The sequence below is a fragment of the Amycolatopsis sp. NPDC004169 genome (assembly GCF_040610315.1).
Lineage (GTDB): Bacteria > Actinomycetota > Actinomycetes > Mycobacteriales > Pseudonocardiaceae > Amycolatopsis.
Map to the genome: position 1 here is coordinate 1 of NZ_JBEXMD010000025.1, position 53,921 is coordinate 53,921.

General features: G+C 71.5%; 58 protein-coding genes, 3 tRNA genes and 2 pseudogenes. 26 read left to right on the top strand and 37 right to left on the bottom strand.

Translation table 11 applies throughout. The annotated features are described in order from the left end of the window. Positions 1-313: 313 nt before the first annotated feature. On the bottom strand, positions 314-1,762 hold the full coding sequence (locus ABZX11_RS29240; RefSeq protein ID WP_176173489.1) for a PLP-dependent aminotransferase family protein: 1,449 nt from the start codon (positions 1,760-1,762) through the stop codon (positions 314-316). A 61-nt stretch (positions 1,763-1,823) separates the two neighbouring features. Between ABZX11_RS29240 and ABZX11_RS29245 the strand changes: the two genes are divergently transcribed. Continuing rightward, a complete protein-coding gene (locus tag ABZX11_RS29245) occupies positions 1,824-2,444 on the top strand; it encodes a hypothetical protein (protein ID WP_176173490.1) in 621 nt (206 codons plus the stop codon). Here ABZX11_RS29245 and ABZX11_RS29250 read toward each other — a convergent pair. Next, complete coding sequence (locus tag ABZX11_RS29250; protein WP_354918838.1) at positions 2,441-2,968, bottom strand: Clp protease N-terminal domain-containing protein; 528 nt, start codon at positions 2,966-2,968, stop codon at positions 2,441-2,443. The two genes, ABZX11_RS29245 and ABZX11_RS29250, sit on opposite strands and share 4 nt — an antisense overlap. Then, on the bottom strand, positions 2,968-3,177 hold the full coding sequence (locus tag ABZX11_RS29255; RefSeq protein WP_004559389.1) for a sigma factor-like helix-turn-helix DNA-binding protein: 210 nt from the start codon (positions 3,175-3,177) through the stop codon (positions 2,968-2,970). The genes ABZX11_RS29250 and ABZX11_RS29255 overlap by 1 nt, the downstream gene beginning before the upstream one ends. 670 nt (positions 3,178-3,847) lie before the next feature. Between ABZX11_RS29255 and ABZX11_RS29260 the strand changes: the two genes are divergently transcribed. Continuing rightward, entirely contained in the window at positions 3,848-4,618 is a 771-nt protein-coding gene (locus tag ABZX11_RS29260) for a hypothetical protein (RefSeq protein ID WP_354918841.1), read from the top strand. Between the two features lie 52 nt (positions 4,619-4,670). Beyond that, positions 4,671-5,237: pseudogene (locus ABZX11_RS29265) on the top strand (DUF998 domain-containing protein); the annotation flags it as partial. Positions 5,238-5,315: 78 nt separating this feature from the next. Here the strand turns inward: ABZX11_RS29265 and ABZX11_RS29270 are convergent. Continuing rightward, entirely contained in the window at positions 5,316-6,344 is a 1,029-nt protein-coding gene (locus ABZX11_RS29270; protein WP_354918844.1) for a D-cysteine desulfhydrase family protein, read from the bottom strand. 38 nt (positions 6,345-6,382) lie between these two features. Next, the gene (locus ABZX11_RS29275; protein WP_354918847.1) at positions 6,383-6,931 is read right to left on the bottom strand and encodes a dihydrofolate reductase family protein; all 549 of its coding nucleotides are present in this window, start codon (positions 6,929-6,931) and stop codon (positions 6,383-6,385) included. Positions 6,932-7,058: 127 nt separating this feature from the next. Here ABZX11_RS29275 and ABZX11_RS29280 point away from each other — a divergent pair, with 127 nt between their 5' ends. Genes ABZX11_RS29280 through ABZX11_RS29290 form a run of 3 tightly spaced genes read left to right on the top strand, consistent with a single transcriptional unit; the run spans position 7,059 to position 9,843 of the window. Next, a complete protein-coding gene (locus ABZX11_RS29280; protein ID WP_354918850.1) occupies positions 7,059-8,435 on the top strand; it encodes an amidase in 1,377 nt (458 codons plus the stop codon). Then, a complete protein-coding gene (locus ABZX11_RS29285; RefSeq protein WP_176173496.1) occupies positions 8,402-8,977 on the top strand; it encodes a TetR/AcrR family transcriptional regulator in 576 nt (191 codons plus the stop codon). The genes ABZX11_RS29280 and ABZX11_RS29285 overlap by 34 nt, the downstream gene beginning before the upstream one ends. Next, entirely contained in the window at positions 8,977-9,843 is an 867-nt protein-coding gene (locus tag ABZX11_RS29290; RefSeq protein WP_354919109.1) for an oxygenase MpaB family protein, read from the top strand. The genes ABZX11_RS29285 and ABZX11_RS29290 overlap by 1 nt, the downstream gene beginning before the upstream one ends. A gap of 283 nt (positions 9,844-10,126) precedes the next feature. Here ABZX11_RS29290 and ABZX11_RS29295 read toward each other — a convergent pair whose 3' ends face one another. Then, positions 10,127-10,702: a CGNR zinc finger domain-containing protein gene (locus ABZX11_RS29295; RefSeq protein WP_176173498.1), complete on the bottom strand. Its 576-nt coding sequence runs from the start codon at positions 10,700-10,702 to the stop codon at positions 10,127-10,129. Between the two features lie 54 nt (positions 10,703-10,756). Between ABZX11_RS29295 and ABZX11_RS29300 the strand changes: the two genes are divergently transcribed. The 5 genes from ABZX11_RS29300 to ABZX11_RS29320 all read left to right on the top strand — a co-directional run bounded on the left by ABZX11_RS29300 (position 10,757) and on the right by ABZX11_RS29320 (position 15,184). Beyond that, positions 10,757-11,611 (top strand): alpha/beta hydrolase, encoded by an 855-nt coding sequence (locus ABZX11_RS29300; RefSeq protein WP_354918853.1) that lies wholly within the window; start codon positions 10,757-10,759, stop codon positions 11,609-11,611. Positions 11,612-11,706: 95 nt separating this feature from the next. After that, positions 11,707-13,104, top strand: coding sequence for a hypothetical protein (locus tag ABZX11_RS29305; RefSeq protein WP_354918856.1), 1,398 nt, complete (start codon positions 11,707-11,709; stop codon positions 13,102-13,104). Beyond that, entirely contained in the window at positions 13,101-13,493 is a 393-nt protein-coding gene (locus ABZX11_RS29310; RefSeq protein WP_176173501.1) for a FixH family protein, read from the top strand. The genes ABZX11_RS29305 and ABZX11_RS29310 overlap by 4 nt, the downstream gene beginning before the upstream one ends. Positions 13,494-13,503: 10 nt before the next feature. Then, complete coding sequence (locus ABZX11_RS29315; RefSeq protein WP_354918859.1) at positions 13,504-14,646, top strand: hypothetical protein; 1,143 nt, start codon at positions 13,504-13,506, stop codon at positions 14,644-14,646. Next, a complete protein-coding gene (locus ABZX11_RS29320) occupies positions 14,639-15,184 on the top strand; it encodes a hypothetical protein (protein WP_354918862.1) in 546 nt (181 codons plus the stop codon). The genes ABZX11_RS29315 and ABZX11_RS29320 overlap by 8 nt, the downstream gene beginning before the upstream one ends. 130 nt (positions 15,185-15,314) lie before the next feature. Here the strand turns inward: ABZX11_RS29320 and ABZX11_RS29325 are convergent, their stop codons facing one another. After that, positions 15,315-15,569: a DUF397 domain-containing protein gene (locus ABZX11_RS29325; protein ID WP_003097427.1), complete on the bottom strand. Its 255-nt coding sequence runs from the start codon at positions 15,567-15,569 to the stop codon at positions 15,315-15,317. Positions 15,570-15,865: 296 nt separating this feature from the next. On the opposite strand from ABZX11_RS29325, the gene ABZX11_RS29330 reads away from it, so the two are divergent. After that, on the top strand, positions 15,866-15,988 hold the full coding sequence (locus tag ABZX11_RS29330; protein WP_303246979.1) for a hypothetical protein: 123 nt from the start codon (positions 15,866-15,868) through the stop codon (positions 15,986-15,988). A gap of 4 nt (positions 15,989-15,992) precedes the next feature. Continuing rightward, positions 15,993-16,247 carry a hypothetical protein gene (locus ABZX11_RS29335; protein WP_176173504.1) on the top strand — a complete coding sequence of 85 codons (255 nt, stop codon included), beginning with the start codon at positions 15,993-15,995 and terminating at the stop codon, positions 16,245-16,247. A gap of 63 nt (positions 16,248-16,310) precedes the next feature. Here the strand turns inward: ABZX11_RS29335 and ABZX11_RS29340 are convergent, their stop codons facing one another. From ABZX11_RS29340 to ABZX11_RS29355, 4 genes are all read right to left on the bottom strand, one after another. Further along, a complete protein-coding gene (locus ABZX11_RS29340; protein WP_354918866.1) occupies positions 16,311-16,919 on the bottom strand; it encodes a class I SAM-dependent methyltransferase in 609 nt (202 codons plus the stop codon). Then, positions 16,916-17,764, bottom strand: coding sequence for an SAM-dependent methyltransferase (locus ABZX11_RS29345; RefSeq protein ID WP_354918869.1), 849 nt, complete (start codon positions 17,762-17,764; stop codon positions 16,916-16,918). Before ABZX11_RS29345 ends, ABZX11_RS29340 begins: the two co-directional genes overlap by 4 nt. Next, positions 17,736-18,587: an SAM-dependent methyltransferase gene (locus ABZX11_RS29350; RefSeq protein ID WP_176177996.1), complete on the bottom strand. Its 852-nt coding sequence runs from the start codon at positions 18,585-18,587 to the stop codon at positions 17,736-17,738. Before ABZX11_RS29350 ends, ABZX11_RS29345 begins: the two co-directional genes overlap by 29 nt. Before the next feature lie 88 nt (positions 18,588-18,675). Continuing rightward, positions 18,676-19,539, bottom strand: a complete 864-nt coding sequence (locus ABZX11_RS29355; protein ID WP_013222333.1) for a helix-turn-helix transcriptional regulator — start codon at positions 19,537-19,539, stop codon at positions 18,676-18,678. 235 nt (positions 19,540-19,774) lie between these two features. On the opposite strand from ABZX11_RS29355, the gene ABZX11_RS29360 reads away from it, so the two are divergent. Together ABZX11_RS29360 and gndA are read left to right on the top strand one after the other, a co-directional pair. After that, on the top strand, positions 19,775-20,695 hold the full coding sequence (locus tag ABZX11_RS29360; RefSeq protein WP_354918872.1) for an MBL fold metallo-hydrolase: 921 nt from the start codon (positions 19,775-19,777) through the stop codon (positions 20,693-20,695). 85 nt (positions 20,696-20,780) lie between these two features. Next, complete coding sequence (gene gndA / locus ABZX11_RS29365; RefSeq protein ID WP_354918875.1) at positions 20,781-22,220, top strand: NADP-dependent phosphogluconate dehydrogenase; 1,440 nt, start codon at positions 20,781-20,783, stop codon at positions 22,218-22,220. Positions 22,221-22,316: 96 nt separating this feature from the next. Here the strand turns inward: gndA and ABZX11_RS29370 are convergent, their stop codons facing one another. From ABZX11_RS29370 to ABZX11_RS29390, 5 genes and pseudogenes are all read right to left on the bottom strand, one after another. Then, positions 22,317-23,054, bottom strand: a complete 738-nt coding sequence (locus ABZX11_RS29370) for a Clp protease N-terminal domain-containing protein (protein WP_176173509.1) — start codon at positions 23,052-23,054, stop codon at positions 22,317-22,319. 52 nt (positions 23,055-23,106) lie between these two features. Then, positions 23,107-23,247, bottom strand: a pseudogene (locus tag ABZX11_RS29375) (4-hydroxybenzoate 3-monooxygenase); the annotation flags it as partial. Between the two features lie 61 nt (positions 23,248-23,308). Then, entirely contained in the window at positions 23,309-23,431 is a 123-nt protein-coding gene (locus ABZX11_RS29380; RefSeq protein ID WP_354918878.1) for an FAD-dependent monooxygenase, read from the bottom strand. Next, positions 23,428-24,642 (bottom strand): FAD-dependent oxidoreductase, encoded by a 1,215-nt coding sequence (locus ABZX11_RS29385; RefSeq protein WP_354918881.1) that lies wholly within the window; start codon positions 24,640-24,642, stop codon positions 23,428-23,430. The genes ABZX11_RS29380 and ABZX11_RS29385 overlap by 4 nt, the downstream gene beginning before the upstream one ends. A gap of 57 nt (positions 24,643-24,699) precedes the next feature. Further along, positions 24,700-25,482 (bottom strand): IclR family transcriptional regulator, encoded by a 783-nt coding sequence (locus ABZX11_RS29390; protein ID WP_176173512.1) that lies wholly within the window; start codon positions 25,480-25,482, stop codon positions 24,700-24,702. A 116-nt stretch (positions 25,483-25,598) separates the two neighbouring features. Here ABZX11_RS29390 and ABZX11_RS29395 point away from each other — a divergent pair, with 116 nt between their 5' ends. Next, on the top strand, positions 25,599-26,063 hold the full coding sequence (locus ABZX11_RS29395; protein ID WP_176173513.1) for a hypothetical protein: 465 nt from the start codon (positions 25,599-25,601) through the stop codon (positions 26,061-26,063). Between the two features lie 39 nt (positions 26,064-26,102). On the opposite strand, the gene ABZX11_RS29400 is transcribed toward ABZX11_RS29395, so the two are convergent. Both ABZX11_RS29400 and ABZX11_RS29405 read right to left on the bottom strand, forming a co-directional pair. Next, entirely contained in the window at positions 26,103-26,420 is a 318-nt protein-coding gene (locus tag ABZX11_RS29400; RefSeq protein ID WP_176173514.1) for an NIPSNAP family protein, read from the bottom strand. Next, complete coding sequence (locus ABZX11_RS29405; RefSeq protein ID WP_354918886.1) at positions 26,417-27,556, bottom strand: 5-methyltetrahydropteroyltriglutamate--homocysteine S-methyltransferase; 1,140 nt, start codon at positions 27,554-27,556, stop codon at positions 26,417-26,419. The genes ABZX11_RS29400 and ABZX11_RS29405 overlap by 4 nt, the downstream gene beginning before the upstream one ends. Before the next feature lie 82 nt (positions 27,557-27,638). On the opposite strand from ABZX11_RS29405, the gene ABZX11_RS29410 reads away from it, so the two are divergent. After that, positions 27,639-28,970: a nucleobase:cation symporter-2 family protein gene (locus ABZX11_RS29410; protein ID WP_354918889.1), complete on the top strand. Its 1,332-nt coding sequence runs from the start codon at positions 27,639-27,641 to the stop codon at positions 28,968-28,970. Here ABZX11_RS29410 and ABZX11_RS29415 read toward each other — a convergent pair. Beyond that, positions 28,957-29,496, bottom strand: coding sequence for a TetR/AcrR family transcriptional regulator (locus ABZX11_RS29415; RefSeq protein ID WP_354918892.1), 540 nt, complete (start codon positions 29,494-29,496; stop codon positions 28,957-28,959). The two genes, ABZX11_RS29410 and ABZX11_RS29415, sit on opposite strands and share 14 nt — an antisense overlap. Before the next feature lie 87 nt (positions 29,497-29,583). Between ABZX11_RS29415 and ABZX11_RS29420 the strand changes: the two genes are divergently transcribed. After that, positions 29,584-30,030 (top strand): pyridoxamine 5'-phosphate oxidase family protein, encoded by a 447-nt coding sequence (locus ABZX11_RS29420; RefSeq protein WP_176173518.1) that lies wholly within the window; start codon positions 29,584-29,586, stop codon positions 30,028-30,030. Here ABZX11_RS29420 and ABZX11_RS29425 read toward each other — a convergent pair whose 3' ends face one another. Then, on the bottom strand, positions 30,031-30,573 hold the full coding sequence (locus ABZX11_RS29425) for a hypothetical protein (RefSeq protein ID WP_354918895.1): 543 nt from the start codon (positions 30,571-30,573) through the stop codon (positions 30,031-30,033). 170 nt (positions 30,574-30,743) lie between these two features. On the opposite strand from ABZX11_RS29425, the gene ABZX11_RS29430 reads away from it, so the two are divergent. Together ABZX11_RS29430 and ABZX11_RS29435 are read left to right on the top strand one after the other, a co-directional pair. Then, a complete protein-coding gene (locus ABZX11_RS29430; protein WP_254897028.1) occupies positions 30,744-31,472 on the top strand; it encodes a rhomboid-like protein in 729 nt (242 codons plus the stop codon). A 65-nt stretch (positions 31,473-31,537) separates the two neighbouring features. After that, on the top strand, positions 31,538-33,859 hold the full coding sequence (locus tag ABZX11_RS29435; protein ID WP_354918898.1) for an EAL domain-containing protein: 2,322 nt from the start codon (positions 31,538-31,540) through the stop codon (positions 33,857-33,859). On the opposite strand, the gene ABZX11_RS29440 is transcribed toward ABZX11_RS29435, so the two are convergent. From ABZX11_RS29440 to ABZX11_RS29480, 9 genes are all read right to left on the bottom strand, one after another. After that, a complete protein-coding gene (locus tag ABZX11_RS29440) occupies positions 33,853-34,644 on the bottom strand; it encodes an arylamine N-acetyltransferase (protein WP_354918901.1) in 792 nt (263 codons plus the stop codon). The two genes, ABZX11_RS29435 and ABZX11_RS29440, sit on opposite strands and share 7 nt — an antisense overlap. Before the next feature lie 33 nt (positions 34,645-34,677). Further along, a complete protein-coding gene (locus tag ABZX11_RS29445; RefSeq protein WP_354918904.1) occupies positions 34,678-35,028 on the bottom strand; it encodes a YciI family protein in 351 nt (116 codons plus the stop codon). A 96-nt stretch (positions 35,029-35,124) separates the two neighbouring features. Beyond that, positions 35,125-35,487 carry a hypothetical protein gene (locus ABZX11_RS29450; protein WP_354918907.1) on the bottom strand — a complete coding sequence of 121 codons (363 nt, stop codon included), beginning with the start codon at positions 35,485-35,487 and terminating at the stop codon, positions 35,125-35,127. Positions 35,488-35,501: 14 nt separating this feature from the next. Then, positions 35,502-36,071, bottom strand: coding sequence for a class I SAM-dependent methyltransferase (locus ABZX11_RS29455; RefSeq protein ID WP_354918910.1), 570 nt, complete (start codon positions 36,069-36,071; stop codon positions 35,502-35,504). Between the two features lie 66 nt (positions 36,072-36,137). Continuing rightward, a tRNA-Phe gene (locus ABZX11_RS29460) sits at positions 36,138-36,211 on the bottom strand. A gap of 31 nt (positions 36,212-36,242) precedes the next feature. After that, positions 36,243-36,316, bottom strand: a tRNA-Asp gene (locus tag ABZX11_RS29465). A gap of 13 nt (positions 36,317-36,329) precedes the next feature. After that, positions 36,330-36,402 (bottom strand) — tRNA-Glu (locus ABZX11_RS29470). Between the two features lie 117 nt (positions 36,403-36,519). Further along, positions 36,520-37,296: a hypothetical protein gene (locus tag ABZX11_RS29475; protein ID WP_354918913.1), complete on the bottom strand. Its 777-nt coding sequence runs from the start codon at positions 37,294-37,296 to the stop codon at positions 36,520-36,522. A 151-nt stretch (positions 37,297-37,447) separates the two neighbouring features. Further along, on the bottom strand, positions 37,448-37,702 hold the full coding sequence (locus ABZX11_RS29480; protein WP_086838175.1) for a hypothetical protein: 255 nt from the start codon (positions 37,700-37,702) through the stop codon (positions 37,448-37,450). 973 nt (positions 37,703-38,675) lie between these two features. On the opposite strand from ABZX11_RS29480, the gene ABZX11_RS29485 reads away from it, so the two are divergent. Beyond that, a complete protein-coding gene (locus ABZX11_RS29485; protein ID WP_176178000.1) occupies positions 38,676-39,119 on the top strand; it encodes a hypothetical protein in 444 nt (147 codons plus the stop codon). A 129-nt stretch (positions 39,120-39,248) separates the two neighbouring features. Here the strand turns inward: ABZX11_RS29485 and ABZX11_RS29490 are convergent, their stop codons facing one another. Then, positions 39,249-39,452, bottom strand: coding sequence for a cold-shock protein (locus ABZX11_RS29490; protein WP_003097368.1), 204 nt, complete (start codon positions 39,450-39,452; stop codon positions 39,249-39,251). Between the two features lie 454 nt (positions 39,453-39,906). On the opposite strand from ABZX11_RS29490, the gene ABZX11_RS29495 reads away from it, so the two are divergent. The 4 genes from ABZX11_RS29495 to ABZX11_RS29510 all read left to right on the top strand — a co-directional run bounded on the left by ABZX11_RS29495 (position 39,907) and on the right by ABZX11_RS29510 (position 42,662). Beyond that, positions 39,907-41,118 carry an Ig-like domain-containing protein gene (locus ABZX11_RS29495; protein WP_176173537.1) on the top strand — a complete coding sequence of 404 codons (1,212 nt, stop codon included), beginning with the start codon at positions 39,907-39,909 and terminating at the stop codon, positions 41,116-41,118. Positions 41,119-41,309: 191 nt separating this feature from the next. Then, a complete protein-coding gene (locus tag ABZX11_RS29500; RefSeq protein WP_176173538.1) occupies positions 41,310-41,618 on the top strand; it encodes a hypothetical protein in 309 nt (102 codons plus the stop codon). Positions 41,619-41,622: 4 nt separating this feature from the next. After that, positions 41,623-42,177 (top strand): SigE family RNA polymerase sigma factor, encoded by a 555-nt coding sequence (locus tag ABZX11_RS29505; RefSeq protein ID WP_176173539.1) that lies wholly within the window; start codon positions 41,623-41,625, stop codon positions 42,175-42,177. Between the two features lie 5 nt (positions 42,178-42,182). Continuing rightward, positions 42,183-42,662 (top strand): hypothetical protein, encoded by a 480-nt coding sequence (locus ABZX11_RS29510; protein WP_354918919.1) that lies wholly within the window; start codon positions 42,183-42,185, stop codon positions 42,660-42,662. Between the two features lie 186 nt (positions 42,663-42,848). Here ABZX11_RS29510 and ABZX11_RS29515 read toward each other — a convergent pair whose 3' ends face one another. Continuing rightward, positions 42,849-44,183, bottom strand: a complete 1,335-nt coding sequence (locus ABZX11_RS29515; RefSeq protein WP_354918922.1) for an MFS transporter — start codon at positions 44,181-44,183, stop codon at positions 42,849-42,851. 237 nt (positions 44,184-44,420) lie between these two features. Between ABZX11_RS29515 and ABZX11_RS29520 the strand changes: the two genes are divergently transcribed. Continuing rightward, entirely contained in the window at positions 44,421-45,014 is a 594-nt protein-coding gene (locus ABZX11_RS29520) for a PaaI family thioesterase (RefSeq protein WP_176173542.1), read from the top strand. Here ABZX11_RS29520 and ABZX11_RS29525 read toward each other — a convergent pair whose 3' ends face one another. The 6 genes from ABZX11_RS29525 to ABZX11_RS29550 form a co-directional block, all read right to left on the bottom strand. Then, complete coding sequence (locus tag ABZX11_RS29525; protein WP_354918925.1) at positions 45,015-47,801, bottom strand: tetratricopeptide repeat protein; 2,787 nt, start codon at positions 47,799-47,801, stop codon at positions 45,015-45,017. A gap of 60 nt (positions 47,802-47,861) precedes the next feature. Then, a complete protein-coding gene (locus ABZX11_RS29530) occupies positions 47,862-48,836 on the bottom strand; it encodes a glutamate ABC transporter substrate-binding protein (RefSeq protein ID WP_254897032.1) in 975 nt (324 codons plus the stop codon). Further along, entirely contained in the window at positions 48,833-50,242 is a 1,410-nt protein-coding gene (locus tag ABZX11_RS29535; protein ID WP_354918930.1) for a hypothetical protein, read from the bottom strand. The genes ABZX11_RS29530 and ABZX11_RS29535 overlap by 4 nt, the downstream gene beginning before the upstream one ends. Before the next feature lie 416 nt (positions 50,243-50,658). Further along, entirely contained in the window at positions 50,659-51,921 is a 1,263-nt protein-coding gene (locus tag ABZX11_RS29540) for a GAF domain-containing protein (protein ID WP_176173545.1), read from the bottom strand. Positions 51,922-52,007: 86 nt separating this feature from the next. Further along, complete coding sequence (locus ABZX11_RS29545) at positions 52,008-52,751, bottom strand: thiamine pyrophosphate-dependent enzyme (RefSeq protein WP_354918933.1); 744 nt, start codon at positions 52,749-52,751, stop codon at positions 52,008-52,010. After that, the gene (locus ABZX11_RS29550; protein ID WP_176173547.1) at positions 52,748-53,782 is read right to left on the bottom strand and encodes an NAD(+)/NADH kinase; all 1,035 of its coding nucleotides are present in this window, start codon (positions 53,780-53,782) and stop codon (positions 52,748-52,750) included. Before ABZX11_RS29550 ends, ABZX11_RS29545 begins: the two co-directional genes overlap by 4 nt. Positions 53,783-53,921 lie beyond the last annotated feature (139 nt).

The following is a 53,921-nucleotide window of genomic DNA, read 5'->3' on the forward strand; positions in this document are numbered from 1 at the left end:
GGCTACCTGCGCGTCGAGCTGCTCCGGGAAGCCGACGACGGCCTGGACGGGCGCGAGCCCCGCGGCGCCGGGACCCACACCGGGTGCGCTCCGGGAGCCCTTGCTCACCGCGCCGAGCGAGGACTCGCAGTACCGCGAGCGCACCTGAGCCGCCGGCTTCCCGGCACGTCGAGGGGCTGTGCCGGGAAGCCGCGGCACCCGCGAACGGGGTCACGTCCGTGAGCGGGAGTGTGGAACGACGAACCGGTGCGCTGGATGCACATGAACGCCGCCCATCCCTGGGAGCAGGCTCGCATCCAGCGCACCGGTTCGTTCATGCGATGGGCGCGTCGAGCGAAGCCGGCGTGCCGCGCACCGAGGCTTCGGCCGCGCTCAGCCGCCGAACGGCCTCGTCGATCCGGTCCGGCGGCAACGAAAACGGCAGCCGGATCCAGCGCTCCAGCCCGCCGTGGACGCCGAAGCGCGAGCCCGGCGCCACCTGAACGCCGTGGCTGGCCGCCGCCACCGCGAGGCGCGAGCTCACCGGCTCCGGCATCCGGCACCACAGCGACAGGCCGCCGTCCGGCAGCGTGAACATCCAGTCCGGCAGGTACCGGTGCACCGCGCCGGCCAGCGCGTCGCGGTAGCCGTGCAGCTCCTCGCGGCGGCGGTCCAGCAGGCTCTCGTCGGCCATCAGCTCGGTGAGCACGAGCTGCTCGAACACCGGTGACCCGAGGTCGACCGCGTAGCGCGCGGAAACCAGGCGGCCGAGCAGGTCCTCCGACGCGCGGATCCAGCCGAGCCGCAGCCCGCCCCAGTGTGTCTTCGACGCCGAGCCGACGCAGATGGCCAGGTCGCCGGCGAACGCGGCCAGCGGCGGCGGCCCGTGCCGGGGGTCGCCGGTCAGGTCCAGCTCGACGAGCGTCTCGTCCACCACGACCGGCGTCCGGGCACGGGCCAGCACGGTCCCGAGCCGGACGCGGCCGTCGGTGTCCAGGCGCAGGCCGGTCGGGTTCTGGAAGTCGACGACCAGGTAGGCGAACCGCGGCGACGCCTGGCGCAGGGCCGCGTCGACCCCGGCGATGTCCCAGCCGCGATCGCCACTCGGGTCCAGTGCCACCGGCACCGGGATCGCGTGCGCAGCCCGGATCGCCTCCAGGGCATTCGGGTACGTCGGCTGCTCGACCAGCACGCGGTCGCCCGGCCCGGCGAGCATCCGCAGGACCAGCACGAACGCGTGGTGCGCGCCGTTGGTGACCATGACCTGCGCCGGCGTCGTCGGCAGCCCGCGTTCGGTGTAGCGGGCCGCGATCCGCTCGCGCAGGGCGAGCAGGCCGCGCTCCTGGTAGCCGTGGTCGCCCAGGTGGCCGGCGAGCCGGAGGCGGGCGGCGTCGACCGCCGCGGCCGTGCCCGGGATCGCGGGCGAGGACGCGTGGGTGAGGTCGATCGAGCCGTCGTGCACCGGCGCGAGCGGGCCGCGGCGGCGCCGCCCGGGCGCGGCGATCCACGAACCCGCACCGCGGCGGCTGGCGACGAACCCGTTCTCCCGCAGCCGGTCCAGTGCCGCGCCGATCAGCGTCCGGCTGGCGCCGAGGGCGTCGGCCAGCTCGCGCTCGGCGGGCAGCCGGGTGCCGAGCGGCAGCTGGCCGTCCAGCACCTGCAGCTCGATCGCCGCGGCCAGGTCAGCGGCTCCCTGCCGGGAGCCACCTTGCCGCCACGAGCCCAGCATGACGGCCAATCGCGGCCCTGATATCCGTCCACCGATCGGGAGCCCGGGTTCCATAAGACCAATATCCCGGAATTGGCTATGGTTTACCAGACCACTTCCCGGCGATAGTGGAGACGTGGCTCAAACCGACCTCCGGCCCGTCCGGATCACCCGCGACCCCGTCCGCCGCAGCACCCAGCTCCTGGCCGGGCTGACGCTCTACGGCGCCAGCGTCGCCCTCGTCACCCGCGCCGGCCTCGGCCTCGAGCCGTGGAGCGTGCTGGCCGAGGGCGTCATGAAGCGCACCGGCCTGACGTTCGGCACGGTCACCGGCCTGATCTCGGTGGCCGTGCTCCTGCTGTGGATCCCGCTGCGCCAGCGGCCCGGGATCGGCACCATCGCGAACGTCGTGGTCATCTCGGTCGTGGTCGACGTCGTCCGCGCGTTCCTCCCCGACCAGCACGACCTCGCGTGGCAGATCGCGCTGCTGGTCGGCGGGGTCGCGCTGAACGGCGTGGCGACCGCCACCTACGTCGGCGCCCGCCTCGGCCCCGGCCCGCGCGACGGCCTGATGACCGGGCTGGCCGGGCGCACCGGCTGGTCGGTCCGGCTGGTGCGCACCGGCATCGAGATCACCGTGGTGGCGGCCGGCTTCCTGCTCGGCGGGACCGTCGGCGTCGGCACCGTGCTCTACGCCCTCGCCATCGGCCCGCTCACCCAGGCACTGCTGCCGCTGACCACCTGGCGCGATCGCTAACCGGCCTTGCGCTGTTGGACGGCCCGGCGCAGCGTGAGGTAGTCGGCCCCGCGCCGGGCGAGCACGTCGTCGGTGCCGCGCTGCTGCGCCAGGGCCAGCAGGATGTGTTCCTGGCCGAGGTGCTTGTCACCCAGCCGGACGGCTTCCTTGAGGCTCAGTTCCAAGGTCTTCTTCGACTGCGCAGTGAAGGGGATGTGCCCGCGCTTGGCCGGGCCGAGCCGTCCGGCGAGCGCGCCCTCGCCGTGTGCCTGCTCGATGCGTTCGACGATCTGCTCGACATCGATGCCGAACTCGGTGAGCGCCTCGGCATCGGCATCGCTCACCCCGCCGCGACGCCGGGTGCGGGCCAGCTCGGCCGCGATATCATCGGTGGCGACGCCCAGTTCGGTGAGCACCGCGACATCGCTCTTCACCAGCCCGGCGAGCAGGTGAGCGGGCCCGATCTCGGGCGACCCGGATTCCCGCGCCACGATCTGCGCCTCGACGACCGCCATCCGCGCCTCGGCGGTGAACCGTTCGAACATCAGTGCCTCCCGTACTTCTTGTGCACGGCCTGCCGGCTGACCCCCAGCTCGGCGGCGATCTCCTGCCACGACCAGCCGTGCACCCGCGCACTGCGGACCTGCACGGCCTCCAGTTGTTCAAGCAGCCGCCTGAGCGCGGCGACCGCGCGCAGCCCCACGCGGGGGTCGCGGTCACCTGCCCGGGCGGCCAGATCCGTCGCTTCCGTCATGGTTGTCAACCTACGTTGACATTCGGTCGGTGTCAACTCGGGTTGACATGTCGTGGCCGGCGCCGGCTTCTGGGGCTGGCTTCCGGGGCCGATTTCCGGCTGGGCCGAGACTGCCGGGACCAGCTGTCCACATCTCGGCCAGGCTGTGGACAAACGGCGCTGAGCTGCGGTTTTCGCGCCATTTCGTCGGAGGCGCTGGATAGACTGGACCCGGGGATGGCCCCCTTAGGGAGGGCGGGCGCGCGAGGGAGGGAGGGCGCGCGAGGGAGGGAGGGCGCGCGAGGGTGGGCGGGGCGGGTTCCGGCGAAGGTGTCCACGCGGGCTCGGCGGCCGCACGGCGCCTCGCGCGGCGACAGCCGCGATGCCATCAACGCCCCGTCAGGGGCATCCAGCAACCGCCGGACCAATGCGACCGCAAGGCCGAAGCAGAACCGGCACTCCACCCACACCCCCCGCAACCCCGATCCGAAGCCAGAACACGGACGGCAGTACCGGGTCAAGGCATCTTTCCCGCCTTGACGCGGTACTGCCGTCCGTAGTCACAATCGGGCTTCGGGGTGGCGGGCCCCGAGCAAAGCCCGGACCACGACCTCGCCCAGCGAACGCCACCTCCGACCCGATCGCCCCGGTTCAGCGCGAAGCCGCCGAACGGTCGACGTACAGTCGGGTGATGCCCGAGATCGCGATCGCCGAACGGGCCGGGGTGGGCGCCGACGGCCACCCACGCCCCACCGAAGACCACGTCGTCGTGCTGCCCAACGCCGTGCTCGTCCTGGACGGCGCCACCTCGTCGGACCCAGACCAGCCCCCAGGCGGCTGGTACGCCGAACGGCTCGCCCGGCGCCTGGCCGAAGACCTCCGAGCGGCACCGGAAGCCGACCTGACCGAGGTCCTGACCAGCGCGATCGCCGCCCTCACCGCCGAGCACGACCTGCGGCCGCAGTGCTCGCCGTCGAGCACCGTCGCCGCCGTGCGCTGGCTCGATGACCGCGTCGACGCGCTCGTGCTGGCGGACAGCCCGGTCGTCGGGTTCGGCGGCTTCGGCGTCGACGTCGTCTCCGACGACCGGCTGGCCCGGCTGCGGCGGCGCGGGATGCTCCAGACCGGCGCCGACGTCCGGCGCCGGCGCAACGCCCACGACGGCTTCTGGGTCGCCGAAGCCGACCCGGGTGCCGCCGCGCACGCGGTCCGGCGCAGCTGGCACCGCGCCGACGTCGACGCGGTGCTGCTCGCCAGCGACGGCGTGTCCATCGGCGTCGACCAGTACGAGCTCTTCGACTGGCGCGAGCTGCTCGCGGTGACCCGCGCCGACGGGCCCGACGCCGTGCTGGACGCCGTCCGCACCGCCGAGAAGCAGGATCCGGACGGCGAACGCTGGCCACGGCCCAAGCGGCACGACGACCAGGCGCTCGTCCTCGTGGACTTCAATCCCGGGGGTTAATCAGGGTCTTCCCTGATCACGGGCGGTCACGTTTCCCGAGACCCTGGAGCGCATGGGGACGGAAGCGGGGAAGCGGACGAGACCGTGGCGGCTCGTCGCGCTGGGTGCGATCGGGTGGGGCCTGTTCACCGCTGTGGTGCTGCACGTCGTGAGCTCACGCAATCCGGTGTACGACACGCTGTCGAGCTACACGGTGACCGATCGCGGTGAGGGGATGCTCGCGGCGAGCGTGCTCTCGCTGGCCATCGGCTCGCTCGCGGTGCTCGGCGCGCTGCAGGTCGCCGGTGTGCCGTTGTCGCGGACCACCCGGCTGCTGCTCGCCTTGTGGGCGCTCGGGCTGGCCGCGGCCGCGGTCTTCCCGGCCAGCTACCCCGAGGCGCCGGACCCGGTGAGCGGCGAGATCCACCTCTACGCGTGCCTGGTCGCCTTCTGCAGCCTGCCCGGCGCGGCGATCTCGCTGCTGGAACCGCTGCGGGGCCGTCCGGAACGCGCGGCGCTGGTCCACGCGATCCGGCTGACCGCGGGTGCGTTCGCGCTCTTCGCGCTGAGCTTCCTGTTCGTGCGGCTCGCCGAAGCCGGCGTGGGGCCGTTCCGCGAGATCTCGGACGCCTTCCCGATCGGCGTCATGCAACGGCTGCTGCTGCTCGCCGACGTCGCTCTGCTGGGCACGCTGCTGTGGCTGGCGTCCCGGCTCGAATCAGCCTTCGACGGCCGCCGCGAATTCGGGCGCGTAGCCGTACAGGCCGGGCATGCCGCCGGTGTGCAGGAACACCACGTGGTCGTCCGAGGCGAAGTGGCCGGCCCATTCGACCAGCGCGGCGGCCACTTTGCCGGTGTAGACCGGGTCGAGCACCACGCCCTCGGTGCGCCCGAAGAGCCGTAGGGCGTCCCAGACGGCGTCGGTCGGGATGCCGTAGCCGGGGCCAAGCGTGGAATCGCCGAGCCTCGCGTGCGTGAAGGGCGGCGGTTCGACGCCGAGGAGCTTGGCCGCGCCGTCGACGAGGTCGTGGAGGTTCTCCGTGGCCTCGTCGAGCGGGTGGCTGACGCAGGCGATGCCGACACCGAGGTTCCCGAGGAGCCCGGCGGCGAGCGTCACCCCGGCCGCGGTGCCGCCGCTGGCGTGCGGGACGACGAGGTGGGCGCGCTCGATGCCGCGTGCTTCCAGCTGCTTCGCGAGTTCGAGCGTCGCTCGGACGTACCCGAGCGCGCCGAGGTCGTTGGAGCCGCCGACCGGCACGGTGAAGACCTTCCGCCCCTCGGTGGCGGCTTCGGCGACGAGACGGTCGTACGTGCGGCCGGTCTCTTCGCCGTCCGCGCAGACGTGGACGGTCGCGCCGAAGAGCCTGTCCAGCGGGAGGTTTCCGCTGCGTTCGTACGCCTCGCCGTCGCGTGGCACCTTCGCGGTGAGCACGAGTTCGCAGCGCAGGCCGAGCTTCGCGCACGCGGCGGCGGTCTGGCGGCCGTGGTTGGTCTGGAGCGCGCCGAAGGTGATCACGGTGTCCGCGCCGGCTTCCCGGGCCGCGCCCAGGTGGTATTCGAGCTTGCGGAGCTTGTTGCCGCCGGCGCCGAGCGGGTGGACGTCGTCGCGCTTCAGCCAGAGGTTCCGCAGGCCGAGCGCTTCCCCGAGGCGCGGCGCGGCCTGCAGCGGGGTCGGCCAGCCGCCCAGGTCGACCCGGGGGATCGCGGCCAGTGCGGCGTCGGGGAATCCGGCGAAGTCGAACGTCATCGGCCCTCCAGGCTCGGCTTTCTAACCACTATATGGGGTTAAAGCACCTCGAAGCGAAGCTCGGTGACCGGCCCGACCTCGCGGACGCCGATCCGCCGGAGCGTGACGCCGTCGAGCTCGGGGTCACCGAACAGCGGTAGCCCGGCGCCGAGCAGCACCGGAGCGATCAGGACGTGCACCTCGTCGGCCAGCCGGGCCCGCACGGCCTGCCGGACCACGCTCGCGCCGATCACCTTCACCGCCCGCTCCCCCGCGGCCGCCCGCGCCTGGGTGATCGCCGAAGCGATTCCGTCGGTGACGAAGGTGAAGCTGAGGTTCTCGTTCCGGGCGGGCAGCACGGCCGGCGGCCTGTGGGTGACGACGAAGATCGGGACCTGGAACTCGTAGTGGTCGGCGTACCAGTCCGGGTCCTCGGCCATCGCGAACGAGCGGCGGCCGAGGACGACCGCGCCGGTCTCGCGGATCAGGTCGGTCATCCACGCGCTGCCGGTCGACGCGGTGGGGTCGGACAGCCGGGCCGTGCCGCCGTGGCGATCGGCGACGAAGCCGTCCAGCGACATGCTCATCCCCGCGTGCACCGTGGCCATGGTTTCTCCTCACGTAGTCGTCGGTGGGGTAGACGGCCGCGGTCGCGGAAACTCATCGGGGACTAGCCGGAAACCGTCGGTATCCGGTAGCGTTCGTTCGAACGAACGAGAACCTTCGGGGGCCACCATGACCGCTACGAGCCTCGACTTCACGGGCCTCACCGCCCAGGCCGCGCAGCTCGCCGCGGGCGAGGTCACCTCCGCCGAGCTCACCGCGGCCGCGCTCGGGCGCGCGCACGCGAGCCAGGCCACGCTCAACGCGTTCAAACACCTCCGCGACGACGACGCCCTCGCCGAAGCCGTGGCCGCGGACCGGCGCCTGGCCGACGGCGAGCGCGCTCCCCTGCTCGGCGTGCCGGTCGCGATCAAGGACGACGTCGACCTCACCGGCCTGCCCACGTCCTTCGGCTGCCCCGGCGAATTCCCGTGCGCGACGGCCGACGCGCCCGCGGTCGCGCTGCTGCGCGAGGCCGGAGCGGTGATCATCGGCAAGACGAACACCCCCGAGCTGGGTCAGTGGCCGTTCACCGAAGGCCCGGCCTTCGGCGTGACGCGCAACCCGTGGCACACCGGCCACACCCCAGGGGGTTCTTCGGGCGGGAGCGCGGCCGCGGTGGCGTCGGGGGTCATCGCGGCCGCGCTCGGGTCCGACGGCGCCGGTTCGGTGCGCATCCCGGCCGCGTGGACCGGGCTGGTCGGGATCAAGACCCAGCGCGGCCGGATCCCGACCGGGGACGAGCTGTTCCACGGCCTCACCGTCCTCGGCCCGCTGGCCCGCACGGTCGAAGACGCCGCCCTGCTGCTCGACGCGGCCGCCGGGACGTCCGGCGTGTTCCGCGCGGCGGCCGGGCGCGAGCCAGGGAAGCTGCGGATCGGGCTGTCCACGCGGATCCCGTTCACCGCGACGAAGACCCGGCTCGACCCGGTCGTCGAGGCGAACGTGCGACGGCTGGCCGAATCGCTGGCCGGGCTGGGGCACGAGATCGTCGAGGTCGAGCCGGACTACGGGCTGATCGGGCTGACGTTCCTGCCGCGGTCGCTCACCGGCGTCCGCGACTGGACGCTGCGGGTGCCCGACCGGGCCGGGCTCGACCCGCGCACGCGCAGCAACGCCGGCCACGGCCGCCTGCTGGCCGGCCCGGCGCTGCGGCTGGCCCGCGCGCTCGAGCCGGGCCTGCACCGCCGGATCGGTTCGGTGTTCGGCCGCGTCGACGTGCTGCTCACCCCGACCACCGCGACCCCGCCGCCGCCGATCGGCACGTTCGACGGGCTGTCCGGCTGGGAGACCGACCAGGCCATGATCGCCGCCTGCCCGTACGCTTGGCCGTGGAACGTGCTGGGCTGGCCGGGGGTCAACGTCCCGGCCGGGCAGACGGCGGACGGGCTGCCGCTCGGCGCGCAGCTGCTCGGCCCGTCGCACGCCGAGGAGCGGCTGATTTCGCTTGCCGCGCAACTGGAAGAGGTCGAACGGTGGCCGGAGCGGCATCCCGCGACAAGCTGGTGAGCACGCGGGAGGCCATCCTGCGCGGCGCGCTGACCGTAGTCGGCGAACACGGGGTCGGCGGGCTGACGAACCGCCGGATCGTCGCCGCCGCGGGTGTCTCCCTCGGTACCTTGACCTACCACTTCCCCAGCCAGACGGCGCTGCTGCGCGAAGCGATGCTGCTGTTCGTCGAAGAGGAGACGGCGAAGCTCGGCGCGATCGTCGACGGCTACCGCTCGGCGGGTCTGTCGGTCGAACAAGCGGCTTCGGTGGTGGAGCACGTGATCGCACAGCTGCCGTTCGGCGCGGACGAGCTCGGCGCCCACGAGTTGTACCTCCAGTCCGCGCGCGACCCCGAGCTGCAGGAAGCGTCTTCGCGGTGCTTCGCGGCGTACGACGAGCTGGCGGTGACGATCCTCAGCGCGCTGGGCGTCCCCGACCCGGCCCGGCTGGCCGGGCCGGTGGTGGCGCTGATCGCGGGACTGCAGCTGCGCCGGTTGGCGACGGGCGAGACGGACACGCCGGTGGCCGAGCCGCTGATGATGCTGCTCCGCGGAGCTTGATGGCCCGCCCGGTAGTCCGCGGCACGGCGGCGTGGAAGTACTTCGGCGACTTCCGCGACGGTCTGCTGGCCGGCCAGGTCCTGGTGCTGCAGGTGGCGCACCCGGTGGTCGCGGCGGGGGTGCGCGATCATTCGGACTACCGGTCGGACCCGTGGACGCGGTTGATGCGGACGGGCGCGTCGCTGTCGATCTACGTCTACGGCGGCGAGGCGGGGGCGCGGGTGGAAGCGGCGCGGTTGCGGGCGTTGCACCGGACGTTCACGGGCGTGGCGGACGGGCGGCGGTACAGCGCGTTGGACCCGGCCGCGTATGCGTGGGTGCATGCGACGTTGGTGAAGGTTCCGGTTGACGCGCAACGGTTTTTCGGGCGTGGTCTGTCCACATCGGAGCTTGAGGAGTATTACGCGCAGATGTGCGACATCGGGCGGATGCTGGGTGTGCGCGAGCGTGATCTGCCGCCGGACTGGGCGGCCTTCGAGCGGTACTACGACTCGATGGTGGCAGGGTTTTCGGTGAATCCGACGATCGAGCAGCTCTTCGAGACGATCCGGACGGTTCCGAAGCCGGTTTCTTGGTTGCCGGACTCGTGGTGGCGGTGGCATGCGCGGATCCAGATGTTCCTGATCCGGGCCACGCTGCCGCCGGAATTCCGGGAGCATCTCGGTCTACAGTGGACACCGCGGGACGAGCGGCGGTTCGCGCGGTTCGCTTCTGCGGTGCGGGTGTCGGCGACGCCGATGCCGGCTGGGCTGCGGACGGTGCACATGCGGTGGATCGGGAAGCTCAACGTGTGGCTTCGGGCGCATCCGCGGGTGTATCGGGCGTTGGTCCGCGGCGAAGGGCCGGGCGTGAGGCCTCGCCTCTGACCATGCCCGGGGCGGCGGGATGCGAGGGCCGAACTCGCGTGAGCGCAACCTCGACCCGCGTGCTCGAAAGCCGAACTCGCGTGATTGGAGGCCGAACTCGCGTGATTGGCGAGGCATCTCGCGTGATCGGCGAGGCATCTCACGTGATTGGGCGGGCATCTCGCGTGATTGGCGGGGCAACACAGAGCGGGTGGGGAGTCAGAAGCGGGTGGGGGCCGCGGGGGCGCCCCCCGTCTCCAGCGTATCGGCCGAACACGACGGAAACCGGCAGGGAAGGCGCCGGCTAGCTTGGGTTGTGCACATCTCGCCTTGCCTGTGGACCGGTGCGCGCGTAATGAGCCCGGGCCTTCGCGCGGTTTCCGCACCGGGACATCGAGCACCACTGGCGGTTGCGGCGGGGTGATGCGTCGCTGAACCGCAAGCCGCAGTCGTCGGCCGCGCACACTCGGACCTCTGCGTCGCTCGTGGCCAGGTCGATTGCGTCCGCCGCCAGGGTTGCGAACGCCGCCGCCACCGGGTCCTTCGGGGCCGGGACCTCTCGGCGGAGCCCGTCGGCCGTCAGTGCCAGGCGGGGTGGGGGTGCCGGTGCCGCCGCTGCGGCGTTGTTGACCAGCTCGATGTCCATCTTCGACAACTCCTCCGGCGGCAGCAGCACCCGGTCGATCGCCTCCCGCAGCGCCTTCGCCGCCAGCACGTTGCCCGCCGTCACCGGGACCGGGCCCGTTGTCAGCCCCGCCAGTGCCAGCCACTCCGCCAGCGCCTCCGGCCCGGTCAGCAGCTCCACACCGGACTCGTGCCGGCTGCGCATCGTGTTGACCAGATCGAGGCACGGCCGTCCGCCGTCGAAGACCCACTCCATGCCGGTCATTCTAACCCTTGCCTTCGGTTAGAAGCAGTGCTACCGTCTAACCTCATGCACCGGTTAGAAAATATGGCCACCGTGAACGGCATCCGCATGCACTACCTCCGTGCCGGCGACGGCCCGCCGCTGTTCCTGCTGCACGGCTGGCCGCAGACGTCGCACTGCTGGCGGCGGGTACTGGCGCCGCTCGCCGAGACGCACACCGTGATCGCCCCCGACCTGCGCGGCTACGGCCGCACCGACAAACCGGCGACCGGCTACGACAAGCGCACGATGGCCGCCGACGTGGCGGCGCTCGCCGAGCACCTCGGGTTCACCAAGACCGCCGTCGCCGGGCACGACCGCGGTGGCCGCGTCGCCCACCGCTGGGCCCTCGACCGCCCGGACCAGGTCGAACGCCTCGCCGTGCTCGACATCGCCCCGACCCGCGCGATGTGGCAGCGCCTCGACGCCGGCATCGCCAAGGGGTACTGGCACTGGCTCTTCCACCTCCAGCCCGACCTGCCGGAACTCCTCGCGGGCCAGAACATCGCCGCCTACCTCGGCTACTTCTTCGAGCGCTGGACCTACCAGCGCCACGCTCTCGACGCCGAGGCGCAGGCCGAGTACGTCCGCGCCTTCTCCCAGCCCGGCGCCCTCCGGGCCGGCTTCGACGACTACCGCGCCTCCTTCCCCGACGACGCCGAGCTCGACCACGCCGACTTCGCCGCCGGGAAGCGCCTCACCCAGCCACTGCTCGCCCTCTGGGGCGCGAACGGCCTGCTCGGCTCGCTCCCGACGCTCGGCATCTGGCGCGAGTACGCCGACGACGTCACCGGTGAAGCCCTCGCCGAGTGCGGCCACTTCCTCCCCGAGGAACAACCCGCCGAAGTGGTCGACCACCTGCGGAAGTTCCTCGACCCCTGAGATGCCAGGGGCCTCCGGTCCCCCGAACTGGGGACCGGAGTTCCCTCGCCGCCGTGACGCGCCCCACCGGTTTCGCCGGTTAGGTTCACGTCACAATGGGGAGCAAATCGAAAGCGGCGCTGCTGATGCTGCTGGCCACCTTGGGGATCCTGGCCGGCAGCGGGATCGCGTACGCCGACGGCGCACCGACCGGCACCGACATCCAGGTCGCCCAGACACTCGGCGCCCGCGAACTGACCGTGATCATCCGCCGCGTCGACACGACGCCGTCGCCGCTGCGGGTCGACGTGGTGACGCACCAGGGCACCGCGCCCGGCACGCTGCACCTGGCCGTCGCGGCCGACGGTGTCCCGAGTTCGCGCGCGGACGTCGTCCTCGGCGCGACACCCGGTGTCCACCCGGGGAATCTCCAAGTCGACAAACCGGGACCGTGGGAACTCTCGCTGAGCGACGACACCGGGCAGCGGGCCACGATCCCGTTCATCGGGCCCGCGCGGGTGGTGCCGCCGTGGGAGAAGGCGGCCTACGGCGGGTTCGTCGCGGCGGGCGCGTTCCTGCTCATCGCCCTGGTCGTCGGCGTGCGGGCCCGGCGGACCGCGTTCGCACTCATCCCGGGCGCCGGCGTGGTCGCCGCGATCGCCGTCGCCGTCACCGGTGCGCTGCTGTCGGCGAGCACGCCCCCGCCGCCCGCGCCCGGCAGCCAGCTGGACCCGACCTTCGACAACGTCACCGACCCGTACGCCGCCGCCCGATTGTCCACAGTGGATTACTCACGGCCGCCGGTGAACCTCGCCGTCGAGCCGGAGCGGGACGGCCTGCGGCTGCGGCTCACCGACGGCGCCACCGGCCGCCCGGCCGACGACCTGCTGGTGCGCGACAACGCCCTCGTCCACCTGGTGCTCGTTTCGCCGTCCGGGCGGCTGAGCCACCTGCACCCGGTGCGCGTCGGCCCCGGCGACTACCGCGTCCACGTGAGCGATCCGGAGCCGGGCACCTACGCCGTCGCCGCGGAACTGGCCCGGCGCGGCGGCGGCGTGCAGCTGGTCCGGTCCACTGTGGACCTCCACGGCACCGCCGCACCCGCGCCCGAACCGCCCGGCGCCGGCCCGCGGACGGTCGACGGCACCCCGGTCGAACTCACCGTCAGCGCCGGCACGCCGACGACCATTACCGCCCGCTTCCCGGCCCAGGACCTCCAGCCGTGGCTGGGCATGCTCGGCCACCTGATCATCACCGGCCCGATCGACGGGCCGGTCGGGGAAAGCGCCGCGAAGGCACCCAACTGGGCCCACGTCCACGCGATGCTCCCGCCGGTCGCCGGCCAGCTCGACCGTCCTGATGAGACAGTCGCCGCGTACGGGCCGGACGTCGGCTTCACCTACACCTTCGCCCAGCCCGGCCGGTACCGGATCTGGCTGCAGGCCGAACGCGGCTACCGGGTGCTCACCGTGCCCGCCGTGGTCGACGTCCCGGCGACGGGGGCGGGCCGATGAGGCGCCCGACGTTGCTGATCGCCGTCGTCGTCCTGGTCGTCGCGGCCGGGGCCGCGTGGCTGCTGTGGGGCGGCGGTGCCGCGAAACCCACCACCCAGCAAGCGGTTTCCGGCCCGTACACCGTCGAGTTCTCGGCGGAGCAGCCCCGAATCGGCGGCAACACGTTCGCGGTGGCGGTGACCGGACCCGCGCCCGACACCGTCACGGTCGCGCCGGTCATGGCGCAGATGGGACACGCGTTCCCCCCGGTGCCCGCCGGGCCGGACGGGCCCGGCCGCTTCCGCGCCACCGGCGTCGGGCTGCCGATGGCCGGGCAGTGGGAGATCACCGTTTCGCTGCGCGGCCCCGGCGGGCCCGCGCAGGTCGTCTTTCCCGTGTTGGTCAAGTAAAGGAGGGGGCATGGATCTCACCGCATCCGGCGTGCGCGCCACGTCGGTGCCGAAACAGGCGCGAACGGGGTTGCTGCCGGCGAACGTCGTGCTCGGCGGCTCGCTGCTGTCACTGGTCGGTCTCACCTGGGACATCCAGTGGCACGACGACGTCGGGCCGGACACGTTCTTCACGCTGCCGCACCTGTTCCTGTACGCGGGCAGCGCGGTCGTCGGCCTGGCGAGCCTCGCCGTCGTGCTGCTGACGACGGCGGCGCGGCGCGCGGGACGGCCGGTCGACCCGCGGATCGGCGGGCGCGTGGTCAACGTGTTCGGCCGGACTTTCGCGGCACCGCTGGGCTACCTGGTATCGGGCGTGGGCGCGGCGACGTTCCTGCTGTACGGGCTGTGGGACCAGTGGTGGCACGGGCTCTACGGCTTCGACGCGGTCATCGACTCGCCGCCGCACATCGGGCTGCTGCTGGCGATCACGGTGTCGCTCATCGGCACGACCGCGGTGTTCGCCGCGGCGCGCGAACACCGCTGGGGGCGGCTCGGCACGCTGGCGTCGCTGACCGTGCTGCTCACCTTCGGGCCGGTGCTGGCCCTCGGGTTGCAGCAGGTGCCGAACGACTACGCCGACCCCGTGGCGATCGGGACGTCGATGATGGCGGTGCTGCTGGTCTCCGTCGGCGCCGGGTTCACCCGCCGCCCGGGCGGGGCGGTCGGCACCGCGGCGATGGTCGCGGCCGTGCAGGCGGTCTTCTGGTGGTTCTCGCCGTGGGCGGCGCAGGCGTACGCCGACCTGGTCGGCCTGCCGATGCGGGACGCGGTTTCCGGCGTGCCGGCGATGCCGTCGCTGGCGCCGATGGCCCTGCTGCCGGTGGCCGCGCTGATGGAGCTCGGCTACCTCGCCGGACGACGGCGAGAGTGGCGCGCAGGCCGGGTGTCCGTGGTCGCCGGCGGGCTCGCCGGGTTGCTGATCGGGCTGAGCCTGCCACTGCAGCGGGCCCTGCTCTACACCGGCGCGCACGTGCCGCCGGCCGGGTACCTGACGACGACCGCCGTGCTCAGCGCGGCACTGGGGCTGCTCGGCGGGTTCGCCGGGTGGCGGTTCGGCGGGATGCTCTGCCTGCTGGCGCCCGCGAAGAAGGGGGAAACCGCTGATGCGTAAGAGTTTGTTCGCCTTGGCCGCCGTCGCCGGGCTCCTGTTCGCCACGGCCGCGCCGGCGAACGCCTACGAGCCGGTCAACATCGTGCACACCGAGCGGGTGCAGGCCGGGCCGTACGGGCTGACCGTCGGGTTCAGCACCTGGCCGCTGAAAGCCATGCAGTCACTGGACTTCACCTTCATCCCCGACGGCGGGATCGAGGGCAAGTCCGGCACGCTCGCCATGTCCGGCCCCGACGGCGCCCAGCGCCGGGCCCAGCCGCTGGTCCGGCACCCGCGCAAGCGCGAGGTGTGGGGGCTCGACGTCCGGTCGATGCCGCAGCCGGGTGACTGGACGTTCCGCTTCACGGTCAACGGCCCCGCCGGCTCCGGCACCGGCGAGCTGCGTGCGCTGCCGGTGCTGGAACAGCCGGGGCCGCCGATGGGCTTGAGCTGGGCGATCAGCACGCTCCCGCTGATCGGGCTGGTCGCGCTCGTCGTGGTGGCCTGGCGCCGGACCCGCAGCCGCTTGCGCGGGGGCGAGCTTCCGGCAATCGGGTGAGATTCCCCTCACATCGGGTGCCCGGACGTATTCCGGCGGTCGCGAAGGCCTCCTTCACCGTGGAGAGCGGGGAAGGGGGCCTTCGGCATTGTTCTTCCGCAGCACGGTCCGGACGCCGGTGATCGCCGGTTCAGGCGGGCAGGTCGAACTGCCCGGCCTTGACGGCGATCAGGAACGCTTCCCACTCGGCGGTGTCGAACACGAAGACCGGGCTGGTCGCGAGCTTGGTGTCCCGGACGCCGATCACGCCGTCCCGGCCCAGGTTGACCTCGACACAGCTGCCGCCGTTGGGCTCGCTGGCGAACGACTTCTCCCAGGCGGCCTCTTCGAACATAGACACGGCCGTGTTCGGATCGTAATCCGCGAACGACGGATAATCCGCCATGGGTCGTACCTCCGAGGATCGATGGGGGGCGCGGTCGTGACCTGGTCGAAGGCACCCGCTCCCGGCTACTCAGTGTCTCAATGGAGCAAGCCACAGGGCCAAGCGGGTGATCAACTGGGTCCGGCCTCGACATGAAGATTATTCCAGGAGTAGGATTAATCGCATCGGCCGGGGCGCTCGTGTCGGTGAATGACTGCCTGCTCGCGGCGGGCGGTCGTCGGGGCGGGCCGAAGCGTTGAAGGACCTCTTGCCGTAACCAAGCCAACCACCGCAGGACCTCATGGGGGAGGAACAGCGTGATCGTCGAGGAAGGTGCGCCGCCCGGCGCGCTCACCGTGACCGAGCTGGTCCGAACTCCGGATGCGGAAGCGTTTTCCCTGCGAGACGCCGAAGCAGCGCGACCAGAGCTGGGGGTGTAGACGAATGGCAGTCCGGGTGAACTCGCTCTTCCGCCGCGAGGACGAAGAACACCGTGGCCGCCGGGGCATCGGGAACGAGCTGCGGAACCGCTTCGGCTTCAGCCTGATCCAGGCCCCGCTGCGCAAGACCACGACCTGGGCCACGGACCAGGACCTCCCGCTGCGGCGCCACGCCGACGGGGTCCGGACCACCCGCCCGCTGGAAGCTTCGATCGACCTGGCACCGTTGCTGCGCGGCCGCATCGGTTCCCGAGCCTGAACTGCCGCACCACCACCGAAGAGCCCCGGTTTCCTGCGGAACCGGGGCTCTTGCCGTCTGCGGCTACGGTTTCCGGAGCAGCAGGCTGCCGTGCCGCAGCGGCCGCTCGTCCGGGCCCGGTTCCCGCAGCACCCGTCCCACCTCGGTGAAGCCCGCCGCGGCCGCGATGCCCGCCAGTTCGTCCAGCGGCCAGCAGTAGGCCGTCGTCACCTTGTGGTCGAACGTCGTCCGCGGACCACCGCGGGATTCGAAGCACCCCAACAGAACGTGACCACCCGGCACCAACGTTCGGGCGAATTCGGCGAAGTACCCCGGCAGCTCCGCCGGCGTGGTGTGGATCACCGAGTACCACGACAGGATCCCGCCGAGCGAAGCGTCCGGCAGGTCCAGCGCCGCCATCGAACCCACTTCGAACCGCAGGTCCGGGTGGGCGGCCCCGGCGAGCGCGACCATCGCCGGGGACAGGTCGACGCCGAACGCGTCGAGCCCCAGCGAACGCAGGTGCGCGGTGAGGTGGCCGGGCCCGCAGCCGAGGTCGGCGACCGGGCCGCGGCCGCGCACGGAATCCGCGAACGCGGTCCAGACCGCCCGCTCCAGCGGGTGCCTGTCCCAGACCTCGGCGGCGAATTCCGCGTACTGGACGGCGACCGCGTCGTAGGCGGCCGCCGTCACGGCTTGCGGCCGAGGCCGCAGAGGTGGCCGACGAACGCCGGGTCGTTCGCGAGCTTCTTGGTGGCCCGCGACTCGATTTCCTCCGGGTGCCACTCCGGCAGGTAGACGATGCCCGGCTCGACCAGCTCCAGCCCCTCGAAGAAGGACGTGAACTCCGCCCGGGTGCGCAGGTGCAGCGGGGTGCTGGACTGGTTGTACTGCTTCATGATCGACTCGCGGCTCTCCGCGTCGGCCATCTCCTCCAGTCCGTCGCTCGTCAGGTGCGAGGACAGGAAGTACGAGCCGGAGGGCAGCAGCGACAGGTACTTCTGGATGGTCTGGGCCACCGGCTCGTCGGCGCCGAGGAAGTACAGGACGCCGACCATGATCAGGCCGATCGGGCGGTTCGGGTCGAGGACACCGGTGTCGAGCGCGCGCTTCCAGATGTCGGCCGGGTCGCGCAGGTCGCCCTGCAGCACCGCGTGCCGCCCGGCGACGCCCTCCTTCTCCAGCAGGATCTGCGAGTGGGCCACGGCGACCGGCTCGTTGTCGACGTACACGCACCGGGCGTCCGGGTTCACCGCGGTCGCGACCTCGTGGACGTTGCCGACCGTGGGGACGCCGGAGCCGAGGTCGAGGAACTGGTCGATCCCGTTGCGCGCCAGGTACCGCACGCCGCGGCCGAGGAAGTCGCGGCCGACGCGGGCGACGGTCTTGATCATCGGGAAGGTCTTGACCGCCTGCTCCCCGAACTGCCGGTCGATGGCCCAGTTGGCGTCGCCGCCGAGGAACCAGTCGTAGATGCGGGCGGCGTTCGGCCGGTCCAGGTCCACGCCTTCAGGGGCTTCGGGGTCCTGCGTCGTCATTGCGTCCTCCAGGCTTGCGGCCGACACCGCCGACCACGCTCGCGAGGGGGACCGTGGCGGCGCCGGGCTCGGGACGCCACTCTCCCACAGGCACGATCCCGGGCTCGATGACGTCGAAGGTACCGAAGAAGGCGGCAATCTCGTCGAGGGACCGGGAAACCGCGGGCGAGCTCGACCGCTCCGACAGCTTCACGAGCTTCCGGATCTGCTCCAGCTCTTCGCCGTCGACGCCGGACTCGGTCGCGTGCGAAAGCACGTACGCCGACCCGGGCGCCAGCAGCGTCCGGTAGGCGCCGATGGCTTCGCGGACACCGGTCACGTCCGGCAGGAAGTGCAGCACTGCCACGGTGAGCAGGCAGATCGGCCGGTCCGGGTCGAGCACGCCGGTGTCGAGCGCGGCGTCCCAGACGTCGCCGGCGTCCCGCAGGTCGGCGTGCAGCACGGCGTGCCGCTCGGGGTCGCCTGCCTCCTCGAGCAGCATCCGGGCGTGCGCGACGGCCACCGGCTCGTTGTCGACGTAGACGCACCGGCTGTCGTCGCTGTGGTCGTCGGCCACCTCGTGCACGTTGCCGGACGTCGGGATGCCGGAGCCGAGGTCGAGGAACTGGGTGATGCCCTGCCCGACGCAGTAGCGCACCGCCCGGCCCAGGAAGTCGCGGTTCGCGCGGGCCAGGGTCTTCGCCAGCGGGAAGACCTTCAGCGCCTGCTCGCCGTACTGGCGGTCGATGGCCCAGTTCGCGGTGCCGCCGAGCGCCCAGTCGTAGATCCTCGCCACGTTCGGCCGGTCCAGGTCGACGGCGTCGGGCAGGAAGTCGGGGTCCACGGTGTCCACTTCCGGTGGATTCAAGCGCAACAGAGTGACTCTACCGAAAGTTGTTCACCGGTCGGGACAGCTGCCGCCGCCATTCGCCCTATTGGAGCTGCTGCATCTGCGCGCGGTAACCCTCTGCAAGCTCCTTGAGGAACTGCCGGGTCTCCTGCCGCTCCAGGGCGGCACCGCGCAGCCTGTCCCACGAGTCGACGAAGATGTTGAAGTCCTTGACGTCGTCCAGGTACAGCCCGCCCGCGGAGTGCTCGATGTAGACGAAGTCGCGGGTGCGGTCCGGGAAGCGCATGATCGTGAAGTCGTTGGGCACCGCGGCCAGCCGCGCGCCGAACGGCAGCACGTGCACGTAGACGCGCGGGTGCTTCTCCAGCGAGAGCAGGTGCTCGACCTGGTCGAGCATCACCGCCGGCGCGTACCCGCCGGGGGCCCGGCGCAGCGCGCCTTCGCTGATGATGAACCGGTAGTAGGGCGGCTGCTGCTGTTCGAACACCGCCTTGCGGTCGAGGCGGTTGCGGACCAGCGACGTCACGTCCGTCGCACCGGCCTCGGTGAACTGCTTGAGCATGTAGTGCTCGGACTGCAGCGGGCCCGGGATGCGCTCACCGTGCCAGGTGAGGATCTCCGCGGCCGCGGGCTCCAGGTCGGTGAAGGTGCGGAACCAGTGCGGCACCACCGAGCGGTAGCCGGACCAGTGGCCGCGCTGCCCGGCGGCGGCCCGCGCCAGGTTCATCAGCGTGTCGGCCTCTTCGCCGTTGATCCCGAACGCGTTCAGCATCGATCGCACATCCCCGAGTTTCACCCCGACGGCACCGGACTCGATCTTGTTGACCTTGCCCTGGGTGCAGCCGAGGACCTCGGCGACCTGCTGCTGTGTCATCCGCGCCGCGGTGCGGGCATGCCGGAGCTCGTTCCCGAGCTGCTTCCGGCGCGAGGTGACGGTGCTGGCCATCGCCCTGCTCTCCCGGACCACTACCAAGCAACGGCGGCCACCGGCCGCCGTCGCACGCGAACTATCGAACCCACCCAGGTTAGTGCTTAACCTTGCGGATCTCGATGATGACATCGCGCAGCGTTCCAGGAAACGCCGCAGATTGCCAGTCACCTGCGCTATCACTCGCCTGGACCAGCGAAATTCCGAATTATTCGGCCAACCGGCGGAGCCTGCTCTCGGGCATAGTGACCCCGTGACCGATCGTTCGCCCTCCGCCGCCGCCGTCACCCGGCTGGCCGACCAGGTCCACGGCTACGTCCAGCCGGACGGCTCCTGGTACATCAACAACTGCGGGTTCGTCGACGCCGGCGACCACACCGTGCTGATCGACACCTGCTCGACCGAGCGGCGCACGCGCGCGCTGCTCGCCGCGGTCGAAGCGACCACCGGCAGCCCGGTGACGACGCTGGTGAACACCCACCACCACGGTGACCACACCAACGGCAACTACCTGGTCGAGGGCGCCGCGGTGGTCGGCCACCGCAAGACGCGTGAGCTGCTGGTCGCCGAAGGCATCCAGACGTTCGAGGGCGTCTTCGTCGGCAGCGACTGGGGCGAACTGCGGTCCCGGCCGCCCGAGATCGTCTTCGACGACCGGCTCACGCTGTACGCCGGCGACGTCGAGATCCAGCTGATCCACCCCGGCCACGCGGCCCACACGACCAACGACGTCCTGGTCTGGCTGCCCGCCCAGCGGGTCCTCTACGCCGGTGACCTGGTGTTCCACGGCGGCAGCCCGTTCGCGCTGATGGGCTCGGTGGCCGGGTGGCGCCAGGGTCTCGACATCATCCGGGAGCTGGATCCGGTGGTGATCCTGCCCGGGCACGGTGGGCCGTGCGGGCTCGACGTCGTCGACACCGTCGACCGGTACCTGGAGTTCGTCCAGCGGACGGCCGAGCGCGGGAAGGCCGCCGGGTTGTCGCCGCTGGAGCTGGCGAAGGAGACGGACCTCGGCGAGTTCGCGTCGCTCTCCGAGCAAGAGCGGCTACCCGGCAACCTGCACCGGGCGTACGCCGAGCTGGACGGCGCCGAGTGGGGTGCGGACATCGACCTGGTCGCCGCGATCACCGACATGCTCGCCTTCAACAAGGGACCCATCCGCTGCTTCTCCTGAACTAGGTGAGCTGCTCCTCCGTGGCCTCCCATGAGGCGTCGATCGGACTAGTGTCTGAATCGAGAGAGACTTCGGAAGGATTCGGATGAGCAAGAAGGCGAGCATCGGGGTCACCGGCCTGGCGGTCATGGGCCGCAACCTGGCCCGCAACCTGGCCCGGCACGGCCACACGGTGGCCCTGCACAACCGGTCCGAGGAGCGGACCCGCGCGCTGGTGGAGCAGTTCGGCGACGAGGGCGACTTCATCCCGGCGTACTCCGCGCAGGAGTTCGTCAACGCGCTGGAGCGGCCGCGGCAGGTCGTGATCATGGTCAAGGCGGGCGGCCCGACCGACGCCGTCATCGAGGAGTTCGCGCCGCTGCTCGAAGAGGGCGACGTGATCATCGACGCCGGCAACGCGCACTTCGCCGACACGCGCCGCCGCGAGAAGGCGCTGCGCGAGCGCGGCCTGCACTTCGTCGGCAGCGGCGTCTCCGGCGGCGAGGAAGGCGCGCTGCACGGGCCGAGCATCATGCCCGGCGGCTCGAAGGAGTCGTACGAGTCGCTCGGCCCGCTGTTCGAGGACATCTCGGCGAAGGTCGACGGCGAGCCGTGCTGCACGCACATCGGCGCGGACGGCGCCGGCCACTTCGTCAAGATGGTGCACAACGGCATCGAGTACGCCGACATGCAGCTGATCGCGGAGTCGTTCGACCTGCTGCGCCACGCCGGCGGCTACTCCCCCGCCGAGATCGCCGATGTGTTCCGCACCTGGAACACCGGGCGGCTCGACTCCTACCTGATCGAGATCACCGCCGAGGTGCTCGCGCACGTCGACCAGGCGACCGGCAAGCCGTTCGTCGACGTCGTCGAGGACGCCGCCGAGCAGAAGGGCACCGGACGCTGGACGGTGCAGATCGGCCTCGACCTCGGTGTCCCGATCTCGGGCATCGCCGAAGCCGTCTTCGCGCGTTCGCTGTCCGGGTCCAAGCCGCTGCGCGCGGCGGCCCGCGGGCTCGGCGGCCCTTCGGCGGCTCCGCTGTCCGGATCGGCGCTGGAGCGCTTCGCCGACGACGTCGAGCAGGCGCTGTACGCGTCGAAGGTCGTTGCGTACGCGCAGGGCTTCAACCAGATCCAGGCGGGCGCGACCGAGTACGGCTGGGACATCGACCTCGGCAAGGTCGCCTCGATCTGGCGCGGCGGCTGCATCATCCGCGCGAAGTTCCTCAACGACATCACCTCCGCCTACGCCGAGGAGCCGCAGCTGCCGACGCTGCTCACCTCGGGCGGCTTCCGCAAGGCGGTCGAGGATGCCCAGGACTCGTGGCGTTCGGTGATCTCGACGGCGGTCCAGCTCGGCATCCCGACGCCGGGCTTCTCGACGGCGCTGGCGTACTACGACGGCCTCCGCGCCGACCGCCTGCCGGCGGCGTTGGTCCAGGGCCAGCGCGACTTCTTCGGCGCCCACACCTACCGCCGGGTGGACCGCGAAGGCTCGTTCCACACGGCCTGGGCCGCCGACGGCCGCCCGGAGTCCGAAGCCTGACCGGCCGCTGCTCTGACCGGGAAGACCCCCTGGTCCCACCCGGTCAGAGCAGCGTCACCAGGACCACCGCGAGCAGCGCGGCGGCCAGCAGGAGCCTCACTGCCCCCGGGCGGCGAGGAGTTCCGCCAGCACCTCCACGATCTTCGCCTCGGCCTTGTCCTTCTTGACCCCCAGGCCGTCGAGCACCTCGAAGCCACTGCCTTCGCCCTGTTCCAGCAGGGCCAGCAGCATGTGCTCGGTGCCGATGTAGTTGTGCCCGAGCCGCAGGCCTTCGCGCATGGTCAGCTCGAGGGTCTTCTTGGCGGCGGCGGAGAACGGGACCACGTTCGGCACCGGGTCGACCGGCTCGGGCAGCCGCGCTTCGGCGGCTTCGCGGACGGCGTCCAGCTGCACGCCCTGGGCCAGGATCGCCCCGGCCGCCAGCGCGGCGGGCTCGGTCAGCAGGCCCAGCACGATGTGCACGGTGTCGATCTCCGGGCTGGCGTGCGTGACAGCCGCCTTCTGGGCTTCGACGACGACGTGCCGCGCGCGGTCGGTGTAGCGGCCGTAGACGCGCTCGATGTTCCCGCTCAGGTCGCCGCCGGGATCCACCTTCGGCACGAACCGCTTCTGGGCGGCCTGTTTCGTGACGCCCATGCTGGCGCCGATCTCGGTCCAGGACGCCCCGGACCGCCGGGCCTGATCGACGAAGTGGCCGATCAGGTGGTCAGCCACCTCGCCGAGGTGCTGGCCCAGGTAGACCGCGTCGGTCAGCTGGGCCAGGGCGTCGTGGTCGTGGTTGCTCTTGATGGCGTTGATGAGGTCGTCGAGCTTGACGTTGAAGGGCAGGGTCATACCGTCAACTGTAGGTTGACGATCTCTTTGCGTCAACCTACAGTTGACGATCTCAGGCGAGCGGCAGCCTGACGTAGTTCTCAGCCAGGCTCGTCGCGGCCGCGTGTGACGACGTCGCGAAGCGCAACTGCGACAGCTGCAACTGCCGCGTGAAGCCATCCGCGTGCGGGTCGGTGTGCAGCATCGTCGTGATGCCCTTATCGAGGTCGGGCCTTCGCACAAGGTGAACTCGCCCTCGAATTCGAGCCGCGCGGTCAGCCGTACTCGCGGTCGCGGGCTTTCAGGACCACGCAGTCGATCCCGGGCCGGTGCAGCAGGAACGACAGCAGCAACCCGGCTGGGCCGGAACCGATGACCGCGACCTGCGTGCGCGTCACGCCGCTCGTGACTTCAGGTGCGCCTTGAGGTCGAAATCGCTCGCTTCGAGGTCGGCGTACGCGGGTTTCGGCTCGGCCGTGAACAGGCGGCGCGCCGCGATGTGGTCGGCGGGCCGGTTCACCGACTCGACCGCGATGAGGACGTCGTCGCGGAAGGACAGCACCGAGAACTTGCCCGCGGCCGGGTCGCCCGCGACCACCGTGCGGTCGGCGCCCGAGAGGATGCCGGCGATCTGCAGCTTGGCGCCGGCCTGGTCGGTCCAGAACCAGGGCAGGCTGGCGTACGGTTCCGCGGTCCCGGTGATCGCCGCGGCCACGCACCGGGCCTGGTCGACGGCGTTCTGCACGGACTCCAGCCGGGTCTCGGCGCCCGCCTGCACGCACGGGAAGTTGGCGCAGTCGCCGATGGCGAAGATCTTCTCGTCCGCCGTCCGCAGGTGCGCGTCGACGACGACGCCGTTGCGCACCGGCAGGCCTGCCGCCTCGGCCAGCGACGTTTCGGGCACCACGCCGACGGCGACGACGACCAGGTCGGCGGGCAGCCGGGTGCCGTCGGACAGCTCGGCCTCCCGCACCCGCGAGTCGCCGTGGAGAGCCGCGACACCCTGGCCGAGCACCACCGTGTGCCCGGCGTTGCGGTGCAGGTCGGCGAAGTACGCGGAGATCTCCGGCGTCGCGACCCGGTTGAGCAGCCGATCCTGCATCTCGACGATCGTCACCGGGCGGCCGGCGTGCGAGGCGAACTCCAGCCCGATGAACCCGCCACCGGCCACGACGACGTGCTCGGCCCGTTCGAGCGACTCGCGGAGCCGGTCGGCGTCGTCGCGGGTGCGCAGGGTCAGCACGCCCGGGAGGTCCGCGCCGGGCACCGGCAGCGTCCGGTTGCGGGCGCCGGTGGCCAGGACGAGGAAGTCGTAGTCCAGTTCGCGGCCGTCTTCGAGCCGGACCTTCGCCGCCGCGCGGTCGATTTCCGCGACCCGGCCGGAGACCAGCTCGATGTCCTTCTCGGCGAAGAAGTCCTCACCGCGCAGGTGCAGCTGCTCGAGCCCGGCCGTCCCGGCCAGGTAGGCCTTCGACAGCGGCGGCCGCTGGTAGGGCACGCCGGGCTCGTCCCCGACCAGCACGACCCGGCCGGCGAAACCCCGGTCCCGCAGCGAAGCCACGGCCTGGAACCCGCTCTGACCGGCACCGACGACGAGCACGGTGGTCATTCCTTCTCCTCACCCCATCCGGTTGCCCTCGACCTCATCCGACCACAACGGGCGCGGTCAGTCGAGGCGCGGCCCACCGGACGGCCGCGGTGCGCCCAGCACCCGCGAGATCCCCCGCGCGGCCGCCCGCACCGCCGGGACCAGCGTCCGCGGGTCCGTCCCGGCCGCCGGGACGACCACCGAGATCGCGGCCACGACGTCGTCCGTCGCGTCCCGGACCGGGGCGGCCACGGACAGGGCGATCAGCTCGATCTGGCCGTCGCTGACGGCGTAGCCGTCCCGGCGGACGTCGGCCAGCACCCGCCGCAGCCGCGCGGGCGAGCCGATCGTCTTGGGGGTGAACGTCTTGAGCGGACCGGCCAGGACTTCCTCCTGGACCTCGGCGGGCGCGTGCGCGAGCAGCACCTGCCCGACTCCGGTGGCGTGCGCGGGCAGCCGTCCGCCGACGCGGGTCAGGACGTTGACCGCGCCCCGGCCGGAGATGCGCTCGACGTAGACGACCTCGGGCCCGTCGAGCACCGCGAGCTGCACGTTCTGGTGCGTGGCTTCGTAGAGGTCCTCCAGGAACGGCATCGCGCTCTCCCGCAGCTCGGCCCCGTGCGGCGCGAGGGAGGCGACTTCCCACAGCCACAGCCCGACGCGGAAGGCCCCGGTTTCGTCGCGGACCAGTGCCCCACGCCGGGTGAGCTCGCCGGCGAGCCGGTGCGTGGTCGACAGCGGCAGCCCGGCCCGGCGGCTCAGTTCGGACAGCGTCAGCCGCGGCCGATCGGCGGTGAAGGCGCCCAGCAGGTCGAGGACGCGATCCACCACCGACGGCGGCCGCTGCGCGCTGTGTCGCATGGGGTCAGTTTTCGCACCCGCGGGAAATGCCGCAAGCCGCGGCTAAACCCGCTGTGGCGCGGAGGCGTGAGGAGGGGTGCCGTCTCGCCGGAGACGGTGCAACGAGGGGAGAACACGTGAAACTCTGGGCGAAATTGAGCATCTCGGTGGCCGCCGCGCTCGGCGCGGCCGCACTCGCGGCGCCGTCGGCTTCGGCCGCGGCCAACCCGTACACCGCAGCGGAGGCGTGCGCCAACGACTTCGGCGGTTCGTGGTCGTACGCGTCCGACGGCCACCGCGAGGTGAAGTACGGTTCGGCCAAGTGGGGCGATGTCTACCTGATGTACAACTCGGCGCACGCCAACTGCGTCGCCACCATCAAATCGATCGACATCGGCACGCCGACGTACACCGAAGCCTGGCTGTGGATCCAGGGCACCCCGGACTGGATCGGAAACGTCGGCGCGTTCAAGTACTACGCGGCGGCCAAGGGCGCGGCGAACAACCGCTGCGTCCAGTACCAGAGCTACATCTCGCGCACCGCGACCGGTGCCGGGGCCTACGCCGCGGGCGGTCGCCTCACCTGGGGCAATTGCGGCTGATCCGGAGGCTGCCCCGGGCCACACCCGGGGCAGCCCGTGTCAGAGGTCGTCGTCCGGGAGCAGCGGGCGCATGAACGTGCGCCGGTACCGGACCACGCACCCGCTCTCGTCGCGGATCTTGTCCGCCTCGATGAAGTCCGGGTCGACGCCGAACAGCCCGCGGTACCGCTCGTACGCCGCCAGGCTCTCGAAGCTGAACAGCGCCCTGGCCTCGTCGCTCGCCCCTTCCGCCGGCAGGAAGTAGCCGTGGTGGATGCCGCCTTCCCGCTGCACCAGGCGCATCCACGCGGCGGCGAAGCGTTCGAAGTCGGGCAGCTTCGCCGGGTCGATGACGTAGTCGACAACGCAGGTGATCAATGGCCGCCCCAGACGCGGTCGGCGGTCGCCACGATCAGCTCGAGTTTGCGCATCTGGTCGTCCGCGGTCAGGTCGTTGCCCTCCTCGGTCGAGGAGAAGCCGCACTGCGGGGACAGGCAGAACCGGTCGATGTCGACGTACCGCGACGCCTCCTCGATCCGCCGCACCAGGACGTCCGGGTCCTCCAGCTCGGGCCGCTTGGTCGTGACCAGGCCGAGCACCACCTTCTTGTCCTTCGGCACGAACCGCAACGGCTCGAAGCCGCCGGAGCGTTCGTCGTCGTACTCCAGGAAGAACCCGTCGACGGCGAGCTCGCCGAACAACGCCTCCGCGACGAACTCGTAGCTCCCCTCGGCCGCCCAGGACGACCGGAAGTTGCCGCGGCACAGGTGCGTGGTCACCGTGAGGTCTTCGGGACGGCCGTCCAGCGCCGCGTTCATCGTCGCGATGTTGCGCAGGTGCTGGGTGTCCGGGTCGCCGCCCATCCGCGCGACCAGCTCGCGCTGCGCCGGGTCGTTCAGGTAGGCGAGGCTGGTGTCGTCGAGCTGCAGGTACCGGCAGCCGAGGCCGTGCACGGCGGAAACCTGCTGCCGGTAGGCCGCGCTGAGGTCGGCGAAGAACTCCTCGAGGTCCGGGTAAACGCTCTCACTGACCGCGGCCCGGCCGCCGCGGTAGTAGACCATGCTCGGCGACGGGATGGTCAGCTTCGGCGTCACGCCCGGGTCCACATGGGACTGCAGGAACCGGAAGTGGTCGGCGAAGATCGGCTCGTCGAGCCGCACCTTGCCGTCGACCTGCAGCCCCGGCGGGCTGAACTCGAGGTCACCGGCCAGGTTGTGGAACTTGACGTGCAGCCGCTGGTCGCTCTTCGAGACGCCGCCGAGGGAGTAGATGAAGTCCATGTGCCACGACGCGCGCCGGAATTCGCCGTCGGTCGCCGAGCTCAGCCCGGCCGCCTTCTGCATCTTGATCACGTCGCGGATCGCGTCGTCCTCGACCGCGCGCAGCTGCTCCGCGCCGATCTCACCGCTTTCGTGCCGCCTACGCGCGTCGCGCAGCACCGGGGGCCGCAGCAGGCTCCCCACGTGATCGGCGCGGAACGGCGGGCCTGCCTGGGAAACGCCACCCGAAGTCATGCACCGATGGTCACACATTCCCGGCCTTCGCGCCGCCCCCTGAACCATGATCGTCGCGCCCCGGACTTGCTACCGTCCGCTCATGACGGAATCCGCGGTCCACCCGGTCGACCGGGGTCTGCCCGCCGGGCGGCTGGCCCTGCTCGGCCTCCAGCACATGTCGATCATGTACGCCGGTTCGGTGGCCGTGCCGCTGATCGTCGGCAGCGCGCTCAAGCTCGACCCGGCGACGATCGGGCTGCTGGTCAACGCCGATCTGCTGGTCGCGGGCATCGCGACGCTGATACAGGCCGTCGGCATCGGGAAGCTGCTCGGCATCCGGCTGCCGGTGGTGGCGGGCGCGACGTTCAGCGTCGTCAACCCGATGATCCTGATCGCGTCGCAGTACGGCCTGCCCGCGGTCTACGGCGCGATGCTCGCCTCGGGTGTGTTCGGGCTGCTCATCGCGCGGCCGTTCGCGAAGCTGATCCGGTTCTTCCCGCCGCTGGTCACCGGGACGCTGCTGCTGGTCATCGGCGCCTCACTGCTCGGACCGGGCGCGGCGATGATCGCCGGCCACGACAGCACCGCACCGGACTACGCGGCGCCGTCGCACATCGGGCTGGCCTTCGGCGTGGTCGCGCTGCTGGTGCTGTTCACCCGCGTGCTGCGCGGGTTCGCCAACCAGATCGGGCCGTTGCTGGCGCTGGCGATCGGGCTGGTCGTGGCGATCCCGATGGGGCTGGTGCACTGGGACGGCCTCGGCGCGGCCGGGTGGTTCGGGCTCGCGGCGCCGTTCCACTTCGGCGCGCCGGCCTTCCCGGTCGCGGCGATCCTCTCGATGTGCGTGGTCATGCTGGTGACGTTCACCGAGTCGACGGCCGACATGATCGCGGTCGGCGAGCTCACCGGGCGCCCGCCGACCGACGCCGACCTTGCGCGCGGCCTGGCCACCGACGGCGTCTCGGCCGTGCTCGGCGGGGTGATGAACTCCTTCCCCGACACGGCGTTCGCGCAGAACGTCGGCCTGGTCCGGATGACCGGCGTGCGCAGCCGCTGGGTGGTCGCGGTGACCGGCGGGATCCTGGTGCTGATGGGCCTGGTGCCCAAGATCGGCGCGTTCATCGCGGCCATCCCGGAACCGGTGGTCGGCGGGGTCGCGGTGGTGATGTTCGCGATGGTCGCCGCGGTCGGCGCGCAGAACCTCCGGACGGTCGAGTTTTCCGGCAACCACAACACCTTCGTCGTCGCGGTGGCGCTCGGGGTCGGTCTGCTGCCGGCGTTCGTGCCGGACTTCTTCAAGCACTTCCCGCCGTGGCTGCAGACGATCTTCGGCAGCTCGATCACGGTGACGGCGATCCTGGCGTTCGCCCTGAACCTGCTGTTCAACCACCTCGGCCGGCGCGCGGAGCCGGACCTGCTCAACAGGTCCTGAGCAGCCGGCCGACGAGCTCGGCCGCGGTGCCCGGCTCGACTGGGCGCCGGAACAGCACGCGCAGGTAGAACGGGGCCAGTACGTAGTCGAGCACCTCGTCGACCGACGGCACCGGCTCGCCGCGGGCCGCGGCCTTGTCGAGGGCGGCCTGCAGGTCGTCGCCGCGGGCCCGCAGGTATTCGAGCGGTTTCTCGTCCGGGCGCAGGGTCGCGACGAGCGCGCGGAGCAGGATCTGGCCGCGCCGGTCGCGCATCGCGCGTTCGACGCCCTCGGCCCAGCCGAGCAGGTCTCCGCGCAGCGAACCGGTGTCCGGGATCGGCGACGTCGCCCGCAGGCGGGTCACCGCCGCGTCGAGCAGCAGTGCGTCCCGGCTGCCCCAGCGCCGGTAGATGCTGGTCGGGTTCACCCCCGCCCGCTCGGCGATCTTCGGGATGGCCGCGTCGATCTCGCCCGCGGCGAGCAGCTCGACGACGGCTTCGTGCACCGCGTCGCGGACGCGGGCGCTGCGGCCGCCGGGTCGGGTCATGAGCTCATCTTAAAGCAAAGTCACTTGCTTTTGCGGTCGACCCGTGGCTAGCCTTAAGTCAAATCAAATGGCTTTAAGGAGACCCAGATGGCCCGCAAGATGACCAAGGACGAGCGCGAAGCATTCCTCGCCGAGCCGCAGGTCGGCGTGCTCAGCGTCGCGGCCGAGGCCGGGCGGGCGCCGCTGACCACGCCGATCTGGTACCGCTACGAGCCGGGCGGCGACGTCGTCATCATGACCTCGCCCGGCCTGCGCAAGACCCGGTTGATCGAGGCGGCCGGCCGGTTCGCGCTGTGCGTGCAGCAGCAGGACGGCGTCTACAAGTACGTCTCGGTCGAGGGCCCGGTCGTCGAGTCGTGGCCGATGACGAAGGCGCAGCGGCACGAGATGGCGGCCCGCTACCTGCCGCCGGGCGTGAGCGAGGCCTACACCGACGCGACCGATGAGGCGCACGGGCAGAACATCGCGATCGTGATGCGCCCGGAGCGCTGGAACACCTCGGACTTCAGCGACATCGCCGAGCAGCTGGCCTGATCACCAGCAGATGATCCCCAGGATGCACGACGGCTCGGGCCGCGGCGTGGTGGTCGGCGTCGGCGGGCGGCTGCCGGAGGGCGGCGGCGGGTTGCCCGGCGGTGTCGTCGTCGCGGTGCCGGTGGCCGAGGGGTCGGAGCCGGATGGCGTGGCGGTCGGGCTCGCGGTTCCGGTGCCGCCGGTCGCGGTGGCCGGGTCGCGGCCCGGCACCTCGGTGACGGTGCCGCGGTGCTCGTTCGACGCGGTGACGACGTCGCCGCCGGTGCCGCCGCCGATCCCGCCGTCGGGCGGTGAGTCCGTGGCCTGGTCGGCACCACCCAGGCCGGTGGTGCGCTGGGGGAACGGGATGACCTGGATCTGGTCGACCGGGGAAGCGTCCTGGCGCTGGTTGCCGCCGAAGGCGACCAGGGCCGCGGCGGCGCCGCAGCCCACGATGACGGCGAGCATCACCGCGACCACCCGCCAGCGTGACTGGCCTGGTCCCGGACCATCGCCCCAGCCCTCGCGCACGAGCAGCTCGGCGACCGATACCTCGTCGTTCACCCCGGCAGACCTTCCCGAGAGGCCCATTCGGCCGTCATCGTGGCCGTATTCTTACCGTAAAAGCCCCCCGAACGGGTGAAGTAGCGGCAAAAATTCGTCACGTAACGCAAGATCTGACAGTGAGTGACATCCACAGCGTTTTCTAAGCTGACGCTCGTGATACTCCCAGCATGACCACCGAAGCTCGGTCCATGCTGCTGAAAGCCGACCGGCCGATCCCCTCGATCGCCGTCGCGCGCCGCCGCAGCCCGTGGGCGTTGCTCCGGTACGTCCCCAGCCCCAGGGCGACGCCGTTCACCTTCGGCTACCTGGTGCTCCTGCTGGGCACGACGCTGCTGCTCCGGTTCGCCGACCCCGCACTGACGGACCGGCTGCTCCGGCTGTCCAGCACCGACGCCCACAACCTCTGGCGCCGCCCGCTGACCTCGCTGCTGACCAGCGCGATCTGGCTGCCCGGCGAAAGCTGGCTGCCCTACGCGCTGATCTTCGCGGTCGCCGTCGCGCCGCTGGAACGCCGGTTCGGCGCCCGCCGCACCGCGCTGGTGTTCTTCTCCGGCCACATCGTGGCCACGCTCGTCACCGAACTGCCGGTGATGGCCCTGATCACGGCGCACGTGCTGCCCGGTTCGGCCGCGCACTGGCTCGACATCGGGGTCAGCTACGGCTTCTTCACCACCGCCGGCGCACTCGTGTTCTTCCTGCCCGGCCGCGTGCGGCTGCTGGCGCTGGCCGCGACCGAGGCGTTCATCGCGGCGATCTGGCTGAGCGACGACCCCACCAGTCTCGACTCGATCGTCACGCTGCTCGGCCACGCGTTCGCCGCGCACTTCGGGCTGCTGGTCTGCGGACCGTGGCTGCAGTCGCGCATCCGCAGGCCGGACCCGGATTCCGCCGGGTAGGCAGGGGCCGGAGTCGGTGGTGTAATCGACGGGCCACACGCCGACTTCACGGGGGACGGACGCTCATGCAGGCCGACTCGCTCGCCGAACTGGTCGAGCTGAGTCCGGACGCGATCTGCGTGCACGAGCACGGCGTGCTCACCTACGCCAACCGCGCGGCCCTCGAAACCTTCGCCGCGCGCTCGGCCGACGAGGTCGTCGGCCGCCGGTTCACCGACTTCGTCGCCGAGGACGCCCGCCCTGTCCTGCTCGAAACGCTCGGCAAGCTGACGAAACCGGGGCAGGCGAGCGAGCCCGTCGAAGCCCTGATGTCCCGGCTGGACGGCAGCAAGTTCGCCGTCGAAACGGTGCTGGTGCGCCTCGGCGAAGACGCGTACCAGGTGGTCATGCGCGACATCACGGCGAAGAAGGCGGCCGCCGACGCCCTCCGCTACCAGGCCGCGCTGGTGTCGCACGTCAGCGACGCGCTGATCGCGACCACCGGCGAAGGCGTCGTGACCAGCTGGAACCCGGCCGCCGAGGCGGTGTACGGGTGGACCGCCGCCGAGGCCGTCGGGCGGCGGGCGAGCGAGCTCGTCGGCGCGCCGCTCGACCTGCCTGCCATCCGGCGCGGCGGCGGTGTCGCGGAGGCGGTGCACCGGCGGCGGGACGGCGCTCCCCTGGCGGTCCGCGTCTCGGCAGCTGAGATGAATGACGGGTACGTCCTCATCTGCGCCGACGAAACCGCGCGGCGGCGGGCCGAGCGGAACTACCGCACGGTGGTCGCGTCGCTGGACGAAGGCGTCCTCGTGATGGGCCCCGGCGGGCTCATCGAAGCGGCCAACCCGGCGGCCTGCCGGATCCTCGGCGTCGCCGAGGCCGACCTGCTCGGCCTCCCGTGCCACACGCTGACGCTGTTCACCGAGTCCGGGCGGTGGATCCCGCCGGACGAGCTGCCGTCGGTGCAGACCCGGCGGACCGGCCGCACGCACAACGGCCTGGTCGTCCGCCTGCGCCGGCCGGACGGCCGCGACGTCTGGGTGTCGCTGACCTCGCGGCTGCTCGACCAGGACGACCCGGCGGCGCCGGCCGTGGTCACGTCGTTCACCGACATCACCGAAACCCGCGCGATCAGCGCGCGGCTCGCGCACGACGCCACCCACGACCCGCTGACCCGGCTGGCGAACCGCACCCTGGTGCTCGACCGGCTCGACAGGTGCGAACGCGGCGCGGTCACCGTGCTGTTCCTCGACCTGGACGAGTTCAAGGTCATCAACGACTCGCTCGGCCACTCGGTCGGCGACCAGGTGCTGCGGATCGTCGGGGAACGCCTGCGCCGCAGCTCGGGCCGCGACGACCTGGTCGGCAGGCTGGGCGGCGACGAGTTCGTCGTCGTCACCGGCGAGGTCACCGACCCGGGCGAGGTCCGGGCGCTGGCCGAGCACCTGCGGGCCGCGGTCGCCGAGCCGCTCGGCGTCCTCGGCAGGCAGCTGCACCTGGACGCCAGCATCGGTGTCGTGCTCGTCGCCCGCGACGACCGCCGCAGCGCCGAGGACCTGCTGCGCGACGCGGATGTCGCGATGTACCAGGCGAAAGCACTCGGCCGCGGGCGTCACCACTTCTTCGACGTCGGGCTGCGCGAGCGGGTGCAGCGGCGGCTGCGGATGGAACAGGACCTGCGCGACGCGGTCCACGACGGCCAGCTCTGGGCCGCCTACCAGCCGGTCGTCGACCTGCGGACCGGCGAGATGGTCGCCGTCGAGGCGCTGATGCGGTGGACGCACCCCCGCCAGGGCGCGATCTCGCCCGCGGAGTTCATCCCGCTCGCCGAGGAGAGCGACCTGATCAACGTGATCGGCAAGGAGATGCTGCGCACGACGACCCGCGAGCTCGCCGGGCGGCGGGTGCGCCAGGGCCTGGACCTGACGCTGAAGGTCAACCTCTCCACCCGCCAGCTCGACGACCCGCACCTGGTGCCGGCGGTGCAGGACGCGCTGGCGGCCACCGGGCTGCCCGCCGGCGCTCTATGCCTGGAGGTCACCGAAAGCGCGTTGATGCGTGATCAGGAAGCGGCCGCGGAAGTGCTGGCGTCCCTGCGTTCCCTGGGCGTGCTGCTGGCGATCGACGACTTCGGCACCGGCTATTCGTCGCTCGCCCAGCTGCGCCGGCTGACCTTGGACACGCTGAAGATCGACCGCTCGTTCATCACCGGGATCGCCGAGTCACGGGACGCGGAAGCCATCGTCACCAGCATCATCGCGATGGCCCACGCGGTGGACCTGACGGTGATCGCCGAGGGCGTCGAGTCGGCGGAGCAGGTGGACCTGCTCCGCGAGCTCGGCTGCGACCAGGCGCAGGGCTACCACCTCGGCCGCCCGGTGCCGGCGGCCGAGCTGTTCGGTCAGTAGACGGCCTTCAGGCGCTGCAGCTCGTCCGGCGTCAGCTCGAGGCCGAGGTCCTTGAGGGTGACGTCGAGTTCTTCCGGCGCGATGGTGGTGGTTTCGCTGCTGCCGTCGGGTTTTTCGACGGTGAGCTCCCGGCCGAGGAGCTTGCGGCTGAGGCCGGGCTCGATCCGCATGACCACGAGCCGTCCGAGGAACGGCGACTTCGGGTGCGTCGACGTGTAGTGGTGGTAGACCTCGTAGTCGATGGGGTGCATCTCGTTGAGGCGGAATTCGAGGATGTCCTCGCCGCCCTTCTGCAGGGTCCACCAGTCCTGGCGTTGCTCGAGGCGGTGCACCCAGCCGGCCTGGTCGACTTCGTGGCCGTCGACGAGCGGCATGGGGTCGAGGATCCCGGCCCCGAACCCGACGTCGGCGAGGAACTGCTTCCCGTCGACGTCGACGACGAGCGTCATGTGCGTGTAGGGCCCGGGCCGCCGCGGCTGCACGCGCGCGGAAAGCCGGTGCACGGTGTAGCCGAGCTGCTCGAGGACGGCGGCGAAGAGGCTACTCTGTTCGTAGCAGTAGCCTCCCCGCCGCCGTCCGACGAGTTTCGCGCTCACGACGTCGAGCGAGATCCCTTGGTGCTGCCGGAGAACGACGTCGACGTTCTCGAACGGGATGGCTTTTGCGTGAGCCCGCATGAGTTCGGTGAGAGCGGCTTCGGACGGCGCCCGCCGCGGCTGTCCGACGCGCGCGAGGTAGGCGTCGAGGTCGACGGCGTCAATGCCCCATTCCCCTTCGGTGGTCATGGATCCATGGTGGACCCTCGACCAAGCTGGAGGTCAACCTTCGTGGACGACCTTCCGTACCTCGACGGCGGTGTACTGGGCATCCGGGATCTTCGCGGCCAGCTCGACGGCCCGCGCCTCGCTCTCGACGTCGACGACGTAGTAGCCGCAGAGGAAGGCTTCGGCTTCGACGAAGGCGCCGGTCCTGGTCTGCGCCACACCGTTCTCGACCTGGACGGTCGTGGTTTCGCCGGGTTCGGCGAGTGCCTTGGTCCCGACCATCTCACCGGACTCGGTGATGAGCTTGATGAAGTCCCCGTGCCCGGCGTAGACGGCGTTCTTCTGGTCGTCGGTGAGGCTGGCCCAGAGGGTGGGGTTCATGTGGAGGGTAAGGAGGTAACGCACGTCCGGCTCCCCGTGTGTGGGTGGCGGCCCCCGGTGGGCTGCCTTTCGCCGGTGGGTCGAGGCTGTCGCGGTGGCCCGGACACGGGTGCGCGCGGTTCACTCGTTCGGCGTAGCGAGCCACCCTTCGACCCGCCGGTGCCGCCCGAGCCCGGCGGCGTCGAACTCGTCGACGTGACCACCGCGCTGGACGCCGAGCGCGCGCAGGGCCTGCGAAATCGGGCTGCCGGCCGCGGAGAAGCGCTCGCCTTCGGCCACCCGCACCGGACCGAGGACAACGGCACCGCGGTGCCACACCTGCGCCGACTGCGTTCCGGTCCCGCCGAAGTAGTCGGCTTCGACGTAGGCCACGGTCCCCAGCTCCGAGCACGCGGCGAGGGTGTCTTGGAACCCCGCCGGCACCTTCCAGAACCCGTCGAGTTCGGGTGCGCCGCGGACGATGACGGCTTCCAGGCAGTACACGACCAGATCCTGGCTCAGCCGAGGCTGACGAGCACGTACCTTTCGTCGTCGATCGGGCCGCCCCACAGCGCGGGGTCGTCGAGCCGGGTCACCGTCGCGGTGTTCCGATGGGCGCGGACGAGACGTTCGCACTCGACGGCCGCGATCCCGGCCCCGGTGAACCACCGCCCTTCGACGAGCACCAGCCGGCCGCCGGGCTTCAGCAACCGCACCCAGGCCCCGAGCGCGGCGGCCGGGTCGGGCATGGCCCAGAGGACGTGCCGCGCCAAGACGACGTCGTACGAACCCGGCGGACAAGGCGGATCGGCGACATCCCCTTCACGGAAGTCCACCGCGGCCGACTTCCCCGCGGCGACCGCGAGCATCCGCGGGGAGAGATCGACGCCACACACGGCATGACCGGCCTCGGCGAGCAACACGGAGAGACTGCCGGTCCCACACCCGAGATCCACGACGGCCGCCGGAGCCGGCGGCATCAGCGGCAGCAGCAAATCCGCCCAGGCGGCCCGCACGGCGGGGTCCCGCAGGCCGTGGTCGGGCTGATCGTCGAAAGTGGCGGCTTCGGCGTCCCAGACGTCGGTCACGGTCACATCCTGGCTGAGCACACAAGAAAGCCGCCTCGACCGGAGTCAAGACGGCTTCTCAGGGGGTGGCCAGGGCCGGGGTCGAACCGGCGACCTTCCGCTTTTCAGGCGGACGCTCGTACCAACTGAGCTACCTGGCCGGGAACGCCGGCAAGGAGCCGAACGATCTTGCGACCCTGACGGGACTCGAACCCGCGACCTTCGCCGTGACAGGGCGACGCGCTAACCAACTGCGCCACAGGGCCTTGCTTTACTGCGTACTCCCAACGGGATTCGAACCCGCGTTGCCGCCTTGAAAGGGCGGAGTCCTAGGCCGCTGAACGATGGGAGCCCGGTCGGTTTCGGGTGACCGACCGACCGCGCTCTCAGGTTCCCCTGGGAGCGATTACAAGCATAGGGCACGCCGCCACCGCTTTGCACAGGGGGTTCCTTAAGCCTCCCGCAAGGCTCAGACCTGCGCAAACGCACCGAGATCCGCCAGGCGGCGATCAAGCTCGGCCTGCTCCGGCTCCGACAGCGCCGACGACAGCAGCTCGCCGACCCGGTCGTCGGTCAGTTCCTCGGCGCGGTGCCAGCGGTCGCGGAGGTCCGGCTTGCGCTCCGCCGACGCCACCAGCTGGTCGGCCGCGTCCTCGGGCCACGCCGTGCGCAGCAAGCGCGCGCGGCCGCCCTCCGGGTCCGCGACCACCGCCTCCGGGATGGACAGGCCCAGCGCCCGCAGCGCCGCGAAGTGGAGGCCGCCGCGCAGCTCGCGGAAGACCATCAGCGCGAAGCCGAGGCGTTCGACGTCGCCCGCGGGCCGCTCGGCGTTCTTCCAGCCCGCGAAGAGCGCCAGCCCGCTGGCGTCCGCGGCGTCCACGACGCGGAACAGCAGCTCCGCCAAGCGGCCGGGCTCCGGTACGGCCGAAAGGCTGACGCGGGACCACCGAGCCGATGACTCGCTGTAGGCACGAACCGCGGCCGGCGCATCGAGGACGTTCGTCGCCTGCGGCAGGACGAACTCGAACAGCCAGTGCGGGAAGATCCCGAACAGCTCCGCGGCCACCTTCGGCGGCACGTCCCCGAGCACCGCCGAGCGCCCCCGCAGGTACAGCGAACGCGGCGGCAGCCCCGCTTCCGCCTCGACCGCGGCCAGCTCCGGCGACGTCATGAACCTGCCGCCCAGCACCTGCACCACCGGCCGGATGCGGTTCGCCAGTCCTGCCACGCCTTCGATCGTCGTCATGTCCGTCCCCTTTCGACAGCGCAACCGTAACACTGTTACGAAACGTGCGTCAAACAGCGGACACTCCCCTGGGACTTACTTGCCGAAAAGCGGCGCAACCAGCGGAAATATCACGAGACGGGCCCGGTGTCGGCACACCAGGCCCGCCCGCTCAACGCTGAACCGGCGCCTGCCCGTCCTCATCCAGGTTCAGGCCCAGCATCTCCAGCAACTGAACACAGTCCTCGACCCCCAGGGCACCGTTCGCCACCGCCAGCCGAGCCCGCCGGACCTGATCATCCGACACCCGCTGAGCGTCAGCCGCCCCACTCCGCTGCGCCGGCAACGCACCGGCAAACGGCGCACTCCCCCCATCGGCACCTTCGTACCGAAGGAGGAACTGCCGCACTTCAACAGACCCGCTCATAGCCCCTCCACACGGCTCACAACAACTTGGCCGCGAGGCTAACCAGCGCCGGGCGCCACACACAGCCCCCCGGAGAGTGAACCTGAGGCCACGCTCCGCTCAACGCAGCGCAATCGGCAAGACCGAAGAAGAACCCCACCCGAACGAACGTCACCCCCGAGCCAAAGTGACACCAGCCGGGGAAATTTCCCGCTCTCCACTCGCCCAACCACCCAACTCGTGCAACAATCGAGGTGCTGACACACCCCCGGTCAGCGCCTGTGGAGATCCCCTCCGACCCCCGCGTTCCTCCCCCTGGCGCGGGGGTCCTCCATTTCTTGGCCCTGCTCGGGCTTCGCCCTCCGCGGGCCAATCATTTCGGTGTGCTGACCCGGGGGGCCGAGCCCCCCGGACCCCCCACGGTGCCTCGCGCTCGGCTTCCAGCGTGGCTGGGTTTTCGCTTCGGGCGCTGCGCGCCCTGGCGAGTCTGGCTGAGTTAGGTGGCGACCCGCCCGTTCGCGGGTGCGGCACCTCGGGCGCTGCGCGCCCTTGCGAGCCCCGCCACATTCGGCAGCAAGCGCCTCGGGGGCATGGCCCCGGCGAGCCAGCTGAGTCGGGCAGCAAGCCCCACGCCCCTGCCGGCCGTCGACCTGGTGCTTCCGCGTTTAAGCCCGGCAACCCGCGCGCGTAGGGGAGCCCCCGGTTTTTACGTTACCGGCGAGCACCGACAGTTTCGGGCGCTGCGCGTTGTGGATGGGCCGTCAGTGCCTCACCCTGCCGGGGGCTCCGGCGGTTCGACCTCGCCGTTCGTGCTCCCACCAGCCCGCCGAGCTCTCGGGCTGGAGGTGATCGACCCGCTCTGTTATTGGGGGGTTGCTTTGTGTTCTTGGGTGTTGGGCTTAATGGGTGGTGGCTGGGCTGAATGGGGAATGTTTTCCGCGTGTTGTAGCTCACAGTGGTTTGTGTGGCGAGATCTAAACGTTATCGTGGCGTCGTGCCTCTTCCCTCCCTTGGCCGCTTGAGCAGCCGTACGAACCTGAAAGCCGCCGCGTCTTCCGGTCGTCATCGTGGTGCCGCGAAGCCGGTGGACGATGGTGTTGTCGAGGACACCGAGCTCACCTCCTACCTCGCCGCCCTGGCTCCGGAGAACGATCTGGAGAGCACCGGGTCCGGCAAGCGGTTCGGTGAAGCGCAGGTCTACCAGCTGCGGATGAGCCTCGTCGCCAGCCAGCAGCTCAAGGACATCGCCGCCGAGCGGGACATCTCGCCGCAGGCGCTCGCCCAGGAATGGATCCTCGAGCGGCTCAACTGGGAGGGGCAGGCCTCCTCCGCCCACGACCAGCGGCAGCAGGCCGGCAGCGGCGAGGTCAGCGACCTCACCGACGAGTTCCACTTCCCCGCCGACGCCTTCGACGCGCCGGCCGTCGCGCGACGCTGAACCCACGGCGCTGAACCCGCGGCGAACTGCCCAGAACCCATGAGAAAGGGCCCCCGGCACCAGCCGGGGGCCCTTCGCTCAGGCCTTAAGACGCGCAAAAGGGCCTGCGAGGCTTCTTCAGCCTCGGTTTCAGATCGCGCGGACCTTCTGGGCCTGCGGACCCTTCTGACCCTGGCCGACCTCGAACTCCACTCGCTGGTTCTCCTCGAGGGTGCGGAAGCCGCGGCCCTCGATCTCCGAGTAGTGCACGAACACGTCGCCTTCGCCGCCGTCCTGCGCGATGAAGCCGAAGCCCTTCTCCGCGTTGAACCACTTCACAGTGCCTTGCGCCACCGCTGTACTCCTCGTTACACAGATCCGCTTCGAATGCCACCGAAGCGGCACCCCGACCGTCCCGGGCGGTTCCAACGAGTCGAGTCAAGAGCGTGTCGGCTCCATGGCTCGCGTCAGAAGTTCCGCGAGTGTGAAGCCACTAACACGCAAAACGACGGCCTGAGAGCAGACTACCGGGATCTGGCCAAAGTTGAACCCCGTGATCGAGGCGAAAACCGGCTCTGGGCACCAAGGTCACCGGAACGTCGTAGGGCTCCCGCCCCGTTCTGTCGTACCCGGCGGCTAGTCTGGCGCAGCACAGCGACACCGTGATCACCGGATACGGCTCGGAGTCGGCTGTGCCCCCTCCGTGAGAGCTTTCACCGGTCAGTGTGACACTCGTCACGCCACGGTTGCTCAACGTACCCGGTCTGCGGGGCGTCTCGAAGGGGGAAGCACCAAAGGGGCAAAGGGGATGGGTGTGACGGTGAGGATTTCCACGCGGCGCCGGGGCGCTGCCGTGGCGTTGGGCTTGGTCGCCGTGCTCACGCTGGGGGCGTGCAGCAGCGAACCGACGGTCTCGGCGAGCGGTTCGTCGGGCGGGGGCCCGACCAGCTCGCCCGCGCCGAGCGCGCAGCCCGCGAAGCTGACGGTGTCGCCCGCCGGCGGCGCGCAGGACGTCGCTCCCGGCGAGCCGGTCGGCGTCCAGGTCACCGACGGCACGATCATGTCGGTCACGCTGACCAACCCGGACGGCAAGCAGGTCCAGGGCCAGACCTCGGCGGACAAGAAGAGCTGGAACACCACCGAGCAGCTCGGCTACGGCAAGACCTACACCTGGTCCGGCCAGGTGCAGGGCGCCGACGGCAAGAACCTGCCCATCGGCGGCGCCTTCACCACGGTCAAGCCGAAGCGGCAGATGGCGGCCAGCCTGAACGTCGGTGACGGCCAGACGTACGGCATCGCGATGCCGATCGCGCTGACCTTCCCGAGCCGCGTCACCGACAAGGCCTCCGTCGAGAAGGCGCTGTCGGTCGAGACCACGCCGAAGACCGAGGGCTCGTGGGGCTGGATGGAAGGCGACACTTCGGTGCACTGGCGGCCGAAGGAGTACTTCAAGCCCGGCACGCAGGTGAAGGTGAACGCCAAGATCTACGGCGTCAAGGTCGGCGACGGCGTGTACGGCAAGCAGGACGTCTCGGCCAGCTTCGCCATCGGCCGCTCGCAGATCGTCAAGGGCAACACCCAGCAGCACACCATGCAGGTGATCCGCGACGGCCAGCAGATCGCCGACTACCCGGTGAGCTACGGCCTCGACTCCGACCCGGGCCGCGTCACGCACAGCGGCGTGCACGTCGTCATGGGCAAGCAGGCCACGTACGCGATGAGCAACCCGAAGTACCACTACGAGAACGTCGTGGTGCCGTGGGCGGTCCGGATCTCCAACAACGGCGAGTTCATCCACGGCCTGGCCGCGTCCGTCTGGGCGCAGGGCAAGAAGAACGTCTCGCACGGCTGCCTGAACCTGTCGCCGGCGCGCGCCAAGGAGTACTACGACGGCGTGCTCACCGGCGACCCGGTGGAGATCACCGGCAGCACGCAGACGCTGAGCGCGAAGGACGGCGACTACAGCGACTGGACCTACGACTGGGCGGGCTGGCAGAAGCTGTCGGCGCTCGCCCACTGAACCCACTGATCCACTGCTCCACCGGCGCAACCACCGGGCGGCCGGGAAGTCCCCTGCGGGCTTCCCGGCCGTTCGCGTTCCCGCACCCGAAAACCCGCGAAATCCGGTGCAACCAAGGTGATCACCCGCCGCATGACTAAGGGCAGAGGCGCGGCGATCCCCTGCCGCGCCCGCGAGAATGAGGAGCTGTCTTGCGTATCCGCATCGCCCTGACCCTCGGCGCGCTCGTGCTCGCCGGTGGCGCCCTGACCGGTGGCATCGCGCTGGCTTCGGAGGCGCAGGCGCCGGCCGCCCCCACCACCCAGGCGACCCGGCCCGGCGAGCCGACCGTGGCGCCCGCCCCGGCCACCCGGACCCGGCCCCAGCAGGCGCCGAGCGCTGTCCCCGCGACGTCGCGGGCCCCGATCGCCGTCCCGGCCCGCCCGGCGCGCGTCCCCCGCGCGGTCCCGGCCGGACCGACCGGCGACCTGCACCTGCCTGCCGTGTGGGAGACCCGGTAACCAGGTGATTTCCCGCTCCCGTCCGTCGACCGGGCCGGGCTCGCCGTGGGACGGCGAGTTCGCCCGGTACTTCGGCGAGCGCGCGCACAGCCTGCGGTCGACCGCCTTCCTGCTCTGCGGGGACTGGCACCAGGCCGAAGACCTCACGCAGGCCGCGCTGCTCAAGCTCTACCTCGCCTGGCCGAGGCTGTCGCGGCACGACGCGCTGGACGCCTACGCGCGCAAGGTCGTCCTGCGCACGTTCCTCGCGGAGCACCGGCGCAGCAGGTGGAAACGGGAGCGGCTCACCGACGCCCCGCCGGAGCTCCCGGCGGAGCCCGCGGCGAACGAGCGGGACGAACTGGTCCGGCAGGCGCTGGCCGTGCTGGCCCCCAAGCAGCGCGCCGTGCTGGTGCTGCGGTACTTCGAGGACCTGAGCGTCGAGGAGACGGCGAAGGTCCTCGGCTGCAGCACCGGCACGGTGAAGAGCCAGGCCTCCCGCGGCCTGGCCACGCTGCGCAAGCGGCTCGGCCCGCACTACGGTGCGCTGAGCTTCAGCGCACCCACGGAAGGGAGGTGACGAACATGGACCCCGAAGACGACGTCCGCGCGTTCCTGACCGGCGCGGCCGGCGGCCCGCAGCCGCCGATGCGCCTCGACGCCGCCGACGTGATCGAGCGCGGCGGCCGGGTCCGGCGACGACGCAAGCGCTTGGCCGTGGCCGGCACCTCGGCCGCGACGGCGGTTGTCCTCGCGGTGGCCGGTTTCCTGGCCGGTCACCGTCCCGGCCCACCGGAACCGGTGCAGCCGGCCGGGCCGGGGCTGTCCACGGTCGTCACCACGTCCTCCGGCCCGCCGCCGTCGGAGCTGCCGGTGCCGGCGACGTCGATCGCTCCGGCGGAGCCGTCGACCGAGCGGGGCGAGAGCCGCACCCGCAGCCCGCGCCCGTCGGTGGCGCAGACGCCGTCCGCGGGCACGCGGCCGACGTCCCGCCCGACGCTGTCGACGCCGTCCACTTCGGTTCCGGCCGCGACCCGGCCGGGCCCGCCGACGACCACGCGCTAGCGGTGGTGCAGATCACCGGATTTCGTGGATTTCCGGCGAAAACCCAGCCCGGTTCGTGGCGATGTCGTGGCGTGCCGATCGGACAGTGGTCCCGCAAGCGCTTCACTCCTCGCCACGACGCGACCTCCGGCGCACGTGTGCCCCGCCCGGTGATCCGGGCGGGGCACACGGCTATCCGGAGACCGCTCAGCGCTGAGCGGCCACGGAGGCCGGCCGGCCGGTGTTGTCCTCGGTGTCGATCTGTTCCATCGGCACCTGCGACGTCTCCGGGATCTTGATGATCGGGAGGATCGCGATCAGCGCCGCCGCCATCAGGTAGTAGGCAGGCCAGTCCTCGTTGCCGGTGCTCTTGATCAGCGCCGTCACGATGACGCCGCAGGTCCCGCCGAACAGCGACGTCGAGATGTTGTAGCCGATCGCGAACGAGCCGTAGCGCACGCGCGTCGGGAACATCGCCGGGAACGTCGAGCCGATCACGGCGAGCATGAACACCAGCAGGATCGCCACGATCAGGAACCCGACGAACAGCCACAGGATGCTGCCGGACTGCATGAGCTTGAGGCAGGGCCAGCTCAGCACCAGGAACCCGATGGCCGCCGTCAGCAGCAACGGTTTCCGGCCGATCCGGTCGGACAGCGCGCCGAGCGGGATGATGATCGCCATCTGGATGACTTCGACCGCGATGATGATCAACGTCGAGGTGTTGTCGTTGATCTTCAACGTGTCCGTGAAGTACGTCGGCATGGTCGTGAGCAGCAGGTAGTCCGCCACGTTGAGCAGCAGCACGATGCCGATCAGATTGAGGATCATCCGCCAGTTGCGGACGAAGATCTCCTTGAGCGGCGCCTTCTTCGGCGCCTCGCCCGCGGCCTCCATCCGGCGGAATTCGGGGGTGTCCTCGAGCTTGTTCCGCAGGTAGAGCCCGATCAGGCCGAGCGGCAGCGCAACGAAGAACGGGATCCGCCAGCCCCAGGCGTCGACCTGCTCCGGCGACAGGGACAGCGTCACCGACAGCACCACGAGGTTGCCGAGCACGTAACCGGCCAGGGTGCCGAGTTCGAGGAAGCTGCCGAAGAAGCCGCGGCGCTTCGTCGGGGAGTACTCGGCGATGAACGTCGCCGCTCCGCCGTATTCGCCACCGGTGGAGAAGCCCTGGATGATCCGCAGCAGCAGGATCGCGATCGGGGCCGCGATGCCCATGCTGTAGCTGCCGGAGTACGTCGGCAGCACGCCGACCAGGAACGTGCAGCCCGACATCAGCAGGATGGTGATGGCGAGGACCCGCTTGCGGCCGAGCTTGTCGCCGAGCGGCCCGAAGAACGCCCCGCCGAACGGCCGCACGATGAACCCGACCGCGAGCAGCGCCAGCGACTTCAGGACCGCGTTGCCTTCGCCGGGGAAGAACAACGTGCCGATGCTGGCGGCGATCGCGCCCGAGGTGAAGACGCCGTAGTCGTACCACTCGGTGGCGTTGCCCATGGCCGAAGCCCAGACGGCGCGCTTGACGGTTCTCTCGTCCACTGACGGATTGCCCGTCGTTGCTGCTGTTTCGCTCATGCCGGCGACGACTCCTCCCGTGCAGTGCCCACTGGGCCGTTCGAGCTCATCGACCCAGTCTTGACCGGCTCTCCCGGGTCGGCAGTCTGAGCCGGAAATTGTGTACAGTGGGGAACTTTCCGGCTACTGAGTGGTAGGTGTTGCGGACATACCTCGCGGCCCGGGCGTGGGCGGTGTCTACCGGCGAGTTAACGTCAGCGCATGAGTCGTGTTTCTCAACCCTGGCCGCCGGTCCCGGTGGAGCCCGCGGTCCCGCACCCCAAGGCACCGGCGCCGGGCACCGAGCTCGGCGTGCACTTCGCGGAGTGCTTCGGGTGCGGCGACGAGGCCGACGCCGGGCTGCACCTGCGCTCGACCGTCGGCGAAGGCCAGGTCGTGCACTCGCGGTTCACCGTCACCGCGGCCCACCAGGGCGCACCCGGCCTGGCCCACGGCGGCCTGCTGGCCTGCGCGTTCGACGAGGCGCTCGGCTCGGCGGTCGGCAACCTGATGCGCCGCCCGGCGGTCACCGGCAAGCTCGAGACGGACTTCCGGCGGCCGGTCCCGGTCGGCTCGACGCTGTTCATCGCGACCCGGCTGGACGGCATCGCCGGCCGCAAGATCTACGTCAGTGCCGACGGCCGCCTCGACGCCGAGGACGGCCCGATCGCGGTCAGCGCGCGGGCGCTGTTCGTCGTCGTCGGCTTCGAGCACTTCAGCACCCACGGCGACCCGCAGGCGCTGGAGAAGCTGGCCGCGCAGCATGAGAAGAACCAGCGTGAGCGCGGCGAACGCGACTGGGAGATCAACCCCTGATCAGGTGAGCGTCCGGGGCCGGATCGCGTTCGCCCGGTCCACCAGCTCGATGCGTTCGTCGAGCGTGCCCGCCAGCCGCGCCAGCGCCCGGTAGCACCGCTCGAGGCCGAACCGCAGCTCGCGTTCTTCGAGCCGGCACCCCAGCACGTGCGCGCCCGGCGTGGGCTTGCCCTCCTTGAGCCACTCGTGCGCGGCTTCGAGCACGCCCGCGGACAGGCGCGTCCGCCGTTCGACGTCGAGCCGGAGCCGCTCGAGCCGGGCCGACGCGTCGAGCAGGTCGTGCTCGGTGACCGGGGTTTCGCGGCCGTTGGCCTTGGTCGCGGTGGTTTTGATCTTGATCGCGGCGACCTGCGCGTCGACGTAGTGCGTCGAGGACGGCGGCACGGTTTCGAGCACCTCGACCGCGCTCGCCCGCGCGCCCTGCGCCAGGTAGACGCGGGCGAGGCCGAAGGCGGCGCTGACGTACGTGCGGTCGGTGCGCCACACGAGTTCGTAGAAGCGCGCGGCGGCGAAGTAGTCGCCGACGCCTTCGGCGCTGATGCCCAGCGCGAGCTTCGGGGCGACTTCGCCGGGCAGGTCGTCGTACACCGCTTCGAAGGCGACGTGCGCAACCCGCGAACGGCCGCCCGCGAGCTCGATCAGGCCGCGGTACCAGTCGATCCGCCAGTCGTGCGGGTAGCCGTTCTTGATGGCCAGGTACTGCGCGGCCTGCAGCTGCCGCTGGGCCTCCGCGAACTCGCCCAGCTCGATCCGCGCGCGCACGATCCGCAGCCGCACCTCGATCGACTCCCGCGGGGCCCCGGCCAGCGCCTCGATGGCGGCCCGCGGGTCGAGCGCGGTCGTGGTGGCGAGCACGCCCGCCGCCGGGTCGTCCGTGTCCACCTGCGGGATCGGCAGGCCGGCGACGACCTCGTCCGCGCCCGGCAGCGGCACGCTGGCGCCGGCTTCGGGCACCACCAGCTGCACGCCGAACGTGCGGCTCTCCGGGCCGAACACAGTCGACGCGCCGGGCCGCGGCTTGCCGGTGCCGAGCGCCATGATCTCGCGCAGCACGCCGGTGAGCTGGTCGGACATCTCCTCGGCGGAGAGGAACCGCCGGTCCGGGTCGGAGTGCGTCGCGCGGCGCAGGAACCGGTAGTACGAACCGAACAGCGCGAACAGCGGGACGGCGTCCGGGCCGGGCAGGGTGGTCTTGAACTTGGTGGTGTAGCCGGTGAACTCGAAGCTGAGCACGGCGAGCGTGCGCCCGACGGTGAACAGGTCCGACGCGATCGACGCGCCCTGCGTCGGCAGTTCCGGCGCGCTGTAGCCGGTGGTGAAGAACAGCGGGCTCTCGTAGTCGTCGGTGCGGCGGACCGCGCCGAGGTCGATCAGCTTCAGCTGCTCGTTGGTCTGGATGACGTTGTCCGGCTTGAGGTCGCAGTAGAGCAGGCCCTGGCTGTGCAGATAACCCAGCGCGGGCAGGATCTCCAGCCCGTAGGCGATGACCTGGCCGATCGGCAGCGGCTCCGGACGGCGGCTTTCCCGGTGGTGCGCCAGCGCGAGCTGCCGCAGCGACTGGCCGCCGACGTACTCCATCACGATGTAGCCGGTGGTCGTGCCGCTGTGGGCGTCCGGGTGCTGCACGAAGTTGTGGATCTTGACGATGTTCGGGTGCTCGACCTCGGCGAGGAACCGCTGCTCGTTGGCCGCGGCCGCCATCGCCGTCGCGTCGCCGGTGTCGATCAGTCCTTTGAGGACGACCCAGCGGTCGCTGACGTTGTGGTCCTGCGCCAGGTAGATCCAGCCGAGACCGCCGTAGGCGATCGCACCGAGGACCTCGTACTGGCCGCCGACGAGCTCGTGCGGCTGCAGCTTCGGGAGGAAGGAGAACGGCGCGCCGCAGTTCTCGCACTTCCCTTCCGGAGAACCGGGTTTCCCGTCCTTACCGCGGCCGACCTTGGCGCTGCAGCTGCCGCAGAACCGCTTTTCCTCCGACACCACCGGGTTCGTCAGCACCGCGGACGCGGGGTCGCGCGCGGGCACCGGCGGGACCTCGACCAGCCCGGCGCCCAAGCGGCCGCGGCGGGACCGGGACGTCCGCGACGACGTCCGCCGCGAAGTGCCGGGGAACGCACCGGAGCCGGAGGCCGAACCGCTGCCGGTGCCCGTTCCCGTCCCGGTGCCCGTGCCGGTGTGCCGTCCTTCGCTGGTGCGCTCGGGCAGGACGCTTTCGGTGCCCGGGTCCGGCAACGGGGCGTCGGGACCGGTGTCCGGCCGCGGCACCGGCGGCATGATGCTCTGGGTCTCCGGCGCCGGTGCGGCGAGCACGCTCGTCGGCTGCGGCGCGTTGGGGTCCGGGCGCAGGGCCTGCGTCGCCGGCGCGACCGGCACGTTCGGCGGCTGCGGCGCGTCGGTGTCCGGACGCGCGGCCGGCGTCACCGGCACCTTCGGTGACTGCGGGGCGTCAGCGGCCGGCGTCGGCGGCGCGACGGGCGCGATGCTGCCCGGCGGGCGGGTCGGGTCTTCGGCACCGGGGATCGGCGGGCGGGCGGCGGCCTGTCCGCGCGGCGGCGTCGGCGGGCGCCGCACCGGCGGTGTCTGCGCGGGAGGTGTCTGCGTGGGAGGTGTCTGCGCCGGGACCTGCCCGCCGGCCGGTGCCGGTTCGCCTTCGTCGAGCCGTCCGGAGATCGACGGCTCCGGCGTCTCCCACCGCACCGGTGGTGGCGGCCGCCAGCTCGGCGTGGCCACCTGCTGCGGCTCGTCGTCCGGCGCGGCGTGCCGAGGACGGCGCGGCTCCTCCGACACTGCTACCTCCCGGATCCCCTGCGACGTGCGGAGATCGATCCTAGTCGCGCTGAGCTACCTTCACTGCTGGTACTGGGGCGACGGCGGCGAAGCCGGGCCGAGGCGGGCTTCCACCCAGCGGCGGTAGCTGTCCTGCCAGACGCCGTTGCCGCGGATCTGGTCGAGCACCGCGTTGACGTAGCGGACCATGTCCTCGTTGTCCTTCGGCACGCCGATGCCGTAGTTCTCCTGCGTCAACCGGTCGCCGCGGACTTCCAGGGTCGAATCCTGCGCGGCCATCCCGGCGAGGATGGTGTCGTCGGTCGACACCGCCTCGACCTGGCCCTGCTGGAGCATCACCAGGCAGTCCGACCAGTTGTCCACCGAAACCGGCACCGGCTTGGCCGGGTCCGTCGCGATCTTCGCCAGCGACGTCGACTTCTTGGTCGCGCACACCCGCTTGCCGTTGAGGTCCGACAGGTTCTGCGCCTTCGACTCCTTCGGCACCAGGACCTTCTGGCCCGCCACGTAGTACACGGAGGAGAACTCGACGTCCTTCTTGCGCGCGCAGGTGATGCTGTAGGTCCGGACCACGATGTCGACCTGGTGCTTCTTCAGCACCTCCTCGCGCTGCGAAGACGGGATCGCGCGGAACTGGACGTGCCCGTCGGCCGAGCCGAAGATCGCCTTGGCGACCGCGTTGACCATGTCGATGTCGAAGCCCTCGAGGTTGCCCGAGGTGGGGTTGCGGAACCCGAACAGGTAGGTCGTCTGGTCGACCCCGGCGATCAGCTTCCCGCGCTTCTTGATGTCCGACATCGTCGAGTTGTCGGGGACGGTGGTGCTGGAGGGCGACAGGCTGGCCAGCGGGTTGCAGCTGGTGTCGGAGGTCCCGCCCGCCGTCGCGTCCGGGCCGCCTACGTGCGCGGGCTGCGGCCAGGCCGCGTTGCTCACCGGAGCCGGGTCGACCGGTTTCCCGGGGCTGCCGCAGGACGCCGCCAGCAGCGCGACGACCGCCAGCACGCCCGCTCGGACCGTGTTCCGCCGCCTGCTCACCGGTACTCCCTCAGTCGCTCCCGGATCCCCATGGTGACACCAGCCGCGGCGACGATCGCCAGCACGGCCAGGCCGGGTGCGAGGACCGTCAGCGCGCGGTCGCCGTTGTGGGTGTCGTCGACGAAGTCCTGCCTGCCGACGTCGATCGCGGCCTGGAGGCTGTCGTCGAGCCGCCGGAACGCCGGCGCCGAGCCGCCCTTCGCGTCCTCCTTGACGGCGGAGTCGACGGCTTCCTGGTACGCGCCGGCGTCGTCCTGGGCGCGGACCTGCCGGTGCGCCTTCAGCCAGTCGGTCGCGGCCGCGGACGCGTCGGCGACCTTCGTGGCGCCGTCGCCGTCCTTGATCAGGCCGCGGGCTTCGCCGAGGAGGCCCCCCTGGCCGTCCTCGCCGACCAGCTGGACGGCCTTGGCGCCGAAGTCCTTCTCGTACGCGCCGCCGTCGCCGCGGGCGACCAGCGTCAGCGTTTCGTCGGCGCGGGCCTGCAGCGCGGCGATCCGCGCGCGGACGAGCACGTCGACGCGGTGCGAGCCGTCCTCCTGGCCGCTGCCGACCAGGCTGCCCTGCACGATCAGCGCGACCGCGCCCCACAGCAGCGACACCACGACGGCGGCCGTCGCGACGACGAGCCCGACGTTCAGCAGCCGGTTGGTGCGCCGCGTCAGGTAGACCTGGGCGACGATCAGCGCGGCCAGCAGCGCCACCACCAGGATCGTGGCGAGCCACGGGAAACCGGTGGCGCTGTCCTGCTCTTCGATGAGCCGTTCGGTGTCGACGCGGTAGAGGTCCTGTGCGGCGGGCAGGATCTTCGCCCGCATCAGCTCGGACGCCTCGCGCAGGTAGGAGGCGCCGACCGGGTAGCCGAGCCGGTTGTTCGCCCGGGCCGTCTCGACGAGCCCGGTGTAGACGGGCAGCTGCTGGTTCAGCACGTCGACCGGGGTGGCCGCGGCGGCGACGTCCGCGCTGTCGGAAGCGGCCTTGGCGAGCGCGGCGCCTGCTTCGGCGATGTCCCGCTCGTAGCGCTGGCGCAGCGCGGGCGGCTCGGTGCCGATGGAGAGGAACGCGCTGGCGGCGGTCGCGTCGGCGTCGGAAAGCGAGCGGTAGACCTGCTGCGACGCGGCGGCGAGCGGTTCGCGGCGGTCGATGACGCCGCTGATCGTGTCGTCGCGGTCCTGCACCGACAGCGTCGCGACGAACCCGGCGACGAGGGCCAGCAGCACCAGCCCGACGGCGATCACGGTGAGCCGGCCGGGTGTCGTCGCGGCCGAGCGGACGACCGCGCGGACGCCCTGGCCCGGCAGCTCGAGCAGCCCCAGCAGGCCGCTGCGGCCCCCGGTGCGGTCGCGGTTGTCCGGTGGCGACGGCGGAGCTCCCGGCGCGGGCGCCGGGGCCGTCGCGGTGCTGGTCATCCCCGAATTCCTCCCCCTGCCATCCGGGGCATCGCCCCAGGCCGGGGGCTTCGCCTCCCGGAGCCCCCGAAAAAGATCGCTGTGAGCCGTACCCGCAGAAGGTAGCCGAGTCGCCGCGCGCGCAGCCACCGGCACCGCCCGCTGTCACCAGCACGTGATCTGGGCGGACGTGTTCCGGCGCACACTTGTGCTCAGGTGCGGGCTTCCGCGGGCACGCGCCGGTGATCGTCTTCGGGCCCGACGACGGCGTGCCGCCTGCCAGCCCTTCACCTGTCCGGGTGAATCGGCCGAGGGTGTTCCGGACGTCGCGACCCACACCGTCCACATCGGACTGTATGGCCGTCAGTACCTCGGCGAGCTCCACGTCCAGCGCGCCAAGGGAATGCGCGGCTCCATGATCCCGCGTTGCCGGGGAGTCAGCCGCGGATGGCCGGGGCGAGCGAGTGCGGGAGCACGGCTTCGGGATCCGGCGGCCGCCGGACGACCACCTCGACGTCGTCGGCGAAGCGGTACGGCTTTGCGCCGAGGATGCCGCCGAAGTGGCGTCTCAGGCGCGACATCTCGGCGCGGACGGTGACCGCCCGGCCGGCGTCGCCGAACAGGTCGGCCGACAACTCGGAAGCCGACCGCCCGTCGCGGCGGCTGGCCAGGACGTACAGGACTTCGGCGTGGCGCGGGCTGAGCCGGTGCGTCCAGGTCCCCGCGGCCGTGGCCACGGTGAGCTCCGGCTCCCGCGGCGACCGGACGTCGAGCACGACGCGGGTCGGCGGGGCGGCGTCGTGCTCGGTCAGCCGGAGCAGCCAGCCGCCGGGCACCGGCTCGACCGAGCAGTCGCCGTACGTGGGCAGCCACGCCCGCCCGGGCCCGAGGCCGGTGGGCAGCGCGACCCGGTCGACCGGCGCGAGCCCGGTGGACGCGGCGACCCAGCCGTGCTCGTCGGTGACCATCGCCCGCCCGCCGACCTTGGCGAGGACCGGGCCGGCGAAGCCGCGCAGCCGTTCGAGCTCGGTGAGGTGGGTGGTGCGCAGCTGGGCTTCCGCGAGCTGCGTCACGGCGTCGACCAGCGCCAACGTCGTCGCGTGGACGGTCGAGGCCGGGCCGGAGAGGTCGACGACGCCGAGCAGCCTGCCGTCGCGCGGGTCGTGCAGCGGCGCGGCCGCGCACGTCCAGGAGTGCTGGGCGCGGACGTAGTGCTCGGCGGAGTACACCTGGATCGGAGCGCGCGCGACGAGCGCGGTGCCGATCGCGTTGGTGCCGACGGACTCCTCCTGCCAGTCGGCGCCTTCGACGAACCCGAGCCGGTCGGCACGGCGGCGGACCGCGGCGCTGCCGTCCCGCCAGAGGACGGCGCCGCCGGCGTCGGCGATCACCATGATGTGCGCGGCCTGCTCGGCGAGGCTGATCAGGGCGCCGCGCAGGACCGGCAGCGCCTCGGCGAGCCCGCTGGCCCGGCGACGGGCTTCCAGCTGCGCGAAGCTCAGGACGGGCGCGGCGGCCCGGCTGTCCGGGTCCATGCCGAGCCGGCGCATGCGCTGCCAGGACGCGGCGATGACCGGCCGCGGCCTGCTGGGCAGGGCCTGGCCGTTGAGGGCCGCTTCGTGCACCTGCGCGAGGACACGGGCGTGCCGCCGGGGATCCGCCCCGACCGGCAACGCCGCCTCGAGGTCTCGCTGCCCCAACCGCCGCTCCTTGTGCTGTGCCTCCCGGGAGTCTGCCGTTTCGGCCGGATGATCGGTAGGTGGGGCACGTCGCGGTTTGTGGCCGGTCAGTAGGAGACGTAGACGTCGGTCTCGACGTCGTCCCGAGCGGCTCCGGGCGCGGAGACCGAGTCTTCGATGAGCCTGGCGACCTCGGCGTCGATCGCGTCGAGAACCTGTTCTCGCAGCTCACCGCTGTCGGTGACGCGGCTGCGGAACCGCTGGAGGCAGTCGCCGACGTGCCGTGGGAAGCCGGCTTCGATGAGCGTCGGGCCACCGCCGCGGCGAGCCCGGCCGACCGCTTCTCCCGCTGCTTCGTGCACGGCGAAGAAGTCGGATCCGTCGACGACGACTCCCGGCACGCCGAGCCCGGCCACCCGATCGGCGTAACCGGTGTCCTCGGTGACGAAGATGGCGGGCAGGTGCCAGGCCGACGCGAGGTTCAGCGCCTCCAGCGTCGTCCCCGGCCCGTCGCCGAGGAAGGCGACGCCGACGCCGCCGGTGTTCTGCTGTTTCGCGGCGATCGCGGCACCGCAGATCAGCAGCGGGACCCCGCCGAGGGTGTCCGTCACGGCCGGCGGGTGACGCCGGATCTCGGCCAGGACGGCCCGCACGTCGACGCCCTTGGCGATGCGGTGCCCGTGTCGGCGGTGGGTGCCGGCGATGGCGTCCCGGCCGTCGAGGTGGAGGCAGACACCGGCGGCGAGGGCCTCCTCACTGGGATACCGGCGGTCGCCGGTCGCACGGACCTGTTCTTCGACGGCCCTGATCGTCCGCATGACGCGGTAGGCACCTTGGAGGGCGTCCGTCATCTCCGGCGCTCCTTCCCCGGATCGGTTTCCGTGCGCAACAGCCCTTTCCTCGCCGCCTCCGCCATCGCCGCCCGGACGTCGACCACCCACGGCCCGTCCGGCTTGAGCTCGACGAACGCGCTCTCCCCGGTTTTGAGCTCGAGCTCGCGTTCACCGTCGAGCGCGATGACCCCGCCCGCCGCGGCGAGTTCGACGCGCACGCCGGGCTGCAGCAGCCCCCAGCCGCGCACGCCGACCGGCCGCACGAGCCCGGGCGCGATCGGCGCGTGCACGACGTACGGCGTCTCCCCGACCGGCCCGAGCTGCAGTGCGACGCCGTCCGGGCTCGACCGCGGGCTGGGACAGAGTTGGCCTGGAACGCTCGAGAGCCCGATGCCGTCCGGTTCGGCGAAGGTGCAGTACAGCTCGGTGAGCGAGGACGGGTCCCACAACGCCCGCGCTCCGATGTGCCTGCTCAGCGACACGCAGACGTCCACGAGCGCGATCTCCCGGCGGGCTTTGGTGACGACCTCCAGCACGCTGACGCGGTGGGTGACGAGGTCCGGATCGATCTGCCCGGTGGCGATCAGCCCGGCGGCCAAGCCGGCGACGGTCGCCTCCCGCACCTGCGGGAAGACGTTGTTGGTCCCGGTCGAGAGGGCGAGCAGCGGAACGTCTTCGCAGGCCGCGGCGGCCACTCGCGCCGTCCCGTCCCCACCCAGGACGACGATGACCCCGGCACCGGCGTCGACCATGCGGCGCACGGCGTTCGTGGTGTCGGCGGCGGTGCCGGTGAGAGCGTCTTCCTCACAGAAGTCGACCTTCGGCCAGGAGCCGCCGCGGCCGAGCGCCCGCAGGACCGCGGCGGAGATCCCGCCGAGGTCGGTCGAGACCAGGGCCCGGTCGAGCCCGGCGACGGCGAACGCCGCCAGCAGCCGCTGGACCATGTTCGCCTTCTCGGCGGTGGGGAACACCGACGCCTGAGCGACCAGCCGGCGGATGTCCCGCCCCGAAGCGGGGTTCGCGACGATCCCCGCCACCGTTTCGCCCACCTGACCTCCCGTTCTTTCCCTGGAGAACAGGAGACTCCGTGATCGGGCAAAACGGAAGGGTTGCAGGGCGTTGCAGTGTGCACGTGAACGCGTGACGAAGCGATGTAGATCACACCGGCGTCCCACTCTGTGGTCGCCA

Coding starts and splice junctions, on each gene's coding strand:
- ABZX11_RS29520 (WP_176173542.1), top strand. CDS start 44,421: ATGAGTCGTGTTTCTCAACCCTGGCCGCCGGTCCCGGTGGAGCCCGCG.
- ABZX11_RS29305 (WP_354918856.1), top strand. CDS start 11,707: ATGGGGAGCAAATCGAAAGCGGCGCTGCTGATGCTGCTGGCCACCTTG.
- ABZX11_RS29300 (WP_354918853.1), top strand. CDS start 10,757: ATGCACCGGTTAGAAAATATGGCCACCGTGAACGGCATCCGCATGCAC.
- ABZX11_RS29405 (WP_354918886.1), bottom strand. CDS start 27,556: ATGACTTCGGGTGGCGTTTCCCAGGCAGGCCCGCCGTTCCGCGCCGAT.
- ABZX11_RS29545 (WP_354918933.1), bottom strand. CDS start 52,751: ATGACGGACGCCCTCCAAGGTGCCTACCGCGTCATGCGGACGATCAGG.
- ABZX11_RS29495 (WP_176173537.1), top strand. CDS start 39,907: ATGGGTGTGACGGTGAGGATTTCCACGCGGCGCCGGGGCGCTGCCGTG.
- ABZX11_RS29335 (WP_176173504.1), top strand. CDS start 15,993: ATGGCAGTCCGGGTGAACTCGCTCTTCCGCCGCGAGGACGAAGAACAC.
- ABZX11_RS29420 (WP_176173518.1), top strand. CDS start 29,584: ATGGCCCGCAAGATGACCAAGGACGAGCGCGAAGCATTCCTCGCCGAG.
- ABZX11_RS29325 (WP_003097427.1), bottom strand. CDS start 15,569: ATGGCGGATTATCCGTCGTTCGCGGATTACGATCCGAACACGGCCGTG.
- ABZX11_RS29275 (WP_354918847.1), bottom strand. CDS start 6,931: ATGGCCACGGTGCACGCGGGGATGAGCATGTCGCTGGACGGCTTCGTC.
- ABZX11_RS29415 (WP_354918892.1), bottom strand. CDS start 29,496: ATGACCCGACCCGGCGGCCGCAGCGCCCGCGTCCGCGACGCGGTGCAC.
- ABZX11_RS29240 (WP_176173489.1), bottom strand. CDS start 1,762: ATGGAACCCGGGCTCCCGATCGGTGGACGGATATCAGGGCCGCGATTG.
- ABZX11_RS29535 (WP_354918930.1), bottom strand. CDS start 50,242: ATGACCAGCACCGCGACGGCCCCGGCGCCCGCGCCGGGAGCTCCGCCG.
- ABZX11_RS29430 (WP_254897028.1), top strand. CDS start 30,744: ATGACCACCGAAGCTCGGTCCATGCTGCTGAAAGCCGACCGGCCGATC.
- ABZX11_RS29270 (WP_354918844.1), bottom strand. CDS start 6,344: ATGACGTTCGACTTCGCCGGATTCCCCGACGCCGCACTGGCCGCGATC.
- ABZX11_RS29355 (WP_013222333.1), bottom strand. CDS start 19,539: ATGGCCAGCACCGTCACCTCGCGCCGGAAGCAGCTCGGGAACGAGCTC.
- ABZX11_RS29475 (WP_354918913.1), bottom strand. CDS start 37,296: ATGACGACGATCGAAGGCGTGGCAGGACTGGCGAACCGCATCCGGCCG.
- ABZX11_RS29440 (WP_354918901.1), bottom strand. CDS start 34,644: ATGACCACCGAAGGGGAATGGGGCATTGACGCCGTCGACCTCGACGCC.
- ABZX11_RS29310 (WP_176173501.1), top strand. CDS start 13,101: ATGAGGCGCCCGACGTTGCTGATCGCCGTCGTCGTCCTGGTCGTCGCG.
- ABZX11_RS29385 (WP_354918881.1), bottom strand. CDS start 24,642: ATGACCACCGTGCTCGTCGTCGGTGCCGGTCAGAGCGGGTTCCAGGCC.
- ABZX11_RS29295 (WP_176173498.1), bottom strand. CDS start 10,702: ATGGAGTGGGTCTTCGACGGCGGACGGCCGTGCCTCGATCTGGTCAAC.
- ABZX11_RS29370 (WP_176173509.1), bottom strand. CDS start 23,054: ATGACCCTGCCCTTCAACGTCAAGCTCGACGACCTCATCAACGCCATC.
- ABZX11_RS29255 (WP_004559389.1), bottom strand. CDS start 3,177: ATGACGGAAGCGACGGATCTGGCCGCCCGGGCAGGTGACCGCGACCCC.
- ABZX11_RS29435 (WP_354918898.1), top strand. CDS start 31,538: ATGCAGGCCGACTCGCTCGCCGAACTGGTCGAGCTGAGTCCGGACGCG.
- ABZX11_RS29260 (WP_354918841.1), top strand. CDS start 3,848: ATGCCCGAGATCGCGATCGCCGAACGGGCCGGGGTGGGCGCCGACGGC.
- ABZX11_RS29250 (WP_354918838.1), bottom strand. CDS start 2,968: ATGTTCGAACGGTTCACCGCCGAGGCGCGGATGGCGGTCGTCGAGGCG.
- gndA (WP_354918875.1), top strand. CDS start 20,781: ATGAGCAAGAAGGCGAGCATCGGGGTCACCGGCCTGGCGGTCATGGGC.
- ABZX11_RS29345 (WP_354918869.1), bottom strand. CDS start 17,764: ATGACGACGCAGGACCCCGAAGCCCCTGAAGGCGTGGACCTGGACCGG.
- ABZX11_RS29320 (WP_354918862.1), top strand. CDS start 14,639: ATGCGTAAGAGTTTGTTCGCCTTGGCCGCCGTCGCCGGGCTCCTGTTC.
- ABZX11_RS29410 (WP_354918889.1), top strand. CDS start 27,639: ATGACGGAATCCGCGGTCCACCCGGTCGACCGGGGTCTGCCCGCCGGG.
- ABZX11_RS29315 (WP_354918859.1), top strand. CDS start 13,504: ATGGATCTCACCGCATCCGGCGTGCGCGCCACGTCGGTGCCGAAACAG.
- ABZX11_RS29510 (WP_354918919.1), top strand. CDS start 42,183: ATGGACCCCGAAGACGACGTCCGCGCGTTCCTGACCGGCGCGGCCGGC.
- ABZX11_RS29290 (WP_354919109.1), top strand. CDS start 8,977: ATGGCCCGCCCGGTAGTCCGCGGCACGGCGGCGTGGAAGTACTTCGGC.
- ABZX11_RS29280 (WP_354918850.1), top strand. CDS start 7,059: ATGACCGCTACGAGCCTCGACTTCACGGGCCTCACCGCCCAGGCCGCG.
- ABZX11_RS29480 (WP_086838175.1), bottom strand. CDS start 37,702: ATGAGCGGGTCTGTTGAAGTGCGGCAGTTCCTCCTTCGGTACGAAGGT.
- ABZX11_RS29390 (WP_176173512.1), bottom strand. CDS start 25,482: ATGCGACACAGCGCGCAGCGGCCGCCGTCGGTGGTGGATCGCGTCCTC.